This is a genomic window from Lachnospira intestinalis (assembly GCF_040095895.1).
GTDB classification, from domain to species: domain Bacteria; phylum Bacillota; class Clostridia; order Lachnospirales; family Lachnospiraceae; genus Lachnospira; species Lachnospira intestinalis.
On record NZ_JBBMFS010000001.1, the window covers coordinates 115,344 to 173,014 of the forward strand.

At 42.3% G+C, this 57,671-nt stretch carries 47 protein-coding genes and 3 tRNA genes (2 of these 50 cut by a window edge); 43 read left to right on the forward strand and 7 right to left on the reverse strand.

What is annotated here, in order from left to right:
- From WMO37_RS00465 to WMO37_RS00515, 11 genes are all read left to right on the forward strand, one after another.
- Positions 1-186: the 3' portion of a CarD family transcriptional regulator gene (locus WMO37_RS00465; protein WP_022432839.1), read on the forward strand. The gene continues 330 nt to the left of window position 1, outside the view; the window shows 186 of its 516 coding nt (coding positions 331-516); its start codon lies beyond the left edge, outside the window; it ends in the stop codon at positions 184-186.
- Between the two features lie 161 nt (positions 187-347).
- On the forward strand, positions 348-1,937 hold the full coding sequence (locus WMO37_RS00470; RefSeq protein ID WP_022432838.1) for a potassium/proton antiporter: 1,590 nt from the start codon (positions 348-350) through the stop codon (positions 1,935-1,937).
- A 195-nt stretch (positions 1,938-2,132) separates the two neighbouring features.
- The gene (locus WMO37_RS00475) at positions 2,133-2,483 is read left to right on the forward strand and encodes a GntR family transcriptional regulator (protein WP_349153994.1); all 351 of its coding nucleotides are present in this window, start codon (positions 2,133-2,135) and stop codon (positions 2,481-2,483) included.
- A 122-nt stretch (positions 2,484-2,605) separates the two neighbouring features.
- Complete coding sequence (locus WMO37_RS00480; protein ID WP_022432836.1) at positions 2,606-3,292, forward strand: ABC transporter ATP-binding protein; 687 nt, start codon at positions 2,606-2,608, stop codon at positions 3,290-3,292.
- Positions 3,293-3,315: 23 nt separating this feature from the next.
- Positions 3,316-4,065, forward strand: coding sequence for a hypothetical protein (locus tag WMO37_RS00485; protein WP_022432835.1), 750 nt, complete (start codon positions 3,316-3,318; stop codon positions 4,063-4,065).
- A 182-nt stretch (positions 4,066-4,247) separates the two neighbouring features.
- Positions 4,248-4,865: a DUF3793 family protein gene (locus WMO37_RS00490; protein ID WP_022432834.1), complete on the forward strand. Its 618-nt coding sequence runs from the start codon at positions 4,248-4,250 to the stop codon at positions 4,863-4,865.
- Between the two features lie 46 nt (positions 4,866-4,911).
- Positions 4,912-5,337, forward strand: a complete 426-nt coding sequence (locus WMO37_RS00495; protein ID WP_227089523.1) for a flavodoxin — start codon at positions 4,912-4,914, stop codon at positions 5,335-5,337.
- A gap of 17 nt (positions 5,338-5,354) precedes the next feature.
- The gene (locus WMO37_RS00500) at positions 5,355-5,639 is read left to right on the forward strand and encodes a DUF2325 domain-containing protein (protein ID WP_022432832.1); all 285 of its coding nucleotides are present in this window, start codon (positions 5,355-5,357) and stop codon (positions 5,637-5,639) included.
- 136 nt (positions 5,640-5,775) lie between these two features.
- Positions 5,776-8,400 carry an NYN domain-containing protein gene (locus tag WMO37_RS00505; RefSeq protein WP_349153995.1) on the forward strand — a complete coding sequence of 875 codons (2,625 nt, stop codon included), beginning with the start codon at positions 5,776-5,778 and terminating at the stop codon, positions 8,398-8,400.
- A gap of 200 nt (positions 8,401-8,600) precedes the next feature.
- Positions 8,601-10,178 (forward strand): type 2 periplasmic-binding domain-containing protein, encoded by a 1,578-nt coding sequence (locus tag WMO37_RS00510; protein ID WP_022432830.1) that lies wholly within the window; start codon positions 8,601-8,603, stop codon positions 10,176-10,178.
- A gap of 238 nt (positions 10,179-10,416) precedes the next feature.
- Positions 10,417-11,103, forward strand: a complete 687-nt coding sequence (locus WMO37_RS00515) for a M24 family metallopeptidase (RefSeq protein ID WP_349153996.1) — start codon at positions 10,417-10,419, stop codon at positions 11,101-11,103.
- Positions 11,104-11,401: 298 nt separating this feature from the next.
- On the opposite strand, the gene WMO37_RS00520 is transcribed toward WMO37_RS00515, so the two are convergent.
- Positions 11,402-12,409, reverse strand: a complete 1,008-nt coding sequence (locus tag WMO37_RS00520; protein ID WP_022432827.1) for a LacI family DNA-binding transcriptional regulator — start codon at positions 12,407-12,409, stop codon at positions 11,402-11,404.
- A gap of 153 nt (positions 12,410-12,562) precedes the next feature.
- Between WMO37_RS00520 and WMO37_RS00525 the strand changes: the two genes are divergently transcribed.
- Together WMO37_RS00525 and WMO37_RS00530 are read left to right on the forward strand one after the other, a co-directional pair.
- Positions 12,563-13,354, forward strand: coding sequence for a hypothetical protein (locus WMO37_RS00525; protein ID WP_349153997.1), 792 nt, complete (start codon positions 12,563-12,565; stop codon positions 13,352-13,354).
- Between the two features lie 11 nt (positions 13,355-13,365).
- The gene (locus tag WMO37_RS00530) at positions 13,366-13,953 is read left to right on the forward strand and encodes a dipicolinate synthase subunit B (protein ID WP_227089789.1); all 588 of its coding nucleotides are present in this window, start codon (positions 13,366-13,368) and stop codon (positions 13,951-13,953) included.
- Between the two features lie 214 nt (positions 13,954-14,167).
- On the opposite strand, the gene asnB is transcribed toward WMO37_RS00530, so the two are convergent.
- Positions 14,168-16,018: an asparagine synthase (glutamine-hydrolyzing) gene (gene asnB, locus WMO37_RS00535; protein ID WP_022432824.1), complete on the reverse strand. Its 1,851-nt coding sequence runs from the start codon at positions 16,016-16,018 to the stop codon at positions 14,168-14,170.
- A gap of 165 nt (positions 16,019-16,183) precedes the next feature.
- Here asnB and WMO37_RS00540 point away from each other — a divergent pair, with 165 nt between their 5' ends.
- From WMO37_RS00540 to WMO37_RS00595, 12 genes are all read left to right on the forward strand, one after another.
- Positions 16,184-17,638 carry an SGNH/GDSL hydrolase family protein gene (locus WMO37_RS00540; RefSeq protein ID WP_349153998.1) on the forward strand — a complete coding sequence of 485 codons (1,455 nt, stop codon included), beginning with the start codon at positions 16,184-16,186 and terminating at the stop codon, positions 17,636-17,638.
- Positions 17,639-17,660: 22 nt separating this feature from the next.
- Positions 17,661-18,878, forward strand: a complete 1,218-nt coding sequence (locus WMO37_RS00545) for an aminotransferase class I/II-fold pyridoxal phosphate-dependent enzyme (RefSeq protein WP_022432822.1) — start codon at positions 17,661-17,663, stop codon at positions 18,876-18,878.
- Between the two features lie 14 nt (positions 18,879-18,892).
- Positions 18,893-20,275 (forward strand): MATE family efflux transporter, encoded by a 1,383-nt coding sequence (locus WMO37_RS00550; protein WP_022432821.1) that lies wholly within the window; start codon positions 18,893-18,895, stop codon positions 20,273-20,275.
- Between the two features lie 31 nt (positions 20,276-20,306).
- Entirely contained in the window at positions 20,307-20,867 is a 561-nt protein-coding gene (locus tag WMO37_RS00555; protein WP_349153999.1) for a nitroreductase family protein, read from the forward strand.
- 197 nt (positions 20,868-21,064) lie between these two features.
- A complete protein-coding gene (locus tag WMO37_RS00560) occupies positions 21,065-22,663 on the forward strand; it encodes an MBL fold metallo-hydrolase RNA specificity domain-containing protein (RefSeq protein ID WP_022432819.1) in 1,599 nt (532 codons plus the stop codon).
- A 98-nt stretch (positions 22,664-22,761) separates the two neighbouring features.
- The gene (locus WMO37_RS00565; RefSeq protein ID WP_022432818.1) at positions 22,762-23,685 is read left to right on the forward strand and encodes a diacylglycerol/lipid kinase family protein; all 924 of its coding nucleotides are present in this window, start codon (positions 22,762-22,764) and stop codon (positions 23,683-23,685) included.
- A gap of 445 nt (positions 23,686-24,130) precedes the next feature.
- A complete protein-coding gene (gltB, locus tag WMO37_RS00570; RefSeq protein ID WP_227089530.1) occupies positions 24,131-28,669 on the forward strand; it encodes a glutamate synthase large subunit in 4,539 nt (1,512 codons plus the stop codon).
- 34 nt (positions 28,670-28,703) lie between these two features.
- Positions 28,704-30,188: a glutamate synthase subunit beta gene (locus tag WMO37_RS00575; protein ID WP_022432816.1), complete on the forward strand. Its 1,485-nt coding sequence runs from the start codon at positions 28,704-28,706 to the stop codon at positions 30,186-30,188.
- A 360-nt stretch (positions 30,189-30,548) separates the two neighbouring features.
- Complete coding sequence (locus tag WMO37_RS00580) at positions 30,549-31,430, forward strand: hypothetical protein (protein WP_349154000.1); 882 nt, start codon at positions 30,549-30,551, stop codon at positions 31,428-31,430.
- Between the two features lie 77 nt (positions 31,431-31,507).
- The gene (locus tag WMO37_RS00585) at positions 31,508-31,972 is read left to right on the forward strand and encodes a hypothetical protein (protein WP_349154001.1); all 465 of its coding nucleotides are present in this window, start codon (positions 31,508-31,510) and stop codon (positions 31,970-31,972) included.
- Between the two features lie 202 nt (positions 31,973-32,174).
- On the forward strand, positions 32,175-33,800 hold the full coding sequence (locus WMO37_RS00590; protein ID WP_349154225.1) for a phospholipase D-like domain-containing protein: 1,626 nt from the start codon (positions 32,175-32,177) through the stop codon (positions 33,798-33,800).
- Between the two features lie 195 nt (positions 33,801-33,995).
- Positions 33,996-34,232, forward strand: a complete 237-nt coding sequence (locus WMO37_RS00595) for an HPr family phosphocarrier protein (protein WP_022432813.1) — start codon at positions 33,996-33,998, stop codon at positions 34,230-34,232.
- A 218-nt stretch (positions 34,233-34,450) separates the two neighbouring features.
- Here the strand turns inward: WMO37_RS00595 and WMO37_RS00600 are convergent.
- Together WMO37_RS00600 and WMO37_RS00605 are read right to left on the reverse strand one after the other, a co-directional pair.
- A tRNA-Leu gene (locus tag WMO37_RS00600) sits at positions 34,451-34,535 on the reverse strand.
- Positions 34,536-34,564: 29 nt separating this feature from the next.
- Positions 34,565-34,649 (reverse strand) — tRNA-Leu (locus WMO37_RS00605).
- Between the two features lie 255 nt (positions 34,650-34,904).
- Between WMO37_RS00605 and WMO37_RS00610 the strand changes: the two genes are divergently transcribed.
- From WMO37_RS00610 to WMO37_RS00680, 15 genes are all read left to right on the forward strand, one after another.
- Positions 34,905-35,579: a response regulator transcription factor gene (locus WMO37_RS00610; protein ID WP_022432812.1), complete on the forward strand. Its 675-nt coding sequence runs from the start codon at positions 34,905-34,907 to the stop codon at positions 35,577-35,579.
- 74 nt (positions 35,580-35,653) lie between these two features.
- On the forward strand, positions 35,654-36,298 hold the full coding sequence (locus WMO37_RS00615) for a sensor histidine kinase (RefSeq protein WP_349154002.1): 645 nt from the start codon (positions 35,654-35,656) through the stop codon (positions 36,296-36,298).
- Positions 36,283-36,600 carry an ATP-binding protein gene (locus WMO37_RS00620; RefSeq protein WP_349154226.1) on the forward strand — a complete coding sequence of 106 codons (318 nt, stop codon included), beginning with the start codon at positions 36,283-36,285 and terminating at the stop codon, positions 36,598-36,600. The genes WMO37_RS00615 and WMO37_RS00620 overlap by 16 nt, the downstream gene beginning before the upstream one ends.
- A 130-nt stretch (positions 36,601-36,730) precedes the next feature.
- Entirely contained in the window at positions 36,731-37,498 is a 768-nt protein-coding gene (locus WMO37_RS00625) for an ABC transporter ATP-binding protein (protein ID WP_227089533.1), read from the forward strand.
- Complete coding sequence (locus tag WMO37_RS00630; protein ID WP_349154003.1) at positions 37,491-39,503, forward strand: FtsX-like permease family protein; 2,013 nt, start codon at positions 37,491-37,493, stop codon at positions 39,501-39,503. The genes WMO37_RS00625 and WMO37_RS00630 overlap by 8 nt, the downstream gene beginning before the upstream one ends.
- Before the next feature lie 99 nt (positions 39,504-39,602).
- Positions 39,603-39,687: transfer RNA gene (locus WMO37_RS00635), tRNA-Leu, on the forward strand.
- Positions 39,688-39,935: 248 nt separating this feature from the next.
- Positions 39,936-40,739, forward strand: coding sequence for a bifunctional hydroxymethylpyrimidine kinase/phosphomethylpyrimidine kinase (thiD, locus tag WMO37_RS00640; RefSeq protein WP_349154004.1), 804 nt, complete (start codon positions 39,936-39,938; stop codon positions 40,737-40,739).
- Positions 40,740-41,013: 274 nt separating this feature from the next.
- A complete protein-coding gene (locus WMO37_RS00645; protein WP_349154005.1) occupies positions 41,014-41,505 on the forward strand; it encodes a hypothetical protein in 492 nt (163 codons plus the stop codon).
- 135 nt (positions 41,506-41,640) lie between these two features.
- Positions 41,641-42,759, forward strand: coding sequence for a PD-(D/E)XK nuclease family transposase (locus WMO37_RS00650; RefSeq protein ID WP_349154006.1), 1,119 nt, complete (start codon positions 41,641-41,643; stop codon positions 42,757-42,759).
- 154 nt (positions 42,760-42,913) lie between these two features.
- Positions 42,914-43,885: an AEC family transporter gene (locus WMO37_RS00655; RefSeq protein WP_022432806.1), complete on the forward strand. Its 972-nt coding sequence runs from the start codon at positions 42,914-42,916 to the stop codon at positions 43,883-43,885.
- 73 nt (positions 43,886-43,958) lie between these two features.
- Positions 43,959-44,105, forward strand: a complete 147-nt coding sequence (gene scfA / locus WMO37_RS00660; protein ID WP_012739622.1) for a six-cysteine ranthipeptide SCIFF — start codon at positions 43,959-43,961, stop codon at positions 44,103-44,105.
- Between the two features lie 102 nt (positions 44,106-44,207).
- Positions 44,208-45,566: a thioether cross-link-forming SCIFF peptide maturase gene (gene scfB / locus WMO37_RS00665; RefSeq protein ID WP_022432805.1), complete on the forward strand. Its 1,359-nt coding sequence runs from the start codon at positions 44,208-44,210 to the stop codon at positions 45,564-45,566.
- A gap of 42 nt (positions 45,567-45,608) precedes the next feature.
- Positions 45,609-47,837, forward strand: a complete 2,229-nt coding sequence (gene secD / locus WMO37_RS00670) for a protein translocase subunit SecD (protein WP_349154007.1) — start codon at positions 45,609-45,611, stop codon at positions 47,835-47,837.
- Between the two features lie 87 nt (positions 47,838-47,924).
- Positions 47,925-49,643 (forward strand): single-stranded-DNA-specific exonuclease RecJ, encoded by a 1,719-nt coding sequence (gene recJ / locus WMO37_RS00675; RefSeq protein ID WP_349154008.1) that lies wholly within the window; start codon positions 47,925-47,927, stop codon positions 49,641-49,643.
- A gap of 56 nt (positions 49,644-49,699) precedes the next feature.
- Positions 49,700-50,740 carry an ABC transporter substrate-binding protein gene (locus tag WMO37_RS00680; RefSeq protein ID WP_349154009.1) on the forward strand — a complete coding sequence of 347 codons (1,041 nt, stop codon included), beginning with the start codon at positions 49,700-49,702 and terminating at the stop codon, positions 50,738-50,740.
- A gap of 162 nt (positions 50,741-50,902) precedes the next feature.
- Here WMO37_RS00680 and WMO37_RS00685 read toward each other — a convergent pair whose 3' ends face one another.
- The 3 genes from WMO37_RS00685 to abc-f form a co-directional block, all read right to left on the reverse strand.
- Positions 50,903-52,177 carry a chloride channel protein gene (locus tag WMO37_RS00685; protein WP_349154010.1) on the reverse strand — a complete coding sequence of 425 codons (1,275 nt, stop codon included), beginning with the start codon at positions 52,175-52,177 and terminating at the stop codon, positions 50,903-50,905.
- Positions 52,174-52,632: a CYTH domain-containing protein gene (locus tag WMO37_RS00690; protein WP_349154011.1), complete on the reverse strand. Its 459-nt coding sequence runs from the start codon at positions 52,630-52,632 to the stop codon at positions 52,174-52,176. Before WMO37_RS00690 ends, WMO37_RS00685 begins: the two co-directional genes overlap by 4 nt.
- A gap of 157 nt (positions 52,633-52,789) precedes the next feature.
- Entirely contained in the window at positions 52,790-54,724 is a 1,935-nt protein-coding gene (gene abc-f / locus WMO37_RS00695) for a ribosomal protection-like ABC-F family protein (protein WP_349154012.1), read from the reverse strand.
- A gap of 158 nt (positions 54,725-54,882) precedes the next feature.
- Between abc-f and WMO37_RS00700 the strand changes: the two genes are divergently transcribed.
- The 3 genes in view from WMO37_RS00700 to WMO37_RS00710 are tightly spaced (at most 3 nt apart) and all read left to right on the forward strand, a layout consistent with a single transcriptional unit that may run on beyond the window.
- Positions 54,883-56,487, forward strand: a complete 1,605-nt coding sequence (locus tag WMO37_RS00700; protein WP_022432798.1) for a DEAD/DEAH box helicase — start codon at positions 54,883-54,885, stop codon at positions 56,485-56,487.
- Positions 56,488-56,490: 3 nt separating this feature from the next.
- A complete protein-coding gene (locus WMO37_RS00705; RefSeq protein WP_349154013.1) occupies positions 56,491-57,600 on the forward strand; it encodes a M20/M25/M40 family metallo-hydrolase in 1,110 nt (369 codons plus the stop codon).
- Positions 57,588-57,671, forward strand: partial view of a vitamin B12 dependent-methionine synthase activation domain-containing protein gene (locus tag WMO37_RS00710; RefSeq protein WP_227089545.1) — the beginning only. Its footprint extends 600 nt past the window's final position; 84 of the gene's 684 nt are visible here — the first part of the coding sequence; it begins with the start codon at positions 57,588-57,590; the stop codon falls past the right edge of the window. Before WMO37_RS00705 ends, WMO37_RS00710 begins: the two co-directional genes overlap by 13 nt.

Here is a 57,671-nt window from a genome sequence, read left to right on the forward strand (position 1 = left end):
AATATGTATCTGCGCAGACAGGAGCGCATTTCAAGCGGCAAAAAAGCAACGGTTTTAGACGACCGCTATTTTAAGCTGGCAGAGGATAAATTGTACAGCGAACTGGTGTTTGTAACCGGTAAAGACAGAAATCAGATTGAGAAACAGATAGAACAGCAGGCAGCGCAGTGCATGGAATCTGTATAGAAGTCTGTTTTATAGCAAAATGGTTTAGAATAAAAAGCACAAGTCTGAATAAAAATTCGGATTTGTGCTTTTTTTCTGACAATTCATATGATATTCTAATAAAAGATGTCAGGCATAACAGGATGCTTTGACAGCATAAAAATGGGAAAACAGGAGGAAGAATGGTAGTAGAATTGATGTTGATAGCATTAATACTGGTGTTATGTATTATTGCGGATAAGTTTTCGGGCAAATTCGGAATGCCTGCGTTAATTTTGTTTATCGGAATCGGTATGCTGTTTGGCAGTGATGGAATTGTAAAGATTCCATTTGATAACTTTGCAGTAACCGAACAGATTTGTACGATTGCACTGGGATTTATTATGTTTTACGGCGGCTTCAACACCAAGTGGAAGGCGGCAAAGCCGGTTGCAGTCAAATCATTGTTATTGTCAACGGCCGGCGTATTTCTGACCGGGTTTCTCACTATGGCATTTTGCTGTGTGGTATTAAAGTTTCGTTTCGCAGAGGGTTTCCTTTTGGGAGCGGTCATTTCCTGTACGGATGCTGCGAGTGTATTTTCCATTTTACGAAAGAAAAAGCTGAATTTAAAAGACGGCGTGGCTTCCCTGCTTGAAATCGAAAGCGGCAGTAATGATCCGACGGCGTATATGCTGACGGTGGTTGGTATTTCTCTGGTAAACGGTGAAAATCTTTCAACTGTGCCGTATGCTATTTTTGCGCAGATTGTATACGGTGTGGCAATCGGTGTTGTGCTTGCCGTATTTGGTATATGGGTGCTGACAAAGACAAGAGTGGTAACAAACGGTATGTATACGGTATTTATACTGGCGCTGGTGCTGTTTGGCATGGGCTTTTCGTCACTGGTGGGCGGAAATGCATTTTTAAGTATCTACCTTTTGGGGATTCTTATGGGAAACAGCAGTATCCGCAATAAAAAAGAAATTATTCCGTTTTTTGACGGAGTGACGGGATTATCCCAGATTGTGATATTCTTTTTACTGGGTCTGCTGTCATTTCCGCACAAATTTCCGTATATCATGGGAACGGCGATTGTTATCGCACTGTTTATCCTGCTGATTGCAAGACCGCTCACGGTTCTGCTCATTTTAAAGCCGTTTCACTGTTCACTGAATCAATGTCTGCTGGTTTCGTGGGCGGGGCTTAGAGGTGCTTCATCGATTGTATTCTCGATATTTGCCATGGCGGCGGGAAATGACATTTCAAGAGATTTATTTCACATTGTCTTTATGATTTCGCTGTTATCTGTTGCGGTACAGGGCACACTGCTTCCGTATGTTTCACGGAAACTGGATATGATTGATGATAAGGCAGATGTCCAAAAGACATTTAATGACTATCAGGAAGAGTCGGCAATTACGCTGATGCGCATGTATATTCCAAAGGGACATAACTGGGAAAATAAGCATATCAGCGAGGTACATATGCCGACAGGCGCACTGGCACTCATGATTAAGCGTGATGATGAAACGATTATCACACGCGGCAATACGCAGATTCTGGCAGGGGACAGCCTGATTTTAAGCGTGCCGACCTATAACCCGGATGATGACGAAGGACTGGAAGAAATTTTTATTGACAAAAATCATCCGTGGGGCAACCAAAGAATTGAGGACCTAAATCTTCCGGAAAATGTCCTGATTGCGCTGATTAAGAGAAATGAACGCAACATTATTCCAGACGGAAAGACGTTTATCGAGCCGGAGGACATCGTGGTTCTCTATAAATAACTTTAAAAAGCACCGAAACAGTAACAGCAGCTGTTTCGGTGCTTTTTTTGTATGAATCATTGTATAAATTTTGGCATAAATTTTTTCGCATAAAAAGGACAGAAAAATTTTTTGAAAAAAGAACGTTGACAACACTATTATCATAGTGTACTATATAACTAGTTCACCGATACACAAAAGAAAGGAGGACAACGAATGGAATTTGAAAATAATATCCCGATTTACATTCAGGTTATCAATCAGATAAAAAAGGATATTATCACAGGAAAGCTTCCAATGGGTGCGAAACTGCCGTCCACAAGAGAACTGGCGGTTTTATATCACATCAATCCGAATACGGCGGGGAGGGTTTATAAAGAAATGGAACTTCAGAATATGTGCTATACCAAAAGAGGGCTCGGAACATTTGTAACCGAGGATGCTGCGGTATTTAAAGCCTTGCGGGAGTCTATGGCACAGGAATTTATCAGTAATTTTGTCAAAGAAATGCAGGATTTGGGATACAGCAAAGAGGAACTGCTGGCAGAGGTGTCGGCGAAATTTTAAAGGAAGCAAAACAGAAATGCAGAATGGAGAGAAGTGTGAAAAATCATAAATCAAAATTTTTCACACAACTATTTGCACCACAGGTGCCGCAAATAGATTCATTGCAGATTGGAGAGGAATATATGTTAAATTGTTCAGATGTTAAGAAAACGTATTTTAATAAGACGGCTGTGGAGAATATCAGCCTGTCGCTTGAAAATGGAAAGATTTACGCTCTTTTAGGACCGAACGGGAGCGGAAAGACGACGTTTATGAAGATGATTGCAGGACTTGTAAAGCCGACAAGCGGAACGATTCTTTATGAAAATGAGCCGATAGGCGTGCAGTCCAAAAGAGAAATCGCTTATCTGCCGACCGAAAGCTTTTTCTACTCCTTTATGACAGTAAAGGATGTGGGAATTTATTACCGGGACTTTTTTGAAGATTTTGATATGGAAAAATACGCAAAGCTGATAGCCGATATGGATTTACGGATGGAGGATAAAGCCAGCAAGCTGTCTTCCGGCATGGCTGCCAAGTTAAAGATTGCAGCAACACTTGCAAGAGCCGCAAAGCTCTATCTGTTAGACGAACCGTTAAACGGTATTGATATTATTGCAAGAGAAAAGGTAGTTACAACGATTTTAAATGCGGTTGGTGAAGAAAGCAGTGTTGTCATTTCAAGCCATCTGGTCGATGAACTTGAGGCGGTAGTGGATTCTGTGATCTTTATAAAAGAGGGCAGAAACATTTTACAGGGTGAAGCCGAGCAGATAAGGGAGCAGCGAGGCAAGTCTATTGTAGAACTTTATAAGGAAATATATGCGTAAGGGCGGAAAGAGAGGTTAAGAGTATGTTAAAGCTGATGAAGTATGAATTTAAAAAGCAGATGTTTTCAAAAATAATTATTGCGGCAATATTAGGGGTACTGACACTGTATTTCGGAATTGCGTGCGTGATAGATAAGGAAACCCATGCGGCAATCGCAACTATGCTGATATTTACCGTTATGGTTTTTGCGGGATTGTATGTGGCGGTAGAAAGCTTGAGCGTATATGATAAGGATTTAAAGACCAAACAGAGTTATATGCTGTTTCTTGTTCCGAAGTCTTCCTATGAGATTCTTGGCGCAAAAATGATTTCGGCGGTACTGCAAATCTTTTTTACCATGCTGATTTACGGTATCGTGGCGGTGCTGTGCGGTTCGGTTTTCCTGATAAAGTACAGCAGTGTCAGAGAACTGATGACACTGGTACAGAACATTTTAGAAATTAATTATTCTGTCAGAGTGGACTGGGGTTTTGCAGTCCAGAAGATTTTGACGGTTTTTGTTACATGGGTATTTATTGTAGTGCTTGGATATTTTGTGGAAACGCTGATATATACACTGGTGCATAAAACTAAGCTGACCTCATTTATTGTTTTTGTGGCATATATTTTATGCTTCTGGGGAGTTGTAAGCGCCGATAATGCAATTTTAAATGCGATAAGCAAATCTTCACAGGTAATGCAAAGCAGTGTGGAAATTCTTTTCTTCCTTGTTATTAACACACTGCTGTATGTGGCGTCAGCATGGTTAATGGATAAAAAGCTGAGTGTGTAAAAATGCGGTATACGGAAAAAATCCGGACGGTGAAAAATCGTCCGGATTTTTTATTGTGCAGATACCGGACTGCACATAAAAAATAATAAAAAGATACTTGACGGATACAACGAGTTAGTGTATACTAACCATTGTAAAGAGGTTAGATAAAACTAACTATGGTTTTATATGGAGGAGAAAGTATGAGCCGGGAGATTTTAAAGCTTGTGCAGAAAATCGACAGCAGTACAGTGGATTTGCAGATGGTTCTGCAATGTGCACCGGTGCTTGCCGGATTAAAGGTTTCCAATATGTTAAGTGTAAGCCGGGCGTTTTATCCGCGTATACTTGAGGTGTTAAAGGAAACGGATATTTCCTGTTATCTGCTGCGGCAGACAGATGAAAAAGTCATTCTTCTGCTGTACAAGGAGCAGGAATTACAGCAGCAGCTTTTAGAAGCGGATACGAGAGCATTTTTAAAATCCTACGGATACACACAGTTTGCGGTAGAAGATGTTTTGGATTTATTCAAAAAGCGTTACTGCGACAATCTGTGTACAACAAAGGATTTTCCACATGAAATGGGTGTGCTTTTAGGATATCCGCTGGAAGATGTAAAAGGCTTTATTAACAACCGGGGCAGGAATTTTCTCTATACAGGCTATTGGAAGGTTTATTCTGATTTACAGCAGAAGGTGGATTTGTTTGGATGTTTTGAACAGGCAAAAGAACAGATGATACGGCTGCTGTCATACGGAATGGATATTCAGGAAATAATAATGATGTTTCATTATGAGGAACTGCGGGAAGCAGTTATCTAAAGGAAGCAGACAAAAAAATATGCACAAACCAGTGCAGGAAATGAGGATGAACATGGCAAAAGTAGTTTATTGGTCACAGACAGGCAACACACAGACAATGGCAGAGGCAGTTGCAAAAGGAATCACAGCGGCAGGCGGCAGCGCGGAATGTGTTGCGGTATCGGATATTACACCACAGGACTTGGCGGGTGAAGCTGTATTTGCATTAGGATGCCCGGCAATGGGTGCAGAGGTTCTTGAAGAATCAGAAATGGAACCTTTTGTGGAAGAACTTGAAAAGAGTGTATCCGGCAAGAAAATCGGTTTATTCGGTTCTTACGGCTGGGGTGACGGTCAGTGGATGAGAGACTGGGAAGAAAGAATGAAAGCAGCAGGTGCAGAAATTGTCGGAGGAGAAGGCGTTATCTGCATGGAAGCACCGGATGATGAAGCAATAGCGGCTTGTGAAAAGCTGGGAAGCCAGCTTATCTAGTCAGATAAGGAGAAAGCATGAGTGTTGTAATTGTTGGGGGACATGACCGAATGGTCAGTCAATACAAGAAAATCTGTAAAGAACATAAATGTAAGGCGAAGGTATTTACACAGATGAGTGCAAATCTGTCAAGCCAGATTGGAAGCCCCGATTTGGTGATTTTATTTACTAATACGGTGTCACATAAAATGGCGCGCTGTGCAGTTGTTGAAGCCGAACGTGCCAATGCGAATATTATCAGATGCCACACAAGCAGCCAGGCTGCATTAAATGAAATTTTAGACAAGGCAGCCGCAGTGTAAAAACCAGATAAAAGAAAATAAAATATGAGGGTAAATGTCTGCAATTCCACAAATGAATGAGGGATTGCAGACATTTTGCGTGCATGATAGAATGTAATGTACATTATATTCACAGGAAAGAGCAGGGTGCAGAAGAATGAATCAGCAGGAACATAAAATTAAAAGATTCTGTATGGCAGTCCTTGCCCATGTAGATGCGGGAAAGACGACCTTGTCAGAGGGGCTTTTGTATACAGGGGGAAGTATCCGTAAAGTCGGAAGAGTAGATAATAAAGATGCATATTTTGATAATTTTGAACTGGAGCGGACGCGCGGTATTACGATTTTTTCAAAGCAGGCGCAGATTTATTGGAAAGACTGTGAGATAACGCTGTTAGATACGCCGGGACATGTGGATTTTTCGGCAGAAATGGAGCGGACATTACAGGTACTGGATTACGCCATTCTGGTTGTCAGCGGCGCAGATGGCATACAGGGGCATACACGGACATTGTGGCGTCTGTTAAACCGGTATAAAATCCCGGTATTTTTATTTGTCAACAAAATGGACCAGCCGGGAACGGACAAACAGGCGGTTTTATCACAGTTACAGCGGGAGTTTAGTGTTTCGTGTGTGGATTTTTCAAAAAAAGACGACAATCCGGACGAATTCTTTGAAAATGTAGCGCTTTGTGATGAATCAGTATTAAATGATTATCTGAATACAGGTAGTATTGAAACGGACGTTATCAAAGAACTGATTGCATCAAGAGAGCTTTTTCCGTGCTTTTTCGGTTCGGCATTAAAAATGACCGGTGTAAAGGAACTGCTTGAAGCGGTGACACTGTATGCAAAACAGCCGGTATATACAAAGGAGTTTGGGGCGCGTGTATTTAAAATCGCAAGAGATGAGCAGGGCGCGCGCCTGACGTATATGAAGCTGACCGGCGGCATTTTAAAGAATAAAGAATTGTTAAGCGGCGGAAAAGATTCGGAAAAATGGTCGGAAAAGGTCAATCAAATCCGCATTTATTCCGGTGAAAAATATACCGCACCGGCGCAGGCGCAAGCCGGTGTGGTCTGTGCGGTAACGGGACTGACAAAGACGTATCCGGGACAGGGGCTTGGCACACAGGCAGGGACGGTTGTTCCGTTTTTAGAGCCGGTGCTTACGTATTGTATTGAACTTCCGGCAGGCTGTGATGCGGCGGTATTTTTACCGAAGCTGCGGGAGTTAGAGGAAGAAGAACCACAGTTACATATTGTATGGAATGAAAAATTACAGCAGATATATGTACAGGTGATGGGCGAAGTCCAGATTGAAATTTTAAAAAGCCTGATACAGGAGCGGTTTGGTGTCAGCGTGGAATTCGGCACGGGAAGCATTGTCTATAAAGAAACCATTCAAAATACGGTAGAGGGTGTAGGACATTTTGAACCACTGCGCCACTATGCGGAGGTTCATTTACTTTTAGAACCGCTGCCGCGGGGAAGCGGGCTTGTCTTTGCCGCAGACTGCAGTGAGGAACAGCTCGATAAAAACTGGCAGAGACTGGTGTTGACGCATTTGTATGAAAAAGAACATTTAGGTGTGCTGACCGGCAGTGTTATTACCGATATGAAGATTACGTTAAAGGCGGGAAGGGCACACCAGAAGCATACCGAAGGCGGTGATTTCAGACAGGCGACATACCGTGCGGTGCGGCAGGGCTTAATGCAGGCAGAAAGTGTGCTATTAGAACCGTATTATGAATTCAGGCTGGAAATTCCGGAAACGGCAGTCGGCAGGGCAATGACGGATATTGAAAGGATGTGCGGCACATTTGCGTTACAGCAGACACACGAAGCAGGTATGGCAGTGATTACGGGAGAAGCCCCGGTTTCTACGATGAAAGACTATTATAAAGAAGTGGTTGCCTACAGCAAGGGTACAGGCAGGTTGTTCTGTAACCTGAAAGGTTATGAAGTCTGTCACAATCAGAATGAAGTTTTAAAAACATGCGGCTACATTGCACAACGGGATTTGGACAATCCGGCGGATTCTGTCTTTTGTGCGCACGGTTCGGGGTTTGTAGTCGGCTGGCAGGAAGTGCCGGAGTATATGCATCTTGAAAGCATTTTAAAGGAAAAGCGTAAAGACGAGATGCAGCCGCAGAAAGCTGCTGCAAGAAGCGTGTCGGATGAGTGGATTGGCACGGAAGAAATTGATGAGATTTTACGCCAGACCTATTATGCCAATAAAAGGGATAAGTCCATGCCGCGTACCGGTACGAAAAAAAGAACGATTACCCGCGTGGATACACTGCCAAAGACTTCGGGAATGACAGTACGCAGCTATGATCAGCCGGCACAGAAGGAGTATCTTTTAGTAGATGGCTATAATATTATTTTTGCATGGCAGGAATTAAAGGAGCTGGCGGCTGTCAATATTGACAGTGCGAGAGGCCGGCTTTTGGATATTTTGTGCAATTATCAGGGAAGCCGCCAGTGTGAGCTGATTGTTGTATTTGATGCGTATCGTGTGAAAGGACATGTAACAGAGTTTATGGACTATTACAATATTCATGTGGTCTACACAAAAGAAGCTGAAACGGCAGATGCTTATATTGAAAAATTTGCACATGAAAATGGCAGAAAATATAAAGTCACGGTTGCAACCTCGGACGGGCTTGAACAGGTGATTATCCGAGGGCAGGGGTGCCTTTTGATGTCGGCAAGGGAGTTTGAAGCGGAGGTTAAAGCAAGGGAACAGCATATCCGTGAAAACTATCTGACACCGTAATTTCGTTTTTTAAAGCACTTTCATAAATAAGATTTGTAAAAATAGTTTGCAATTTAGGTAAAAATTTAGTAAATCTACTAAAAAATGTATTTCATTTAGTACAATCTGCACATATAATACACAATATGATGTACCTAACCAATACATCATCATAAACCTATAAAACTTTTTACAAAATAAAACTAATTGGAGGGTGTTTTATGAGAAAAACAGTGAAAAAGCTTACTGCGGTAGGTCTTACCGTAACGTCCGTACTCGGACTGGTAGCCTGCGGAAGCAGTAAAGGAACAACAAGCCAGGGAACATCAGAAAACAAAGAAGTAACAAAGCCGGATACATTTACCGTAATGTGTGATGGTACAGTTGTTACAGAAACAAATGGAGCAGAGGCATTTTACAAGCAGTTAAATGAAGCAACAGGACTTGATATTAAATGGACACGTCCTGACCATGCAAGCTACTATGATGCCGTAGCCAATGCATTTAACTCAGACGATACCATGCCAGACGTTGTACTGCTTTCATCTGATTATTATGCACTGTATGCATCAAACGGTTTCCTTTGGAATATGACAGATGCATGGGAACATTCAGAAACAAAGAATTCCGGAAGATTAATCAGCACAGCCGACAATGTTCTTTCCGCACTGATGGTAAACGGTGAAGATGGAACAAAGGCAATGTACGGATTATCTCTTTACCGTGGTAACGGATGTTGTACATATGTAAAGAAAGCATGGCTTGACAAGGCAGGCATTGATGCTTCCAAGGTAAAAGATGTACAGATGGATTTTAATACATATTACGGCTATTTAAAGCAGATGGCACAGACAATGGGACATTATGTTATTTCTTCTCCTGGTTTTATCCATCCGGAAGCACCGAATACAAACTATCTGCCTGAATTTTATCAGAAAGCACAGTATACTTTCTACAAGGATACTTCAGGAAAATATGTAGATGGATTTGCCCAGCAGGAAATGAAAGAAGCTCTTCAAAGAATCCAGACAGCCGTAAATGACGGTGTTATTGATAAGGAATCCGTAAATAACTCAACAGCCAATGCAAGAGATAAGTTCTATTCAACAGACCCGTCAACAGAAACCGGTGTATTTACATACTGGGCAGGTACATGGGCAAATACGTTAAAGACAAACCTTGCAAACAAGGGCTTGGACGATGAACTTATTGCCATTAAGCCAATCAAAGAACTGGGTGCGTATACAGAAAGAATCGCACCATGCTGGTGTATCACATCAGCCGCAAAGAATCCGGAAGGAATCTTTAAGTATTTCATTGATAAGATGTTAGACGGCGGCGATGTACAGATGCTTTGGACACACGGTGCAAAGGGTACACACTGGGATGACAAGGCAGAAACTGTTACGGTAGAGAAGAAGGAAGACCAGCCAAAGACATACACAGAAGGACAGTTCCATTACCTTCCGGGTATTGAAAAACCGGATCAGTGGCAGACAAAGAACCACATTGACCCAATCCTTTCTATTGCAAACTTCACAAATGGTTATGTAGGTGAATCCTTAATTCCTGAAGTTGCAAGAGAAAACGGTGAATTCTTCGCTGAAAACTCTCAGGTAGCCGTACCGCTTCCGATGACATCAGAGTTATCTAATAATATCGGTGATATTAACACAGCAAGAACATATGTTATTGCACAGGTAGCTTTGGGTTACATGACAGTAGATGAAGGTATGGATTACTACAACAAGACAGTCGGTTCATTAAGCAATGCTGTTTTAAAGTCATTAAATAAGTAAGTAAACCAACTGAATAAATGAATAAAAGGCTGCGGTTTGGTGGTGGAATACCACTGGGGCGCGGCTTTTTTAATTGTTTTTATAAGGCTGTTAAAATTATTTAATTATTTGATAAAAAAGTTAAATACTTGCGGTCATAATTTGTAACTGCCAATATAAGTGATTTTATTTACAAATTGATTATGATATAATAAAGTAAAATATTAAGTAAACACGAAAAAAACAGAGGAGGTTATTTATGGAGTATAGCGAGGTACAGCAGATAGCAAAGAAAACGATTGAATATGCAAAGACGATAATAAAACCGGGTATGAATCTGTTGGATTTAAGAGATTTATGTGAACGGAAAATGCTAGAATTAGGCGCAGATTCTTTTTGGTATTGGGATATTGGTGCGTTTGTTTTTGCAGGAGATGAAACAACAATATCGGTGTCGGGAAAGCAATATGTTACAAGTGACAGAACGATTGCGGAAAATGATATTGTAACGATTGATTTAAGTCCGCAGTGTGAAAATATTTGGGGGGATTATGCGAGAACAATCATATTGGAAAATGGTGTGGTAGTCGATAAACGTGAAATATCAAATGAAGAATGGAGAAAAGGTTTACAAATGGAAGACCGGCTTCATCATGAATTAACAGAGTTTGTAAATACAGAAACTACATTTGAGGAACTTTATTATCATATTAATGAGATTATTTTAAAAGCTGGTTTTGTTAATCTCGATTTTATGGGGAATCTGGGACATTCCATTGTAAAAAATAAAAATGACCGTGTGTATACAGAAAAGGGTAATACTCAAAGAATAAGTGAGGTAAAATATTTTACGTTTGAACCGCATATCAGTATTCCGGGTTCAAAATACGGTTATAAAAAAGAAAATATATATTATTTTCAGAATGGAAAACCGGTTGAACTGTAAAACAGATATTTCAGCAGCATTACCCAAAAACACGGACACAATTCACATGGATTTAATGACAGATGAAGAACTTCATGCAAAACTGCAAAAGGGATATGATGATATAGAAGCCGGAAAAGTACAAAATGCTGTAGAAGCATTTACAAAATTCAAGAAGAAACATTAATATGAATCAATATGTGGTTAATTTGAATTTTCAAAAGTCATTATATTTAGCCACCACCATTCCACAGGCAGAAAACACCCCGCTATCGAAGTCAAGTGCCAACGTTGAGATAGCGGGGTGTTTTCTGCTCCCTTAAATCACCGACTTCCGCGCAATATACGTCGCGGAAATTTCAATCTTCACAGAATAGTATTCATCCGATTCAATCACATTAATCAGTCGTTCTGCAGCGGTTTTGCCAAGATTCTGCTTCGGAACGTGAATCGTGCTTAATGCCGGAATCACACTGGTGCTTAACGGCATATTGTCAAAGCCGATAATCGAAATATCTGCCGGTATTTTATAACCTTTATGCTGAAAAGCTTTCATTGCGCCGATAGCGATGTTGTCATTGTCTGCAAAATAACAGGAAGCAAGCGGCGTGTTTTGTTCCAGCAGTTCCAGCATATCTGCATAAGCGCCCTCTACGGAAGGTGAGAGCAGGTGGACAACCGATTTGGAAGACGGAAGTCCGTTTTTGCGCAGTGCGCGGTAAAAGCCCTCACACCGTTCCTCAAAAGAATGAATCGGATAAGAGGAGTGTAAATATCCCGGTTGTCCGATGTGCTTGTGAATCAGACGAACCGTTGCATTAAAAGCACCCTGCATATTGTTAATCATCACGCAGTCCACATTCGGAAAGTCGCAGTAAGTATCCAAAAGCACAATCGGCACAGTCAGGTTTTTCAGATACATAAAATCAGGCTTCTGCATTTCCGTTCCTAAAATAATCAGTCCGGCACAGTTTGAATAAATGATGTTGTTTAACTGTTCTAAAACGTCCCCTTCTTCATAGAGATTCCGTACCAGCAGTTTGTATTCATGCTGTGCGCAGGCGGTGGCAATACCTTCCTGAACCTGTGTGATAAACGGATTTTCATAAACAACCGCACCGTCTTTAATATAAATTAAAAAATAAATTGTACCGGCTGTTGTTTTTTTCTCTCCGATTTTTGAAAAGTCGTAGTTGCTTACGCGCGCCGCATCTAAAATTTTCTTTCGTGTTTCGGTGCTGATTCCGGGCTTGTTGTTTAAAGCAATGGATACAGCGGACGGCGAAAGCCCCAGTTGTTTTGCTAATTCTTTAGCCGTAATTGACATATGTAAAATCCCTCCACAACATTTTATAAAACTATATAAAATGTAAAAATAATTATATTATAGTATAACCTATTTCCGAAAGGAATTCAAGCGCGTATAATCAAGGACAGGTCTTATGGCATAGGATAAATTATAGGGAAATGGGAGGCGCATATGAAAAAGAAATTTTTGCTGATGGGCACCGATGTCAGACAGCAATATTTAAAAGAAATGTTAGAACAGCAGGGACATCATACAGAATGGATTCAGACACTGACACCGGTTGATGCGGCAGAGTATGATGCGGTACTTCTGCCGGTTTCGGACAGCAGGGCGTATTATGACCAGGTGGCGGATTCCGTGCATGGAGGACAGCTCATTTTCGGCTGTAACCTGCCCAAAAAAGAAACCGGACAAAATTTGGTGGAAAATGTGCCGGAGTTTGTTGAGTATATGCAGGAAGATGACACGGCGTATCATAATGCGGTGGCAACGGCAGAAGGTGCGGTTGCGGAAGCGATTCTTCACAGTACAATCAATCTGTGCGGTGCAAAAAGTCTTTTAATAGGATACGGACGATGCGGAAAAGTACTGGCAGACCGGCTCATGCGCATGTACAGCCGTGTGACCGTGGCAGAGCGAAAGGAAAGCGCACGCGCACAGGCGGAAGCTTTTGGGTTTGACAGCGTGCCATTCCCGTTACTGCCGCATTTGCAGAAATACGGAAAAGAGTATGCGTATATTTTTAATACCGTTCCTAAAAAAGTGCTGACGTCTAGGGAACTTGAAAATGTAAGCGGTGAAGTGACGATTATAGACATCGCTTCCAGACCCGGAGGAACGGATTTTGAGTATTGCCGGGCAAATAAAATGAATGCGGTACAGGCACTCGGTCTGCCGGGCAAATATGCGCCGAAGCGCTCGGCGGAAGTTTTAATGAAAGTCATTGAACAACATATCAATTAAAGAAAGGCAGAATCGGCATGGAAAAGAAGACCATCGGTATAGCCATAACAGGCTCGTTTTGCACCTTTGATAAAATGACAGGTGTCATCAAAACACTGACAGCATCGGGAATGAGAGTAATTCCTATTTTTTCCGAAAATGTACAACATATGGATACACGGTTTGGCAAAGCAGAAGATTTCCGCAAAAAAATCTGTGAGATTACAGGAGAGCAGGTCATTGATACCATTGCAAAAGCAGAACCGATTGGGCCGAAAAGCAGTCTGGATGCGCTGGTGATTGCACCTTGCACCGGAAATACGATTGCCAAGCTCGCAGCGGGCATTACCGATACGCCCGTGTTAATGGCAGCAAAAGCACATCTGCGCAATGAAAAGCCACTGGTGATTTCAATTTCCACCAACGATGCGCTCGGCATGAATTTTAAAAATATCGGCACGCTGATGAATATTAAAAATATTTATTTTGTGCCGTTTGGACAGGATAACTATGAAAAGAAGCACCATTCCATGATAGCACATGTGGAAAAGATACCGGATACAATTGAAGCGGCTTTGCAGGGGAAGCAGATACAGCCGGTCATCGCTTCGCCGTTTTGACAGGGAAATAAACAGGAAAATTAACCCCAAAAGGGTTGCAAAGAATAAAAAATGTCCCAGTCAAAGTGTCAGCGCGCGCTCTCTAAAAAAAATGTGCGTTTAACACTTTGACCGGGACATTTAAACATTTTTAAACCGTTTGACAGATATTTAACAGGTACATTTCACTGTGTCAAAATTAATTTTCTTTATTAAATCATTCTATAAAATCATTCTATAAAATCGTCACATGGTACTCTGTCAGCCAGTAGTGAATCTGCAACAGATAGGCAGTCATCTGCGGACCGGCCATCAGTTGTCCGTACCACGGCTGACCGTAGTCTTTCGGATTGTCTAAAAACTTCTGTACGGCGGTGCGGTCAAGGAGCGGCAGGAGCGGACTGCTTCCGTCGGATAGTACTTCTTTTAAGCGGGCAGACAGCAGATTCTCATAGTACGGATTGTAGGTTTTGGGATACGGACTTTTTTTGCGGAACAAAATTTCATCCGGCAGCAGTCCCACGGCAGACTGGCGCAGAATATTTTTAACCAGTCCGCCTTTTGCTTTCATTTCCCACGGGATGTTAAAAACGTAGGAAACAAGCTTTTTGTCGGCAAACGGCACACGCGCTTCCAGTCCCGTGTTCATGCTGGTTCTGTCCATGCGGTTTAACAGTGTCTGCATAAAAAATCTGATACTTAAATAGCCGATACGGCGGCGGCTCGTTTCTGTTTCATTTTCCATAGGGAGAATATCGACTTCACTGACAGCGCGGTCATAGGCATTTTTTACATAGTCTTCCATACGCAGGGTATTTGCAAAATCCGCATTTAAAAGTGATTTCCGCGGGGCGAGGGTCGGTGTCCATGGGAAAGTGCCACAGTCTAACATGGATTCCCGGTGAAACCACGGATAGCCGCCGAATACCTCATCGGCACATTCACCGGTCAGTACAACCTTGTGCGTGTGGCTTACCTGCTCGCAGAAATAAAGAAGCGAGGAATCAATGTCTGCCATGCACGGCAGGTCGTGCGCTTTTACGGAACGCAGAAGATAATCCGCCTGTGTCTGGTTGGTACATTCCAGATAAGTATGATGACTGTTTAAATAAGAAGCCATTTTTGCGGCATACGGTTTATCCATGGAAGGCTGGAAACTGTTTGATTGAAAATAGTTCTCATTGTCCGTAAAGTCAAAGGAAAAGGTCTTTAACTGTCTTCCTTCTTTTTTTAACTCCCCTGCGCATACGGAAGATACCAGACTGGAATCAATTCCTCCGGAAAGGAAAGTGCAGATAGGAACATCGGAAATCATCTGGCGGCGGATTGCACCGGTGAGCAGTTCACGGACAGTTGCAATGGTTGTTTCGTAGGAATCTTCATGTGGGTGGGATTCCAGCCGGAAATAGGTCGTTTCTCGGACACCGGCACGTGAAACACTTAAATAAGAACCCGGCAGAACCTCATGCACATTTTTATAGACACCACAGCCGGGCGTGTGGGCAGGACCTAAGGAAAAAATTTCATTCAGTCCGTTACTGTCAACAGCGGGTGCAATGCCGGGATAGCAAAAAAGTCCCTTTAATTCGGAAGCAAAAACGAAAGTGTTTCCGGTCTGTGTGTAAAAAAGCGGCTTTACACCGAAGCAGTCGCGAAATAGTGTCAGCGTTTCGTGGCGTTCATCATAAACGGCAAGTGCAAAAATGCCATCCACGTCCTGAATAAAAGACGGTCCAAAGTGAATGAAACCCAGCAGTAAAACCTCCGTGTCTGAAGTGGTTTTAAAATGAACCCCGAGGGTGGTGAGTTTGTGACGTAAATCATCTGTATTATAAATTTCACCATTGTATACAATGTGATAGTGGTAGTCCGAATAAATTTTTGACATCGGCTGTGCGCCGCCCGTAATATCAATAATTGAAAGGCGGCGGTGTGCCAGTCCGCACCGGTTGCAGAGCAGTGTGCCGGAGGCATCCGGTCCGCGGTGTTTTAAAGTCCTTCCCATTTTTGCAAGCAGTATCTGATATTGTTCTTCATTTGATAAAAAAGATGCGTCAGCATCGAAAAATCCGGCTATTCCGCACATAAATCTCCTTTGGCAGGCAGGTCAGTTATATTTTTATAAATCTATGTAAAAACAAAATGAATTATACACAAAAGTCGGGTCAATTGACTATTGAAATGTGTGATATGTCGGTGGTAGAATATATGAATCATATTAGCAGAAATGCCTGCGGAATTGGAGAACAGCATGAAAGAAAGAAAAAAAGTTTTATGGGTTATCGGAGATTCAACATTAAGCAGTTTTAACGATAAATATTACTATCCGAGGTACGGATACGGAACAAAGCTGGCGGCGTATTTAGATGATGCGGTTGAAGTGAAAAATATTGCACTGTCGGGGCGGAGCAGTAAAAGCTATACGACAGAGCCACAGTATAAAGAATTGACGGGCGGTATGCAGAAAGGCGATTTTTTGCTGATTGGCTTCGGACACAATGATGAAAAGACGGAAGAAGCCCGTTTCACCTCAGCACAGGGGGACTATAAAACGGCAGGTTCATTTGCGGCATCTTTATATGATAATTATATTGTACCGGCACAGAAAGCCGGCTGTCAGGTGATTTTATGCACACCGATTGTCAGAAGAACAAAAACCGGTGAATGGAATGCGCAGGATCTGCATGTGACACAGGATTTTGGCACGTATCCGGGCGGAGATTATCCGCAGGCAGTCCGGGAACTTGGAAAAACACTGGGACTTCCGGTTGTGGATATGACAAAGATGACAAAGGCACTTTATGAAACACTCGGAAAAGACGAAACGGTGTATTTACATGCGTGGACGTCTGATAAAGCGGCAAGCGTGGATAATACGCACACCAATGTATGGGGTGCAAGGGTCAATGCGTGTCTTTGTCTGAATGAAGTAAAGAATCAGCAGGTGGCAGGGCTTTCCGAACACATTTTGGATACGGATGAAAAAGAAGTCTTAGACCGTAGTAAATATTTAGTATCCAATCCTGAATATCACCCGGTTGTATTTACCTCGGATTTACCAAAGAGCCGTTTCTGGGAAGATGCGGCAGGCTTTTCGGGTACGGTATTCGGCGATGTGCTTGAAGAAGTATCCAAAGAGCATTTTGTGTTAGAACCGGCAGGTGAAAATGCAGTACATATTGCAGTCAAAAATAACTGCGGAAAGATCGCGGCAGTATCGGACGGCATAGCGATGTATTATAAAAAAATTCCGGCGGACAGACCGTTTATTCTGCGGGCAAAAGCCGTAATTCACGATTATTTTTTAAATGATCAGGTATCCTTTGGATTAATGGTGCGTGATGATTGTTATGTGGATAAAACGACGGCGGATATTTTAGGAGATTATGTAGCGGCGGCACCGCTTTTGCTGACACACGGGGCGCAGTGCTGGAACTGCTTTGCAAGAAAAAGCGGTGAACTGGTGAAGGGTGGAATCTGCACCAGAGCATACAAACCGGGCGATGTCGTTGAACTTCAGATAGAAAGCACACAGGACGGATATGCCTGCACCTTCGGCAAAGAACAGACCATAACAGGCGGATTTGACTTCCAGCTGACCAGCATTGATGCAGAACACGTTTATGCGGGAATGTTTGTTTCAAGAAATGCCGACGTGACATTTACAGATATCGAATTAATTTTTAAGACACCGGAAAATGAATGATGAAAAGAAAGGCGTAAAGAAAATGAGAACATTTGCAAAATCATCAAAATTAGACAACGTTTGTTATGACATCAGAGGTCCGGTCATGGACGAAGCCAACCGCATGATTGAGCAGGGCGTTGAAATTTTAAAATTAAATATCGGAAACCCGGCACCGTTTGGTTTTAAAGCACCACAGGAGCTGGTAGACATGATGCGCGGTAATCTGGAAAATGCGGAAGGCTATTCGGATTCCAGGGGCTTGTTAAAATCCAGACAGGCGATTGTGGAATACTGCAAAAAGAAAAATATCCCGAATGTCGGTGTCAATGACATTTATACGGGAAACGGTGTCAGTGAGCTGATTACACTGTCTATGAACGGATTGCTTGACAACGGCGATGAAGTACTTGTTCCGTCACCGGATTACCCGCTGTGGACGGCATCGGTTACGCTTGCGGGCGGAAAAGCGGTGCATTACCTGTGCGATGAACAGTCTAACTGGTATCCGGATATCGCGGATATGCGTAAAAAAATTACGGATAAGACAAAAGGCATTGTTATTATCAATCCGAACAATCCGACCGGTGCATTATATCCAAAGGAAATTTTAGAGCAGATTGTAGAACTGGCAAGGGAGCATGAACTGCTGATTTTTGCCGATGAAATCTATGACCGACTTGTGATGGATGGCAAACAGCACATTTCCATTGCTTCACTGGCGCCGGATTTATGTGTTGTCAGCTTTAACGGACTTTCAAAGTCCCATCTGATTGCGGGCTACCGCTGCGGCTGGATGTGTATCAGCGGCGACAAGAGCCGTGCAAAGGGCTATATTGAGGGCATTAACCTGTTATCATCCATGCGCCTTTGTGCAAATGTACCGACACAGTCCGTTATTCCAAAGGCACTGGAGATGCTGGATTCGACCAAAGAAATGTTAGAGCCGGGAGGCAGGGTGTATGAACAGCGTGAATACATTTACAATGCGTTAAATGATATTCCGGGTGTGAGCGCGGTAAAACCGGAAGCGGCATTTTACATTTTCCCGAAAATGGATATGAAAAAGTTTCATATTAAAGATGATGAGAAATTTGCGCTGGATTTCTTAAAGGAGAAAAAAATTCTGGTAACGCACGGCGGCGGTTTCCACTGGAATACACCGGATCATTTCAGAATTGTCTATCTGCCGGATGTGGATACGCTGACGGAAGCCTGCACACGAATGAAGGACTTTTTTGCACATTACGTACAGGATTAAAACGAGGAGAAAATATGTTTCGGAAGTTAAGAGCAGAAGCAGAGAGGGAGAATGGAAAAGAAAACAAGCTTATGTTTGACAACAGGGCATTATTTGCTTTGCTGTTACCGATTATTATAGAACAGATTTTAAATTCCTTTATGGGAATGGTGGATACCGTTATGGTCAGCAATGTAGGCAGTGCGGCGATTTCGGCGGTATCGCTGGTGGATTCTATCAATAATCTTGTTATTCAGGTGTTCTCGGCAATGGCGGCGGGGGCTGCCATTGTCTGTTCAAGATTTATCGGGGCGAAAGACAGGAACGGCTGTAACCGTGCGGCACGACAGGTTGTGTTGACTGTTTTTATCATTTCCGTGGCGATTATGGTATTCGGATTGATATTCCGTGTGCCGTTACTGCAGGTGGTTTTCGGTGCGATTGAACCGGAGGTTATGGAAAATGCAATGATTTATTTCCTGATTACGGTGGTTTCATATCCGTTTCTGGCACTGTTTAATGCGGGTGCGGCATTTTTCAGGGCGGAGAGCAATGCCAAGCTGCCGATGTTTGTGGCGGCAGGCACGAATGTTTTAAATATTGCCGGAAATGCCGTTTTTATTTTCGGCATGAATATGGGTGTTGCCGGTGCGGCATTATCGACACTGCTGTCGAGAGTGTTGTGCATGGTTATCATTTTTGTACTGTTAAGACGTAAAAATCAGATGATTGTTTTAGACCACTATTTTAAAATCCGTCCTGAAAAGAACCTGATTTGTCAGATTCTGGCAATCAGTATTCCGTCCGGTGTGGAAAACGGTATGTTTCAGTTTGGTAAGCTGGCAATCCAGTCTACCGTATCAACCATGGGTACGACAGCGATTGCGGCACAGGCGATGACAAATATCTTTGAAAATGTCAACGGCGTATTCGGTATTGGTACGGGAATCGGATTGATGACCGTGGTCGGACAGTGTATCGGAGCGAAACATTATAAAGAAGCAAAATACTATATGGTAAAATTAACCGTCATTGCGGAAGTGGGACTGACGATATCGTGTCTGCTGGTTTATGCGGCGGCACACCCGGTTACGCTTATAGCAGGCATGGAAGCGGAAAGCGCAGCACTGTGTATGCAGATGATTGCGGCAATTACGATTGTAAAACCGGTTGCCTGGGTGCTTTCATTTGTACCTGCATACGGATTGCGTGCCGCAGGAGATGTCCGCTTTTCAATGATAGTTTCCGTAACTACGATGTGGTGTTGCAGGGTTGCCCTTTGTATCTTTCTTGTAAAAGCATTTGGCATGGGACCAATGGCAGTCTGGATTGGTATGTTCGCAGACTGGTCTATCCGCTCCGTAATCTTTTCGGGCAGATTTTTAAGCGGTCGGTGGCTGAAAAAAGCGATGAATTAATAGAAAAATGCCTGCGGAAATGAGGATTAATATGATTAGAGAATTAGCATTAAAGAACCGGTCTTACAGAAGATTTTACGGTGAGAAAAAGATTGATGAAAAGACACTGCGGGAATTGGTGGATATTGCAAGGAATACACCGTCTGCGGCAAACAGACAGCCGCTTCAATACCGTCTTGTGTGTGATGATGAAACAAACAGCCGTGTATACGACTGTCTTGGCTGGGCAGGCTATTATAAGGACTGGGACGGTCCGGTAGCAGAGGAACGTCCATCAGCATATATTATTATGGTGACACCGCAGGATGTAAATCCGCAGTGGGATGAAGGCATTGCGGGTCAGACCATTCTGCTTGCGGCGACAGAGCAGGGGCTTGGCGGCTGTTTTATCGGAAATATCCGGAAAGAAAAGCTTGCTGCTGTTTTAAATCTGCCGGAGAGCTATAAGGTGGATTTGTGCATTGCACTGGGATATCCAAAAGAAGAAGTGGTATTGGAAGATATTGCGGGAGATGGCGACATTCATTACTACCGCGATGACAATCAGGTACAGCATGTGCCGAAAAAGAAGCTGGATGACATTTTAATATAAGAAGTAACGGCAATGACAGTTCTATGGAAAATGGGAATACGGTCTTCTGTTTTCTTGCAATTTTTAAATTTTGTGGGAAAAGTGAAAAAACACGCCTTGGATTCGATAAAATATTGTCAAAATAACCAAATTATGATAGTATATTAGTAAGCTATGTACGAGAAAAGCTGCAAAAGCAGCAGAAAAGAGGTAAGGTTATGAGGTTGACATTTTTAGGGGCAGATCATGAAGTAACAGGCAGTTGTCATTTCTTACAGGCATGTGGGAAAAATATCCTTATCGATTGTGGCATGGAACAGGGCAATGATGTTTATGAGAATCAGGAACTGCCGGTTCCTGCATCTGACGTAGATTATGTATTGCTTACACATGCACATATTGACCATTCGGGACTGATACCGCTTCTGTATGTGAACGGATTCCGTGGAAAGGTCTATACGACAGAGCCGACGGTGCAGCTGTGCGAGATTATGTTAAAAGACAGCGCACACATTCAGATGTTTGAGGCAGAATGGCGCAACCGTAAGGCAAAACGTTCCAACGGTACGTTAAAGGAATTTGTTCCACTGTATGATATTGAAGCGGCAATTAACGTTATGAAGCAATTCGTAGGCTGTGCCTATGAGGATATTATCCAGTTAGATGAAGGCATTAAAATCCGGTTCCGTGATGTCGGACATCTGTTAGGTTCTGCCAGTATTGAAGTGTGGGCAGAGGAAGACGGAGAAGCCCGCAAGATGGTATTTTCCGGCGATATCGGAAATATGAACAAGCCGATTGTGAAAAATCCGCAGTATACGTCCGATGCGGATTACGTTGTTATGGAATCTACCTATGGTAACAGAAGCCACGGTGGTACGCCGGATTATGTAACAGAGCTTGTCAGGATATTTGAAAGGACGTTTAACCGTGGTGGTAATGTTGTGATTCCTTCCTTTGCAGTTGGCAGAACACAGGAAATATTATATTTTATCCGGAAGATTAAACAGGATCATTTAATTGACCGTGAGTTTGATGTATATATGGATAGTCCGCTGGCAATTGAAGCAACCAATATTTTTCAGAAAAATGTGGATATGTGTTTTGATGAGGAAGCGATGGCACTGGTAAAAGGTGGAATCAACCCACTGACATTTCCGGGGTTAAAGTTTGCGGTAACGGGCGAAGAATCAAAACTGATTAATTTTGACCCGAAGCCGAAGGTAATCTTATCGGCTTCCGGTATGTGTGAAGCAGGACGAATCCGCCACCACTTAAAGCATAACCTGTGGCGGCCGGAATGTACGATACTGTTTGTCGGTTATCAGGCAGTCGGTACAACAGGCAGAATTATTGTAGACGGTGCAGATGAGATTAAGCTGTTTGGTGAGCCGATTAAAATCAGTGCGGAAATCGTACAGCTTCAGGGTGCAAGCGGTCATGCCGATAAAGAAGGCTTAATACGCTGGGTATCCCAGTTTGAAAAGAAGCCGAAAAAAGTATTTGTTGTACACGGTGAAGACAGCGTGTGCGATGAATTTACGGAGTGTCTGCGTACAGAGCATGGATTTAACGCGGAAGCGCCATATACGGGAGCCAGTTATGATCTGATTGCAGGCGAGTGGCTGACTGAGGGCAACCGCAAGAAGAGGGAAAGAAGAAGTGTTAATAAGAGGAATCAGGGTGTCTTTGACCGCCTGATTGCCGCAGGAAAGCGTTTGATGACAGTTATTCAGCACAACGAAGGCGGTGCAAATAAGGATTTGGCAAAATTTGCTGACCAGATTAATGCGTTGTGCGACAAGTGGGACAGATAATAAATTGTAAAGCAAACATCTATGCTGGCAGATGAGAAACCGCCTGCACGGATTTTCCATCGCCGCTTTGCAGCAAGTTGCTCAGAAACGAGGATTGTATGAAAAAAATAGTATTCGTGCTGAATCCTCACTCGGGAAAGGCACTGATAAAAAATGCATTACTAAAGATAATACAGGTGTTTTCGGAAGCGGGGTACGATGTGACTGTGTATCCTACGAAGGCACCGCTTGACGGATATGAGTACCTGAAAAAGCGTGAGGGTCAATATGATGTGCTGGTATGCAGCGGTGGTGACGGAACGTTAAATGAAGTGGTACGTGCCGTATTGGAATATCAGGGCGATAAACCGCCGATTGGTTATATTCCAAGCGGCAGTACCAATGATTTTGCAACCAGCCTGAATATTCCAAAGGACATGGTGCGTGCGGCGCAGCATATTGCGGCAGGAGAGCCTGTTCAATGTGATATCGGAAGGGCAAACGGTGAACGCTCGTTTAATTATGTGGCAGCGTTTGGTGCATTTACAGAGGTTTCATATGCGACACCGCAGCATTTAAAAAATCTGCTGGGACATCAGGCATATGTACTGGAGGGTGTTAAAAGCCTTGCGGCATTAAAACCGTACAAAGTAAAAGTTACCAGTAATGAACTTCAGGTGGAAGATTCGTTTGTATACGGTATGGTAAGCAATACAGAGTCCGTGGGCGGTATGCGCGGGCTGGCAGGAACCGGTGTGGACTTACAGGATGGATTGTTTGAAGTGACGCTGATTAAGGAAATTAAAAATCCAATGGAAGTACAGCAGCTGGTGACGGCATTTCTTTCAAAAAACTTTGAAAAATGTGATGTTTTGTATTCTTTTAAGACCAGTAAAATCACTTTTGAATCAGAAGAAGCAATCAAGTGGACACTGGATGGTGAGTATGGCGGAGAGTGGAAAGAAATGAGGCTGGAAGTAGAACCGCGGGCAATAGAGTTCATAATTAAGAAAAGAAAGGAAAAGACAAAAAAACTTAATTAAATGAACACAAAACGAATTTAGCTTAAAAAACAATAAAATAATTGAAAAATGATTTATAAAATTAAGTCGAGGGTTTTGAAAAAGCGCAAATAAAACCCTCGACTTAATTTTTTTATGTTTCAAAATAATAAATATTAAAATAAAAGCAAAAGAATATATAAAATGAAACACAATTTAGAAACAATTTTGAAAAAATCTGTAATATATTGTAAAAAATGACAGTGACACAGAGGGTTTAAAAGCATAAAAATCAATGAAAATGTAGCAAAATAACGGTTATATTGTTAAAAAACACAATAATAGTCAGATAATTATAAAATAAATGCTTAAAAGATAAATAATCAGACAATTTTAAATAAAAAAATATTTACAGATTTTAAAAATAGGCGTATAGTAACCGTAAGATGAAAATCCCCAATAAGTTTACGAAAGGAAGATTAAGACTATGGAGAATCAAACAAAACAGCCTGGACTTTACAGCGAGCAGTTTGAACATGATAACTGCGGTATCGGCGCAATTGTAAGTATTAAGGGCATTAAGACACATCAGACGGTTTCTGATGCATTAAGTATTGTCGAAAACTTAGAGCACAGAGCAGGTAAGGATGCAGAAGGAAAGACCGGTGATGGTGTTGGTATTCTGTTACAGATATCACATAAGTTCTTTAAAAAGGCTGTAAAGCCTCTTGGAATTGAACTGGGAGAGGAAAGAGAATACGGTATCGGTATGTTTTTCTTCCCACAGGATGAATTGAAGAGAAATCAGTCCAAGAAGATGTTTGAAATTATCGTAGAAAAGGAAGGGCTGGAGTTCCTTGGCTGGAGAGAAGTCCCGACTTATCCGAATGTTCTCGGTAAGAAAGCAATCGACTGTATGCCGTATATCATGCAGGCATTTGTAAAGAAGCCGGAAGATGTAAATAAGGGAATTGATTTTGACAGAAAGTTATATGTAGCAAGACGTGTATTTGAACAGACCTGTGAAAATACATATGTTGTATCTTTATCCAGCAGAACAATCGTTTATAAAGGGATGTTCTTAGTCGGACAGTTAAGACAGTTCTTCGGCGATTTAAGAGATGAGGACTATGAATCCGCAATTGCACTGGTTCACTCAAGATTCTCAACGAATACAACACCAAGCTGGGAGAGAGCGCATCCAAACAGATTTATCGTACATAACGGTGAAATCAATACAATCAAGGGAAATGCCGACAGAATGTTAGCCAGAGAAGAAACCATGTACTCTGATTACCTTGAAGAAGAAATGTCAAAGATTACACCGGTTGTCAATACAAACGGTTCTGACTCCGCAATGTTAGATAATACACTTGAATTTTTTGTTATGAACGGTATGCCGCTTCCGCTTGCGGTGATGATTACCATTCCTGAACCGTGGAGCAACAACAAGGCGATGGCACAGGAAAAGAAAGATTTCTATCAGTATTATGCAACGATGATGGAACCTTGGGATGGCCCGGCTTCCATTCTGTTCTCAGACGGTGATATCATGGGTGCGGTACTCGACAGAAACGGTCTTCGTCCTTCTCGTTACTATGTAACAAATGATGGTTATCTGATTCTTTCTTCCGAAGTCGGTGTGCTTCCGGTTGATGAAAGCAGAATTAAGTTAAAAGACCGTTTAAGACCGGGTAAAATGCTTCTGGTTGATACCGTAAAGGGCGAATTAATCGATGATGATGAATTAAAGGAAAAATATGCAACCAAGCAGCCTTACGGTGAATGGCTGGACAACAATCTGGTACAGCTTCATGATTTAAAGATTCCGAACAAGAAGGTACCGGTACATACAAAGGAAGAACGTGCAAGACTTCAGAAAGCTTTCGGCTATACTTACGAAGACTTTAAGACATCCATCCTTCCAATGGCATTAAACGGTTCAGAGCAGATCGGTGCAATGGGTATTGATACACCGCTGGCTGTTCTTTCCAATAATCATCAGCCGCTGTTTAACTATTTCAAACAGCTGTTTGCACAGGTAACCAATCCGCCAATCGACTCTATCCGTGAAAAGGTCGTTACATCGACAACGGTTTACTTAGGTTCAGACGGTAATGTGCTGGAAGAAAAGCCGGAAAACTGTAAGCAGTTAAGAATTAACAACCCGATTCTTACCAATACAGATATTTTAAAGATTAAAAATATGAAGGTAGACGGTTTTAAGGTTGAAACCATTCCGATTATTTATTATAAGAATACCTCGCTGGAAAAGGCGATTGACCACCTGTATGTAGAAGCTGACAGAGCGCACAGAGAAGGTGCAAATATCATTATCCTTTCCGACAGAGGCGTTGATGAAAACCACGTAGCGATTCCGTCACTGCTTGCCGTATCTGCATTACAGCAGTATCTGGTACAGACAAAGAAAAGAACCAGCATGGCGGTAATCTTAGAGAGCGGTGAGCCAAGAGATGTACATCATTTTGCAACACTGTTAGGCTTTGGTGCATCAGCAATTAACCCATACCTTGCACAGGAAAGTATTCAGGAACTGATTGACTTAAATATGCTGGACAAGGATTATTATGCGGCAGTAGATGATTACAATAACGCAATCATCAACGGTATTGTAAAGATTGCGGCGAAAATGGGTATTTCAACAATCCAGTCTTATCAGGGTGCGAAGATTTTTGAAGCAATCGGTATTGATTCAGATGTGATTAACAAGTACTTTAAGGGAACGGTCAGCAGAATTGAAGGTGTCAGCTTAAAGGATATTGAAAATGATGTGGAAACCCTTCACTCAAAGGCATTTGACCCGCTGGGACTGTCTACGGACACCACACTTGATAGTGCAGGCGCACATAAGATGAGAAGCGGAAAGGAAGAACATTTATACAATCCGCAGACCATTCATTTATTACAGCTTGCCACAAGAACGGGTGATTACAATACCTTTAAGGAATATACGGAACTGGTAAATAAAGATACAGGTGTCAAAAATCTGCGTGGCTTAATGGATATTAAGTTCCCGAAAAAGGGCATTAACATTGATGAAGTAGAAAGCGTAGATTCCATTGTAAAGCGTTTTAAGACCGGTGCGATGTCCTACGGTTCTATTTCAAAGGAAGCCCATGAAACCATGGCAATCGCAATGAATATGTTACACGGTAAGTCTAACAGCGGTGAGGGCGGTGAAGACGAAGACCGTTTAACAGTCGGTGCAGACGGAAAGAACAGATGTTCAGCAATCAAGCAGGTTGCTTCCGGACGTTTCGGTGTTACATCAAGATACTTAGTCAGCGCACAGGAAATCCAGATTAAGATGGCACAGGGCGCAAAACCGGGTGAAGGCGGACATCTGCCGGGCAAGAAAGTTTATCCTTGGATTGCAAAGACCAGACTTTCAACACCGGGTGTATCATTAATTTCACCGCCGCCACATCACGATATTTACTCTATCGAAGATTTGGCACAGTTGATTTACGATTTGAAAAATGCAAATAAGAACGCAAGAATTTCCGTAAAACTCGTATCAGAAGCGGGTGTTGGTACAATTGCTTCAGGTGTTGCCAAAGCCGGTGCACAGGTTATCTTAATTTCCGGTTATGACGGCGGTACAGGTGCAGCTCCTAGAAGTTCTATCCACAATGCCGGACTTCCTTGGGAACTCGGACTTGCCGAAGCACACCAGACACTGATTATGAACGGACTGCGTAATAAGGTTGTGATCGAAACAGACGGTAAGCTGATGAGCGGCCGTGACGTAGCGATTGCGGCAATGCTCGGTGCGGAAGAATTTGGATTTGCAACAGCACCGCTTGTAACAATGGGCTGTGTGATGATGAGAGTCTGTAACTTAGATACCTGTCCGGTTGGTATTGCAACACAGAATCCGGAACTTCGTAAGAGATTTACAGGTAAGCCGGAATACGTTGTCAACTTTATGAGATTTATTGCACAGGAACTGCGTGAATATATGGCAAAGCTGGGCGTAAAGACAGTTGACGAACTGGTAGGAAGAACGGATTTCTTAGAGCAGAAGCAGGTTGAAGGAAGCGGTCGTTCCGCAGAAGTCAATCTTTCAGCAATCCTTAATAATCCTTATATTAAGGAAGCCGGAAAGATTCAGTACAACAAGAAGAACGTATATAACTTTGAACTGGAAAAGACGGTTGATGAAAAGGTCCTGATTAAGAAGTTTGCATCTGCATTAGAGAGCGGACAAAAGAGAAGTGTTGAGGTCGATGTAACCAATACAGACCGCGCACTCGGTACACTGCTTGGTGCAGAGATTACAAGAAGATTCGGTGAAACACTTGAAGAGGATACATATACCGTTAAATGCCACGGCGCAGGCGGACAGAGCTTCGGTGCATTTATTCCAAAGGGACTGACCCTCGAACTGGTCGGCGACAGCAATGACTACTTCGGCAAAGGTCTTTCAGGCGGTAAGCTGATTGTTTACCCACAGGCAGGCGCTACTTACAAAGAAGATGAAAATATTATTGTTGGTAATGTTGCCCTGTATGGTGCAACAAGCGGTAAAGCATTTATTAACGGTGTTGCGGGAGAACGTTTCTGTGTCCGTAATTCCGGTGCAACAGCAGTTGTAGAAGGCTGCGGCGACCATGGTTGTGAATACATGACAGGCGGACGCGTTGTAGTACTTGGCGGAACCGGTAAGAACTTTGCAGCCGGTATGAGCGGCGGTATCGCCTATGTACTCGATGAGGATACAAGCCTTTACAAGAGAGTAAATAAGCAGCTTGTTTCCATGGAACCGGTAACGGATAAATACGATGTGCTTGAGTTGAAAGAAATTATTACAGAACACGTAGCTTATACCAATTCAAAGAAGGGCAAGGAAGTCTTAGACAACTTCGGCGAATACCTTCCGATGTTTAAGAGAATTGTTCCACATGATTATAAGAAGATGATGAACAAGATTGTACAGATGGAAGAAAAGGGATTAAGCAGCGAACAGGCACAGATTGAAGCATTCTATGCAGCAATTAAGTAAATGATACGAAGTGAATGACCGAAAGGAGATACCTATGGGAAAGCCAACCGGATTTTTAGAATATGAACGCGTGGAAGCGAAAGCAGTTTCACCGAAAGAACGAATCAAAAATTTTAATGAATTTCATACCCCTTTATCAGAGGCAGAACAGAGAAAACAGAGCGCACGCTGCATGGACTGCGGCGTTCCGTTCTGCCAGTCAGGCATGACAATTAAAGGCATGACATCAGGCTGTCCGTTAAACAACCTGATTCCTGAATGGAATGATCTTGTATACACAGGAAACTGGGAGCAGGCGTACAACCGCCTGCACAAGACCAGCAATTTCCCTGAATTTACAAGCCGTGTCTGCCCGGCGCTTTGTGAGAAAGCCTGCACCTGTGGTTTAAACGGAGATGCAGTCTGCACAAAGGAAAATGAAATGGCGATTATCGAACATGCTTATGCAAACGGCCTTGCAGGTCCAAAGCCGCCAAAGGTAAGAACCGGCAAGAAAATTGCAGTTGTCGGTTCAGGTCCTTCGGGACTTGCCGTTGCAGACCAGTTAAATTCAAGAGGGCATTCCGTAACGGTTTATGAACGTGCAGACAGAGTCGGCGGATTACTGCGTTACGGTATTCCGAACATGAAGCTGGAAAAACATATCATTGACAGAAAAATCAATGTGATGAAAGCGGAAGGTATTGAATTTGTAACCGATGCCAATATCGGTGTCAATATTAAGGCACAGAAGTTACAGGAAGAATACGATGCAGTCGTACTTTGCTGTGGTGCTTCTAATCCGAGAGATATCAATGCACCGGGCAGAGATGCAAACGGAATCTATTTTGCGGTAGATTTCCTGACATCAACCACAAAGAGCCTGTTAGATTCCGGTTTACAGGACGGCAAATACATTTCTGCAAAGAATAAAAATGTCATTGTTATCGGCGGCGGTGATACCGGTAATGACTGTGTGGGAACGTGTATCCGTCACGGCTGTAAATCTATTACACAGCTTGAAATGATGCCAAAGGCACCGGATACAAGAGCGGAGAGCAATCCTTGGCCACAGTGGCCGTTAGTCTGCAAGACAGATTACGGTCAGGAAGAAGCGATTGCCGTATTCGGACATGACCCTCGAATCTATACAACAACCGTTAAAGAGTTCAAAAAAGATAAGAAAGGCAATCTTGAAAAGGTTGTAACCGTGAAGCTGGAGTCTAAGAAGGACGAAAAGACCGGCAGAAGAATGATGGTTCCGGTAGAGGGAACAGAACAGGAACTGCCTTGCGAACTCGTACTGATTGCGGCAGGTTTCTTAGGCACACAGAAGTATATCGCAGACGCATTTGGCGTGGAATTAAACGAAAGAACCAATGTAAAGACTGCGGCAGATAAATTTGCAACAAATGTGGCAGGCGTATTTACAGCAGGCGATATGCACACAGGACAGTCCCTTGTTGTAAAGGCAATCCGTCAGGGCCGCGACTGTGCAAGAGAAGTGGATGCGTATTTAATGGGATATACGAATCTGTAATTTGAAAATCTTATGATGTCAGGGTGATTGTGGGAGTGCGTGGCATAAAACATTCCGCTGACATTATAGGTGTATAAATGTGTTGTGAAAGCAGGCTTGACGACCGGGAGGTTGTCGGGTCTGCTTATGTTTTATATGAAAAAGCGACAAAAGCAACGGAAACCAATCAAAACCAACGAAAAAACACCTACAAAAACTAACAGCCAAAGAGGAAGAAAAATATTATAATATATTGCATAAATATTTTTAAATATTAAAGTTTATATGTGAAAATATTTATAATATAAACTAGGGGGGGGATGCAATATGTTTGTGGTATTTTTGTAACAGAAGATATACATATATGCAAAGGAGATTAAAATGAAAATTAGTTTAAAAAAGGTGATAGTAACGTGGGGAATTGTATTTGGAATTTTAAGTCAATGTGTTCCGGTAACAAGGATATATGCAGCACAAAATGCTTATGAAATTTGTGATAGTGTGCAGCAAAAGATAGATAAAGCTTTATCTATAAATGGAAACAATAAAGAATATATTGATGAAATTATTGAACGTTTTTATCAAGATATTCATACAGATGAAGAAGGGTTTAATGAATATTTGGATATGGCATTGGATTCAATTCTTGATATGGAAGATACAAAAAATGAGAAATATTTGATAGCTTTACGTGATTACATTGAAAAAAATCGTGAGCAACAAAATTCACAAGTTTTAAATGCTAATAGCAGAATTACGGGATATCCAGCAGCAGTAGGAGCATACAAACTAGGAATTGCGATTGTAAGAAATAGAGGGTGTAAATATACGGCTAATTATATGGAACATGCTTTGGAATTTTCAGGGAATAGTTCTCCTTCTACATATGTTCATCACAATGATGATTGGGCAAGAGAGCTGAGCTGTAATTTTTATTTAGGGTGTCAGATTGCAATGCAATTTGAGGAAGAAGTTATAGGGCAGGACAAGGCATATGGAGAAGTGCATGGTTCATTTGCGTTTACTTCTGATAATTCAAGTTTAGATGCATTTGCGGCATTGCATAATGTTGATTATTCTGTTATATTTACAAGAAAAGGTGATGGAACATATTCAGCATTATATAAATTGAGCGATGTATATGATTTTGACTGGTCGGGATATGATAATTTTGAAATAGGTTTTGCTAATAATTATTGTTATATGATGCAGGAAATGAATTGGATTAAGCCATTTCCAATAGATATATTTTATTCTGTATAATTTTTAAAATATTTTTATATAAAAGTATTAAAAGGAAAACGATGAAAAAACGTATAAGGATATTTTTTGGAATATTAATGATGATTATTATATTCAGCGGCTGTACCGGCAAAAAGCCGGCAGAACAGTATGTCAGTGAACAGTTAAACTGCAGTCTGCCTGCCGCAGAAAAAGCGGAAGCTTCCGACACGCACGGCGGATTTCACGGTGAAGGCGAATATGCGGCAACGATCCGGTTTGATGCAATGCATGGTGCAGAACTGGCGGAGCAGCTTCAAAATACAGACGGGTGGAAAGTACTTCCGTTGGAGGAAGAATTAGAACTGCTGATGTATGGCGGAAGCAGGGGCGGCAGCAGTTATGGGTATTATTTTGCGGATAAAGCAGGAATCCCGAAGATTGAGAACGGCTGTTATTATTTTATTGACCGACAGCAGGATACAGAAAGAACGGGCCTTTTATACCGCCGGTCATATAATTTTTCTCTAGCAATATATGATTTAGATGAGAATATACTGTATTATTGTGAGATAGATACATAACATGAATATATAAGATAAATACATAAGGTGTACTGTGCGGAAACAGGCACTACAGAACATTAAATGCAATGTTTTGTAGTGCTTTTTTTACAATTTGTGGTATACTGTTTTAAATAACGGCAGATAAGAAACCGCCTTGATGTTAGCGGTATTATGTAGCAGAACGGAGAATGATATGAATAAAGATTTTTTAGAAAGAGTAATAAGAAGACTTCGGCTGATGCTGCGGATTGCGTTCAGCCGGACGGCAATTATCGTAGTGGCACTGCTGTTACAGCTCTTTGTTTTCTTTGCCAGCTTTTACTGGTTAAAAGATTACAGTACGGTCGTTTATGCGGCATTTGTACTGCTGGGGGCGGTGACGGTTGTTCATATTTTAAATGAAGAAAATAATGCTTCCTTTAAAATAGCGTGGATTATTCCGGTGCTGGTTATCCCGGTATTTGGCACGGTATTATATATCTATATCAACCTCCAGCCGGGAACAAAAAGAATCCATAAGAAGCTCACAAAGATTGAAGATGAAATCCGTCCGTATCTTGCGCAGAATGAAGAAACGGTGCAGGAGTTACAGGAGCAGTCCGCGGGAGAAAAAGGCATTGCGGATTATCTGTATCATGCGGATAATTACCCGGTCTATGCAGGCTGTAAAATGAAATATTATCCAATCGGTGAAGCAAAATTTGCAGACATGATTGAACAGTTAAAGCGTGCCGAGCATTTCATTTTCATGGAGTATTTTATTGTGACAAAAAGCTATATGTGGAATACGATTCTGGAAATTTTAAAGGAAAAGGCGGCGCAGGGTGTGGAAGTCCGCATGATGTATGACGGCATGTGCAGTCTGGCACTGCTTCCGTATGGGTATTATAAAGATTTGGAAAAAATGGGAATCCAGAGTATTCCGTTCTCACAGATTCGACCGGTGCTGTCTACCTACCAGAATAACCGCGACCACCGTAAAATTCTCATTATTGACGGAAAAACAGTATTTACGGGCGGCATAAACCTTGCTGATGAGTACATTAACCGAATTGACCGTTTTGGCCACTGGAAGGATACAGCAGTTATGATTCAGGGGGAGGCAGTGAAAAGCTTTACGCTGCTCTTTTTGAAAATGTGGCATGTGGCAAAGGGAAAGGACAGTATCCCGCAAGAAGAAATCCGAAAATATACGGTTGAAGTATGGGAAAACACGCAGGCTGATGAGATGCGTACAGATATGGAAAGTATGCGGAACACCGATATGCAAAATACGCAGGATAAAAAGCTGCACGCGGGTGGCTATGTCATTCCATACGGGGATGACCCATATGGCGATGAGCGTATCGGAAAGCAGGTCTATATCGACATTTTAAACCGTGCGCGGAAATATGTGCATATTATGACACCGTATCTGATTCTGGATGATGAAATGATAACGGCACTGCGCTACTGTGCGAAGCGTGGTGTGGAAACGGTGATTATCATGCCGCATATTCCGGATAAAATCTATGCTTATCTGCTGGCGAGGACGTACTATAAGCAGCTGTTAAAATACGGTGTAAAGATTTATGAATATACGCCGGGCTTTGTACACGCCAAGGTATTTGTCAGTGATGATATCCGGGGCTGTGTCGGAACGATTAATCTGGATTTCAGAAGTCTGTATCTGCATTTTGAATGTGGGGCATATATGTACAGCAACGATGTATTACATGATGTGGAGCAGGATTTTAAAGAAACATTAAAGCAGTGCCAGGAGATTACAAAGGAGAGCTGCGATAAATATCCGAAAGGGAAAATGCTGGTTGGAAAAATGCTTCGTCTGATTGCGCCGCTGATGTAATTTGAGAAAAACAAAAATGTGAAAAGAATGTAAAATTCATGTAAAAAATTCACAAAAGAAATTGTGAAAAGCAGATAAAAAACCATGACATGCCGAAAAATGTCGAAAAACCGTACTTTAGGTTGTTTTTATCAAATCCATGTAGTATGATGTGGTAGAAAGTTAAAAATATTAGGTGGGTTTAGGAGGAGAACAATGATTACGGTATCTATTTTATTGGATTCAGTAGAAAAAATTCAGAGATTTGTAAGCATTATCAGCAAATATTCCTGTGATTTTGATATTGAATCGGGACACAGCTGTATTGATGCAAAGTCTTTGGTGGGGTTATTCAGTCTGGATATCAGTAAGCCGCTTCGTTTAACGATTAATGACGACGGTACTTTAATAGAAGATATTTTAAGAGATATTCAGGAGTTTATGGAGTATTAATCTATAAGTACAGAGTATTTTATAGGATTTCATATGAGGTTCATGCAGGGCAGAAGATGCCTGCATGAACCTTTTTTGTTTGATTCATGAAAGTTCATGGCACAGGAGATGTTTTCGGCGGCAGCCTTGTATGATGGGATAAAAAGAGTACAAAGGCAGGAGCAAAAAAAATAAAAAAGCCTGTTACCATAAAAGTAACAGGCTCACCCAAACAGTAGTGCAGTCGGCGGGACTTGAACCCGCACGAGCGCAATGCTCACTAGATCCTTAGTCTAGCGCGTATGCCAATTCCGCCACGACTGCAAGACAATCTATAAGAAACTTATAGACAATGCGGAAGAAGGGACTTGAACCCTCACGGCGAAAACCGCCACTAGAACCTGAATCTAGCTCGTCTGCCAATTCCGACACTTCCGCATACATTTAATTGTTGTGCTGTTTTAATAACTCGCCAACAGCAATATTTATTCTATACTATAATTGTAAATCTGTCAACACTTAAATTCAAAAAAATGTAAAAAAATTTAAAAAATTATCAATCCGCATCGATGGAAGACTTGACGTCAGAATCAAAACTGATTATGATGAAAAAAGAAAAGCGGTGATACCGGCAGCGGAAATCAAAAGTATGAAAAGCATGGAAAATATGGAAAGCGGGAAGACGGTTAAAAGATGTATAAGATATTAATTGTGGAAGATGATGAGGTTATTGCAAAGACATTAAAAGTACATTTGGAAAAATGGGGCTATGAAGCAGTCTGTGTGCAGGATTTTAATCATGTCATGGAGTGTTTTGTAAAGGAACAGCCCTCCATTGTGTTAATGGACATCGGACTGCCGTTTTTTAACGGATACCACTGGTGTACACAGATACGGAATATCTCGCAGGTGCCGGTGATTTTTCTGTCTTCGATGTCTGACAATATGAATATTGTCATGGCGATGAATATGGGCGGTGATGATTTTATTACAAAGCCTTATGATTTAAATGTCGTCACAGCAAAGATTCAGGCGGTTCTGCGGCGCACCTATTCGTATTCGGAGCATCCTGGAAATTTGTGTGAGTACCGGGGCGGCATTTTAAATGTGAATGACCAGACCTTTACTTATGAAGGAAAGAAAGCGGAACTGACGAAAAATGAATTCCGTATTTTACAGATTTTAATGGAAAATACGGGGAAGGTCGTATCCCGCGATAAGATTATGGAAAAGCTCTGGGAAGATGAAAGTTTTATTGATGATAACACGCTGACGGTTAATGTCACGCGGCTTCGGAAGAAATTAGAGGAAACAGGCATACAGGATTATATTAAAACGAAAAAAGGTGCGGGGTATCTGATTGAATGAAATATTTGGGAATATATATCAAAGACCGGAAAATGTATTTTTTTCTCACTGCATTTATCTGTGGCGTGACCGCAGTGATTAATTACTTATATTCAGCACCGCTGCAGGCAGGTCTTTATGCATTTAAAATCAGTCTGACAGTGCTTGTGATTGTATGTGCCGCCGATTATGTGCATTTTTATAAAAAACATGAAAATCTTCAAAGACACTGTCACTTAAAGGAAGTGCATGCGCTGGAAGAAGATGCGGCACATACAGCCATTGAGCGGGATTATCAGCAGCTGGTTTTAAAACTGATACAGGAAAAAGCGCAGCTGGCAGAACACATGCAGAAGAAACAGACCGATATGATGGATTATTATGCCATCTGGGCGCATCAGATTAAGACACCGATTGCGGCTGTGGATCTGTTGTTACAGGTGATGGAAGAAAATCCGCAGGAAGTGGCGGAACAGGATATTAAAGAGTTAAAATCCGAACTGTTTAAGATTGATTTTTATGTTGAAGCAGTGATGAATTACCTGCGGCTGGAAGATTTGTCTTCGGATTTCCGGTTTGAAACAACTGCGGTGGAAACCGTTGTAAAAAAGGCAGTGAAGCGTTTTGCGGGACAGTTTATTCACCGTCAGATTACCCTGGCAATGGAAAGCACAGTGAGATTGAAACGGATGAAAAATGGCTGTTATTTATTCTGGAACAGCTGCTGTCTAACGCAGTAAAATATACGCAAAAGGGCGGAACGGTAAAAATCTACGAAAAAGAAACACTGTTAAAATCCGATACGGTGCTTGTTATTGAAGATAACGGCATTGGGATTCAAAGTGAGGACCTGCCGCGTATTATGGAACGCGGATATACCGGTTACAATGGGCGCGGCGCAAGCAAATCATCGGGAATCGGACTGTATCTGTGTAAAAAGGCGGCAGACCAGCTTGGAATTGATATTGAGGTGGAATCAGAACCGTATCACGGAACAAAGGTACTGCTGACGATACGCCAGCACCATACCCGGCACGAATAGAAAGAATTCTTACAAAAGTGTAAGGTTAGGAAGATGAAATGTAAGTTTAAGTTATGGAACTGCATTTCATCTTTTTATATACTGTGAATGTAAGATAACAAAAGCACAGCGGTGCTGGAATGGAGGAAATATGTCATTACTGGAAGTAAGAAATGTAAAAAAAGTATATACAACAAGGCTGGGTGCAAATCAGGTGCAGGCATTAAGCAATGTCAATTTCAGTGTAGAGGACGGAGAATACGTAGCGATTATGGGTGAGTCCGGTTCGGGAAAGACAACGCTGCTTAATATCCTTGCGGCACTGGACCGTCCGACAGCCGGAGAGATTCTTTTAAACGGGAAAAATACCGTAGAAATTAAAAATAAGGAGTTATCGGCGTTTCGCAGGACTAATCTGGGATTTGTTTTTCAGGATTTTAACCTGTTAGATACATTTTCATTAAAAGACAATATCTTTCTGCCGCTGGTGCTTTCAGGAGAACAGTACCCGCAAATGATGCAGAAATTAGAACCGATTGCAAAGAAGCTTGAAATCACGCATTTGCTGGAAAAGTATCCGTATGAAGTATCCGGCGGACAAAAGCAGCGTGCGGCAGTCGCAAGAGCGCTGATTACACAGCCGCAGCTGATCTTAGCCGATGAACCGACAGGAGCGCTGGACTCCCGCTCGACAGACCAGCTGCTGGATTTATTTCAGAGTATTAACGAAGACGGTCAGACCATTGTAATGGTAACGCATTCAACCAAAGCGGCAAGCCGTGCAAAGCGTGTGCTGTTTATTAAAGACGGAGAAGTGTTCCATCAGATTTACAAGGCGAATATGAGTGATGAGGAAATGTACGCAAAGATTTCTGCGGCACTCACGGTCCTTGCAACGGGAGGTGAGCAGGGTGAATAGTCTGTTTTACGCCAAAATGGCAGTGTCCAACATCAGAAAGAACAAAAAAATATTCTTTCCTTATATAATAATGGGAATTTTTTCGGTGATGATGTACTACATGATGGTTTCGCTGATGAATAACGATGGTATCAGGAAAATGCCATATTCGGACAATATTCTGGCACTGCTTCCAATTGGATTGTGGGTTGCAAGGATATTTATCGTTGTATTTCTGTTTTATATTAACAGCTTTCTGATGAAACAGCGGTTAAAAGAAATCGGACTTTACAATATTCTCGGCATGGAAAAACGCCATATTGCAGTCATGATGTTTTTTGAAAATGTTTTTGTTTTTATCACGGTCTTTGTATCGGGCATGATTCTGGGGATGGTGTTTTCCAAACTGATGTTCCTGATATTGATGAAAATGATTGCGGTAAGCAGTGTGCCGAAATTCCAAATGGAAATGACATCGGTGTTTATGACGGGCGGTTATTTTCTGGCAATCTATTTTGTAACATTTTTATACAACCTGTGTAAAATTCATCTGTCGAATCCGGTTGAGCTGCTGCACGGCACGGAAGCCGGGGAAAAAGAACCGAAGACAAAAATTCTGATGACATTGATAGGACTTTGCTGTATCGGTTTCGGGTATTACTTTGCATTAACCACAAAGTCACCGATGGCGGCGATGAATACATTTTTTATTGCAGTCATACTGGTTGTGATTGGTACGTATGCGCTGTTTACGGCAGGCAGTATTGCACTGTTAAAGCTTATGCGCAAAAATAAGCATTTTTATTACCGGACGGGACATTTTTTCAGTATATCCGGCATGATTTACAGAATGAAGCAGAATGCGGCAGGGCTTGCCAACATCTGTATATTGTCAACAATGGTGTTAATCAGCATTTCAACAACCGTATCACTGTATGCGGGAATTCAGACAACAATTGCGGCCAGAAGTCCGAAAGAAATTGATGTGACCGCAAATCTATCAGACTATGAGGATACAGCGGCGGTTGATGAAGAAATTGCGAAGATCAACGAAGCGCATCAGGTTACGGTGAAGGATTATACGGCGGTTCATTCAATGGGAATGATAACGGCTTACGGCGGAGATGGAAAGTATACGCTTGCAGACGGCAAAGGACTGGTAATTGCAGATGAAAAGCAGGGCGTATATATGGAAGTCATTTCGTTAGATGAATATAACACGGTCTGCCATACAGGAGAAACCTTAAAAGACGGAGAAGTTTTACTGTATACGCAAAATAAGGAGTTAAAAGGACAGACATCCATGCAGATGCAGATAGGCACAGCGGTGAATGACTATCAGATTGCATCTTATCTTCCGGAACCGGAACAGGATTTTGGACTGCAGGCTTACAGCGGCGCAGTGAAATGCCTGCTGGTGGTTGTTCCGGGAAAAGAGGACGTGCAAAAGTGGCGGCAGCAGGCACTGGAAGCAGGAAATATGCAGAACCTGCAGTACTGTGTACAGTATAATACCAATCTTTCAAAACAGGAAAGTCAGAAACTGACAGAAGATTTATACCGGATCGATATAGAGAGTGCCTATGTAGAAGCAGAAAACAGCTATGAGATGGCAGAACAGCTGTATCAGATATACGGCGGGCTGCTGTTTGTTGGACTGTTTATTGGAATTTTGTTCTTAATGGCAACGGCGCTGATTATCTATTATAAGCAGATTTCTGAAGGGTATCAGGATAAAAAACGGTTTGAAATTATGCAGAATGTCGGCATGAGCCTGACAGAGGTTAAAAAGACTATCCGCAGTCAGGTATTGATGGTATTTTTTCTGCCGCTTGTGGCAGCAGGGATTCATATTGCCGTATCCTTCAGGATTATCCAGATGATGGTGCGGATGCTGGCGATGGGTGAAACAAAGCTGTTTGGCATGTGTACTTTGATTACGCTTGGCATATTCTGCGTGATATACGGACTGGTATATGCATTTACCGCAAAATCGTACTATAATATTGTCAGGGTAAAGGCATAAAATATGCAAAAAAAATAAAAAAATGAAAAAAACAGTTGACATGAATCAGTGTCAATGGTATTATGTATAGGCGCTGTTGATTACGGCGCTACATAATACGCAGTCGTGGCGGAATTGGCATACGCGCTAGACTAAGGATCTAGTGAGCATTGCGCTCGTGCGGGTTCAAGTCCCGCCGACTGCACTTTGGGTGGCTTGTATCGGATTGACGGTACAAGCCTTTTTTGTGTAATAGGAAATTCTGATAGAATTCCCTATTGCACAAAAGGCACTACGTGCCGGTGATGCGCACTCGCGCGAAGATGTAGTTTGTCGCAAACGACCGCGCTCGGCGCGAGAATGTGCTTTGCACATTCATTTCGATTTATACAGCTATTTGTGCCGTAGACGCTGCAAATAGATTCGGAAGCATTTACGGAAAAGAGGAGAGTTATGAAGACAGTATTGACGATAGCGGGGAGCGACTGCAGCGGCGGCGCGGGGATTCAGGCAGATTTAAAGACGATTGCGGCGCATAAGCTTTACGGCATGAGTGCCATTACGTCCCTGACGGCACAGAATACGACCGGTGTATACGGCATTTACGATGTATCACCGGAATTTTTAAAGAACCAGTTAGACTGCATTTTTACGGATATATTCCCCGATGCGGTAAAAATCGGCATGGTATCCAACAGCGGGCTGATTCAGGTAATAGCAGACACCTTAAAGCAATACCGGCCGGGCAGAGTCGTATTAGACCCGGTTATGGTGTCTACCAGCGGAAGCCGGCTGATTGCACCGGAAGCGCAGGAAACACTTGTGACACAGCTTATGCCGCTTGCGAGCGTAATTACACCGAATATTCCGGAGGCGGAAGTGCTTTGCGGTAGAAAAATTGAAAATGCACAGGATATGGAAGCGGCGGCAAAGGCGATTTATGATAAAATCGGAACGGATACGGCGGTGCTTGTAAAAGGCGGACATGAGCGCAATACTGCCAACGACTGCCTTTATACAAAGGAAGGGACGTTCTGGTTTGAAGGAAAGCGTGTGGAAAATGACAATACCCATGGCACAGGCTGTACGCTGTCTTCGGCAATCGCATGTAATCTGGCAATGGGACACACCATGCAGGAGAGCGTGGAAAATGCAAAACGTTACATTACAGGTGCATTGCAGGCGGGCTTAAACCTCGGAAAGGGCAGTGGACCGCTGGAGCATACATACTGGCTGGAAATTCAGGGCGAAAAATAAGGGGAATTAGCGGATAACAGATAAAATATAAAAGACAAAACCACAGGAACGGTGCGTGCTAAACACAGCCGTTTCTGTGGTTTTTTGTTTGTAGACAGAGCGGATTGGAAAATGCTGTTTTTGGAAAAATTTGTGGCAGAGGTGCAGATATATAGAAAACTATTATTATAGTTTTTTTTTATATATAATGGGCGTGGGAATTGGTTGAAATTTCCAATTTCATAATATTACTAAAAGTATAAATATTAAGTTACAGGAGGAAAAGTATTAATGAGTGTACAAATACATTTATGGAACAGCAAGGTGGCTGTGTGACAACAGTGCAACATCAACCACAGAACTGGAACATGGAAGCATGGTGCTTTCAGAACTGGGAGTACCTACATATTATAATGTACCACAGTGGTCAGCCAATGCAGTATATTGTGACGGGATAGGAAAACATAATGAGTTTAACAGAGAGTATTCCAATATCTGTTTTTCAAATGGAGAAAGAATGGAAGACCCTGAAGATAACAGTCATATACATCCTGCATTTGAAGGAGAATTAAATACGACAGAAAAAAGTGACGGAAGAATAACCACATATGGACTGGCATTATATGCCCCAGCCTGTGAATCGAGTATCTGGCATACGAATAAATATACGACAGGAGAGCCGTCAGGAGTACCGGCAGATGATGTAACGAATTATCCGAATGATAATGGGCATCCATATGGAAACAATGTAGTAGAGAAGATATATGAAATCAGGGGCATTATATAAATAATTGAAAAAATATATTGACAAGTGGTATTATATGAAGTATAGTAAATACATCAATAATATTTATAAGCACCGATGTATATTAATAAATGTTATTGAACGATGAATAAACTGCGAAAGAAAGGGGCGGTGCGATTGCCAAAAAGCACAAGTAAATTAAAACAATACTTTCCAATGATTCGCGAGCGGGAGGACATCAAGCAGGAAATCCGTGAGAATCCGAAGCTATTAGAAAAATATCGGGAATGGGACGAAGAACAGCAGGAAGAATTTTTAGATTACTGCACGGGAGTAAAAGGTGTCAAAATTTTATACGATGCGTTCTTTAAAGAAATTATGAATCCTGAAAACACACCGGAGCGGCTCAACGAATTACTATCCCTTTTATTAGGGCAGAGCGTTACGATAAAAAGAGTGCTTCCGGGAGATTCTACAAGGCTTGCCGATGAACAGTCGCTTTTGATTATGGACATCTTAGTAGAACTTGCCGATACCAGTCTTGCCAATGTCGAAGTCCAGAAAATCGGGTACAGATTTCCGGGACAGAGAAGTGCCTGTTATTCTTCGGATTTACTGCTCAGACAGTATAAAAGGGTCAAAGGCGAAAAGAAAAAAGCCTTCAGTTATAAGGATATAAAATCCGTCTATACGATCGTATTCTTTGAAACAAGTATCAAAGAATTTCACGAATATCCCCAAAACTATATTCACAAATTCAAACAGCAGTCAGATACAGGATTAGAGCTTGAATTACTGCAAAAATATGTGTTTATTCCGCTTGACATTTTTCGTACAATCTACCACAATAATGTTAAGAGTAACGGGAAGAACGGTGGTGGAAACTGCTGGAATAGGACAGAGGCATGGCTGACATTTTTAAGTACAGATGAACCGGAGATTATCATTGAATTAATCAGACAGTACCCGGAGTTTAAAGAGATGTACGAAGAAATCTATGTCATGTGTCAGAATGTGGAAAAGGTGATGGAAATGTTTTCAAAGGAATTGATTCAACTGGATAGAAACACGGTGCAGTACATGATAGATGAAATGCAGGATACCATTGATGTTCAGAAAGAAACCATTGACACACAAAAGGAGAAACTGGAAGAACAGAAAACAACCATTAATACTCAAAAGGAAGAACTAGAGGCTAAACAGAATACCATTGACACACAAAAAGATGAAATTGAAACAATGAAGCAGCAATTACAGTCAGTCATGGCACAGATTGAACAGTTAAAGAAACAGTAAAGACTCCGCAAAACTTTAACAGAGCAGAACAAAGGCACAGTTGTTGTAAAAACAGCATCATTCTTGACAATTCCCTCAAAAAATATCACAATATATGGTAAAATGCGTTAGAAATTAATACAGATTATAAGGTGAAAAGGGAGAAAAGATAAGAATGGATAGTTTTATTTACAGTATTAATGCAACAGTGCCGATTTTTTTGGTAATGATTGTCGGCTGGGTGATAAAACAGCTTGGTGTGATTGATGAACATTTTGTCAGTAAGGCGAATAAATATGTGTTTCATGTAGCGCTGCCGGTGCTGTTATTCCAGCAGATTTCAAGTGCGGACATGACATCGCAGTTTGATATCCGGTTTGTGCTGTACTGTATGCTTGCAACAACAGCATTTTTCGTAATTACATGGGTGGTGACGGAATTGTTGATGAAGGACGATACGCAGAAGGGAAGCTTTGTGCAGTGCGCCTGCCGGAGCAGTGCAGCAATTCTTGGCATGGCATTTATTCAGAATATGTACTCATCAACCGGCATGGCACCGTTGATGATTGTATCAGCCGTTCCGTTATTTAATATTTATTCGGTCATTATTCTGACATTAAAAGCACACCCGGAGGTAAAAACAGGCAGTGCGGTCAAGAAAGAGCCACACAGTGCGGTAATTAAGAGAGCCTTTATCAATGTCTTAAAAAATCCGATTATTATAGGAATCGTACTGGGACTGCCGTTTTCATTACTGCATGTGCAGTTCCCGGTGATTATTAATAAGACGCTGACAAGTATCGCGCAGACGGCGACACCGATAGCGCTGATTGTAATCGGTGCGGGTTTTGAGGGCAGAAAGGCAATTAAAAAGATTAAGCCGACCGTAATTGCAACCTTTATTAAGTTAATCGGTATTGCGGCAGTCTGCCTGCCGATAGCTGTTGCCATGGGATACCGCAATCAGGAGCTGGTGGCAATTCTTATTATGGTGGCATCACCGACAACCGTGAGCTGCTATATTATGTCGGAAAATATGGACAATGACGGTGTGTTAGCATCCAGTATCATTGTACTTACGACGTTATTATCCTCTATTACGCTGACCGGCTGGATTTACCTGTTACGCAGTATGGGGCTTATCTGATATAAAACAGTTGAAATGAAAACAAGGCTATGATATAATAAACGTTAGTTTATAAACAAAAGGAGGTATTGTCGTGAAGCATATTAAGACAATCAGCAACCGCGTATTGAAAGATACAATGAAGCACGGCGGATGCGGCGAATGCCAGACATCATGTCAGTCAGCCTGCAAGACTTCTTGCACAGTAGGTAATCAGAGCTGCGAGAACAAGAATAACTAATGTAATTGATAAGAGAGTGTTAAGGTTTTATCAACACTCTCTTTCTTTCGCAATAGGATTATTGTGCAGACAGCAATTAAGAAAAGAAATGGAAAATTAGAAATGGTACATCAGTATAAAAATAATGGTTATAACATCGTGCTGGATGTCAACAGTGGTTCAGTACATGTTGTAGATGATATGGTTTATGATATCATCGCACTTTATGAGAAGATGCCGCTTGATACAATTGTTGAGGAACTTGAAAACAAGTACCCGGAAAATGATATCAGAGAGGCTTATTCTGAAATAGAACAGTTAAAAGAAGCAGGACAGTTATTTACAGAAGATATTTATGAAAATTATATCGATGCATTTAAAGACAGACCGACGGTTGTAAAGGCACTCTGTCTGCATATTGCGCATGACTGTAATCTTGCCTGCCGCTACTGTTTTGCAGAAGAAGGTGAATATCACGGCCGCAGAGCGTTAATGAGCTTTGAAGTCGGTAAAAAAGCGCTTGACTTTTTAGTTGCCAATTCCGGTTCCAGAAAGAATCTGGAAGTCGATTTCTTCGGTGGAGAACCGACAATGAACTGGGAAGTTGTAAAACAGCTTGTTGAATACGGAAGAAGTATTGAAGAAGCGAACAACAAAAAGTTCCGTTTTACGCTTACAACCAATGGAATCCTGTTAAATGACGAGATTCTTGAATTTGCAAATAAAGAAATGTCCAACATCGTATTAAGTATCGATGGACGAAAAGAAATCAATGACCTGATGCGTCCGACAAGAAACGGACACGGAAGTTCTTATGATATTATCATGCCGAAGTTTAAGAAAGTTGCAGAGAGCAGAAACCAGATGAATTATTATGTAAGAGGCACCTTTACGCATAACAATCTGGATTTTTCAAAAGATGTTCTGCATCTGGCAGATGAAGGATTTGAACAGATTTCCGTAGAACCTGTTGTTGCACAGCCGACAGATTCATATGCAATCAGGGAGGAAGATATTCCTTATCTTTGTGAGCAGTATGACATGCTTGCAAAAGAACTGGTTAAGAGAAAGAAAGCCGGCAACGGTTTTAATTTCTTCCATTTTATGATTGATTTAAACGGCGGTCCATGTGTGGCAAAGAGATTATCCGGCTGTGGTTCGGGCTGTGAGTATCTTGCAGTGACCCCGTGGGGAGATTTTTATCCATGTCATCAGTTCGTTGGAAATGAAAAGTTCCTGATGGGAAATGTTGATGAAGGAATCACAAGAACAGATATCCGTGAAGAATTCAAAAACAGCAATGTTTATTCTAAGGAAAAATGTAAAAAATGCTTTGCAAAGTTTTACTGCAGCGGCGGCTGTGCGGCCAATTCATACAATTTCCACGGCAATATCAACGATGCTTATGATATAGGTTGTGAATTGCAGAGAAAAAGAATTGAATGTGCGATTATGATAAAAGCAGCACTGGCAGAGGATTAAACGGACCAAAATGAACAATGTGGAGAAGGAGTAACCGCAAAAATGAAGTATAACATGACAAAAAAAGTCTGCTACTCCATCATCATTGCAGCCATGGCAATCGGATTTACACTCATTGCTATCTTTGGTATTGATGAAAATGGTTCAGGTAGTGCAAAAGACATCAATCTGGGTCTGGACTTAGCAGGCGGCGTAAGTATTACTTACGAAATTCAGGAAGACAATCCTACATCACAGGATGTCGATGATACGATTTACAAGCTGCAAAAGCGTGTAGAGGGTAAGAGTACAGAATCACAGGTATATAAAGCCGGTGATAACCGTATTACAGTTGAAATTCCGGGTGTTACGGATGCCAACGAAATTTTACAGGAACTCGGTACACCGGGTTCATTGGAATTCCTTGATTCAGACGGCTATACAGCATGGGCAAACGGCGAAGAATACACACCGCTGCTTACCGGTTCTGATGTGAAGGGCGCCCAGGCATACACAGATACCTCATCAAACTCATCAAGTTCATTTGGGGTACAGCTTACATTTACAGATGAGGGTTCTACAAAATTTGCCGAAGCCACTAAGGCAAACTTAAATAAAATTATTTATATTGTATATGATGGTGAAGTAAAGAGTGCGCCGACTGTACAGTCAGAAATCACAGGCGGAACAGCATCCATTACCAATATGGAATCTTATGAATCAGCCGACACACTGGCAACTTTCGTAAGAATCGGTTCAATTCCGCTGACCTTACAGGAAGTAAGTTCTAACATCGTAGGTGCACAGTTAGGACATGATGCGATTACGACCAGCCTTTATGCAGCAATTCTCGGTCTGGTTTTATTATGTGTATTTATGATTGCAGTTTACCGTATTCCGGGTGTTGTCGCAACGATTGCATTATGGATTTACACAGCAGGTGTATTAATTTTAGTAAGCGTATACGATCTGACACTGACACTGCCGGGTATCGCAGGTATTATCCTCGGTATCGGTATGGCTGTTGATGCAAATGTCATTATTTATACACGAATCCGTGAAGAAATTGCAGCGGGCAGAGCCGTTGAAAGTGCCATTACAACCGGTTACAGCAAAGCGCTGTCAGCGATTGTCGACGGTAATGTGACAACACTGATTTCCGCAGCTGTTCTTTATATTTTCGGTTCAGGTCCGATTAAGGGCTTTGCAACGACACTGGCAGTCGGCATTGTAGCTTCAATGTTTACGGCACTTGTAATTACAAGAGTGATTATGAAGCTGCTTTATAACTTCGGATTTACCGATCCAAAGTGGTATGGCAAGACCGTACATAAAAAGACCTTTAACGTACTCGGTATCAGAAAATGGTGCTTTATAGGTTCAATCGTTGTCATCGTGGCAGGATTTATCGGTATGGGTGCATTTTCCGCAGCAGGTAAGAAGACTTTAAATTACAGCCTTGAATTTGTCGGCGGAACAACAACAACCTTTACATTTGATAAGGAATACACACAGGCAGAAATCGAAAATGACATGATTCCGATTATCAAAACAGCTGCAAATGTAACGGAAGTACAGCAGCAGAAGGTACAGAACAGTACAAAGGTATCCTTTAAGACAAAGGATTTAACATTAGACCAGCGTGAAGCAATGGAAAATGCAGTAACTGCAAAGTATCCGGTTCAGGATGGTACAATTGTAGAATCTGATACAATCAGTTCATCTGTCAGTGCAACGACGAAGCGTGATGCGTTTGTATCCGTCATTATTGCAACCGTTTGTATGCTGATTTACATCTGGTTCCGTTTCCGTGATATCCGCTTTGCGGCAGCCGCTGTTATTGCGCTCATTCACGATGTATTGATTGTGTTGACTTTCTATGCACTGGCAAGAGTATCTGTCGGAACAACGTTTATTGCATGTATGCTGACAATCGTCGGATATTCTATCAACGGTACAATCATTATCTTTGACAGAATCCGTGAGAAGTTAAAGAGTGCCAATGCAAAGACCGATATTACAGAACTTGTAAATTCTTCAATTACATATACATTTACAAGAAATGTCAATACGACACTGACAACACTCATTATGCTGGTATGCCTGTTAATCTTCGGCGTTGCATCTGTAAAAGAGTTTGCGGCACCATTGATTGTGGGTATTCTGGCAGGTGCTTATTCGTCAATCTGTATCACAAGTGCATTGTGGTATATCATGGGCGGAAAGAAGCGCGGTATTGTGAATGAACAGCCTGTAAAAGCAAAGACTTACGAAGACGGCGCGCAGGTTTAAGACACACTGAGCAGTAAAAGTAAATTTGAGAAATCTGACAGGGGATTCTAAATAAAGAGTCCCCTGTTTTTTTAGAATGGAGAGCAAATGAAAAGTAAGTGGCTGGTATATGCCAAAAAAGCGGATTTTAAGGCGATAGAGCAAAAATACGGAATTGACCAGGTGATTGCGCGGATTATGCGCAACCGTGACGTCTGTACCGATGAAGAAATGCAGATGTATTTAAACGGCAGTATCGACGGACTGCACGCACCGGAATTGTTAAAGGATGCACAAAAAGCGGTAGATATTTTAACGGAAAAAATCGCACAGCATAAAAAAATCCGGATTATCGGGGATTACGATATTGACGGAATTTGTTCGATTACAATTCTTTATAAAGCATTAAAAAAGGCTGGCGTAGACGTGGATTACGTTGTGCCGCACCGGATTACGGACGGATACGGGATTAATGAACATTTAATTGACAATGCGGCTGCAGAGGGGAAAGATACGATTCTGACCTGTGATAACGGTATTGCGGCAATTCCACAGATTCAGTATGCAAAGGAACACGGGCTTACGGTGATTGTAACCGACCACCACGATATCCCGTTTACCGAGGAAAACGGCGAAAAGAAACTGCTGACGTCCTGCGCCGATGCAATAGTAGACCCGAAACAGCCGGACTGTGAATATCCGTTTGATAAAATCTGCGGCGCGGTTGTGGCATACAAGGTCATGCAGATTTTATATGAAAAACTGGGACTGGACAAGACGGATTTTAAAGAATATACGGAACTTGCGGCAATCGCAACGGTCGGCGATGTCGTGGATTTAAAAGATGAAAACCGTGTCATCGTAAGACAGGGGCTGGCATGGATTGCAACGACAAAAAATACCGGACTGCGGGCGCTGATTGAAGCCTGCGAGCTGGATGCGGCTCATTTATCGGCATATCATATCGGATTTATTATTGGACCGTGTTTAAATGCCAGCGGACGGCTTGACACGGCACAGCGTGCAATTGAACTATTGTTATGCACCGAACCCGGTAAGGCGCATGAAATGGCACAGGAATTGCGGGAATTAAATGAAGAACGCAAAAATATGACGGATACGGAAGCGAAAAAAGCAATTGAAATGGTCGAAGGAACGGATTTGTATGAAGATAACGTGTTGGCGGTGTATCTGCCGGAGTGCCATGAGAGCGTGGCGGGGATTATCGCAGGCCGTTTAAGAGAGCATTTCTACAAGCCGTCGATTGTCATTACCGATGCGGCGGACGGCGCAAAAGGTTCGGGCCGCTCGATTGAAGGCTATAATATGTTTGAAGAAATCACAAAATGCAAGGAACTGCTTACAAAATTTGGCGGACATCCGATGGCGGCGGGCTTATCCCTGCCGACGGAAAATATTGATTTGTTCCGTGCGAAACTCAACCGCCAGCAGACGTTGACAGAAAAAGAACTGACACCGGTGACCTGGATTGATGTTCCGATGCCGGTTTCGTATGCAAGTAAAAAGCTGGTGGAACAGCTCCGCGTACTAGAGCCGTTTGGAAAGGGCAACGAAAAGCCTGTTTTTGCCGACAGAAAGCTTACGGTGCGTTCCGCCAATATGATTGGAAAAAACAAAAATGTATTAAAAATGCAATTGGAAGATACGCAGGGACACGTTGTTGATGCAATTCAGTTTAAGGTTGAAGAAGAAGATATGCCGCTTCGCGGAAAAGAAATCTCCATTGTGTATTACCCGGATATTAATGAATTCAGGGGAAATCAGACATTACAGTTTATCGTTCAGGAATGGTGCTATACAACTTGATATTGCATAAAAAGTATGCTAAGGTAGGGATGAAAACAAGCAAAGGAGAGCAGAAAATGAGAAAAGGCGTAAAAGTAACCGCACTGCTTCTTGGTGCAGTCCTGCTTTTGGGACTGGCGGCATGCGGTAAAAAAAATGTGCAGAATCCGCAGACAACAGCGGCAGGCAGTGAAAATACAGCGGAAACCACAGCAGTTTTGAAACAGCAGATTAAAGTAGCAGCATTAAAAGGTCCGACGGCAATCGGCATGGTACAGCTGATGGAAAATGCCAAAGAGCAGACTGCTAAAAATGATTATGAATTCCAGATTGCGGCGACGGCAGATGAATTCAGCGCAGACCTGATTAAAGGCAATGTAGCGCTGGCGGCGCTTCCGTGTAATGCAGCAGCAACCCTGTATAATAAGAGCAACGGTAAAATCAGGATATTAGGAATTAATACGCTAGGTGTTTTATCAATTTTAGATACAGGCGATTCGGTGCAGACAGTTGCAGATTTGAAGGGAAAGACCATTTATACAACGGGAAAGGGAACGACACCGGAGTATACCCTGCGTTATCTGTTAAGCAGTGCCGGATTAAATCCTGACAGTGATGTGACAATCGAATTCAAATCCGAAGCGGCAGAAGTAGCGGCAGTCATGGCAAATGCAGGCACGGAAGAAGTGATTGCAATGCTCCCACAGCCGTATGCAGCAACGGTTTTAATGCAGCAGCCGGATACAAGAATTGCACTCGATGTCACCGAAGAATGGGAGAAGTTAAACGGTTCAGACAGCACCGTTGTTACAGGCGTTCTTGTGGTGAATACCGAATTTTATAAAAACAACCGTCAGGCAGTCGATGATTTCTTAAAAGAATATAAATCATCAGTTCAGTATGTAAACAGCAATGTGGACGGTGCGGCACAGCTCGTTGAAGATTTTGATATTTTCAAAGCGGCAGTGGCTAAAAAGGCAATTCCGAAGTGTAATATTACATTGATTACAGGACAGGAAATGCAGGATAAAGTTGAAAAGTATTTAAAGGTACTTTGCGATGCCAACCCGAATGCCGTAGGCGGTCAGATGCCGGATGACGGGTTTTATGTAAAATAGATAGATCTGTAAAAACAGTATTTATAGAGGTATTTGCAGGTATATTTTCAGATAAAAACACGATAAATAAAAACAGCCGTTTTTTCGGTGGCATACCCGGTCAGAAATCCTGCCGGATAAAGCACTGTAAACGGCTGTTTTTGCATATATGAAACATGCATTTTAATGTGTATTGCGGTTAATAAATTCCGTACGGTATTTGGAATACATAATTTTCTGGCTGTTGTACAGACTGTAATAGCCGGATAAAAGATAGCTTACGGCAATACAGAGCGCACAGTATTTCATGCCCGCCATATCAAACATTTCAATCGCAAGAATCAGTGATGTAATCGGACAGTTTGTGACACCGCAGAACACACTGACCATGCCGCAGGCGGCACAAAGCCCCGCAGGCAGACCGAAAAATCCCGATAAAAAGCTGCCGAGTGTCGCACCGATAAAAAGTGTCGGTACGATTTCACCGCCCTTAAAGCCACCGCCGAGCGTGACGGAGGTGAAAAGGATTTTCAGTAAGAATACATACCATGCACAGCGGGCTGTGAAGCTTGAGGCAATCACAGGCGCACCTGCGCCTAAAAAGTCCGTTGTCTGAAAGATGAAGCGCAGTGCAATCACCAAAAGTCCGGCAATAAAAATGCGGATAAATGGATTTTCAAAATAAGTTGTATAAAGTCTGGAAGCTGTATGCAGTGCCACGCAGAACAGAATACTTACGCAGGCAAATAATACGGACATTAAAAGCATTTTGCCGCCGGAAGCGATTGTAAAATCAGGCAGTTCAGCGAGTGCAAAATGTGTTCCAGCAATGCCGAAATATTTTGCAATGCTCTGCGCCGTGAGTGCAGATACCACACATGGTACAAGCGCTGCGTAATACATCACGCCGACACTGATGACTTCCATTGAAAAGACGGCGGCGGCAATCGGTGTGCCAAACAGAGCGGAAAAACAGGCGCTCATGCCGCACATAATCATAATACGCGTGTCTTTGTCATCAAAGTGCAGGAGTTTGGCAAAAAAGTTGCCAATCGAACCGCCGACCTGAAGTGCCGCACCTTCACGTCCCGCAGAACCGCCGCAGAGGTGTGTCAGCAGGGTGGAAAGAATAATTAACGGCGCAACGTGTACCGGCACCTCGTCATTGGACTGGATAGCCGTAATGACAAGGTTTGTTCCGGTATTGCGGGTTTCTCCGGCGAGCCGGTAGCATAAGACAATCAGCAGTCCGGCAACCGGCAGTCCGAATAAAATCCATGGGTTTGTTTCGCGGAATACCGTGACCAGTCCCAATAGTTTATAAAAAAATGTACCGATAAGTCCGAGGATAACACCGCAGACAACCGAACAGGCAAGCCATTTGATAAAAGTCGTCACCGCAAACATCAGGCGGTGCAGGACAACCTTTATTTCATCTGTGTTAAAGTTTGTTTTCATGGTTTTATCACGACCTTTTTACTCATATTGCTGTTGTGGTAAGCTGTATCCATGGTGACATCCTTCGTAAACCATGACGGCGGGATATAAGCATTGGCTTCCTCAACCGATTCAAATTCAACTTCGGCGAGTGTCAGTCCCGAAAACACACCTTCAAATAAATCCAGTTCAATCGTTTTCCCTGTTCCGTCCGGGATTTCATAGCGTTTTTTGGTGATAATATTTCCGTCTGCCTTGGCAAGCAGATGTTCATAGGACTCCGCTGTCAGCGGCAGGTTGTATTCTTCGCGCGCCATCATCCCACTGCCTTTGTAGGTCAGATAATAGGAATCGTTATCTTTTCTGACCCGTACAACAGGATGGGTTGAAAGGTAGCCCTGTTCAATGACACGGCAGTGATAGTCCTTTAAATTTGCCGGTACTTCCGATACCAGATATTTGCGTTCAATTTCCATAATATTCCTCATTTCTGAGCAACTTGTTGCGAAGCGGCGATGAGAAATTCGCGTAGGCGATTTCTCATCTGCCATCATAGCGATTTGTTTTTGCTCAGAAACAAATCGCTGTGTGAAAAATCTTAGATTTAAGGATTTTTCACACTATTCCTCATTCCTATTCCGACAGTTCTTCCCACTTTTCATACAGCGTGTCAAGTTCTTCGGAAAGCTTCGTGCTTTCCTTGTGCAGTTCCAAAAGACGTGCCGTATCGGTACAGACCTCCGGAAGTGCGGATTCTTCCTCAATTGCTTTTAAGCGGTCTTCAATGACGGTAATCCGTTCTTCGGTTTTTTTCAGCTCATTTTTTTTCTTCTTTAACAGTGCCTGTTCTTCCTTAGACTGTTTCCAGTCCGCTTTTGCAGATTCCTTCTGGGCGTTTTTCTGTGCGGCAGAAACGGCGGAAGAAGAATCAGCCGGTTTGCCGGCAAGCGCGGCGGCTGTCAGGGCATCTTTCTTTTCAATATAATAATCGTAGTTGCCGATGTAATTGACGGTTGTCTGTCCGACCAGCTCAATAATACGTGTTGCCGTGGTATTGATAAAATAACGGTCGTGCGATACATATAAAACCGTACCGGTATACGAATTTAACGCATTTTCAAGAATTTCCTTTGAAACCATGTCTAAATGGTTGGTTGGTTCATCTAAGATTAAAAAGTTTGCGTTGGATAACATCAGTTTTGCCAGTGAAACACGTCCGCGTTCTCCACCGCTTAAATCACGGATATACTTAAACACATCGTCATTCGTAAACAAAAATGCCGCAAGGGTGTTGCGGATTTGTGTATTGTTTAAATCCGGGTAGGCATCCTGCAATTCGTCAAACAAGGTTTTGTCTGGGTCTAATACGTGGTGCTCCTGGTCGTAGTAGCCAATCGTTACTTTAGAGCCGAGCTTGATTTCACCAGAGTCGGCAGGCAGAATATCGTTGATAATTTTTAAAATCGTTGTTTTTCCCGTACCGTTATTGCCAATCAGGGCAACCCGTTCCCCGCGCTTAATGTCAAAGCTAATGTCAGTAAAAAGTGTATTGTCGTCAAATGCTTTGCTTAAATGCGAAACGCTTAAAACGTCATTGCCGCTGATAACGGACGGATTCAGCTCGATATTCATTTTGTCGTTTATTTCTGCCGGTTTGTCGACAACTTCCAGCTTGTCCAGCATTTTTTCACGGCTTTCGGCACGTTTAATGGACTTTTCACGGTTAAACTGCTTTAATTTTGTGATAACCTCCTGCTGATGCTTGATTTCCCGCTGCTGGTTTAAATATTCCTTTAATTGCATATTGCGCAGAATCTTTTTTTTGTCGGCATAAGCGGTATAATTGCCGGAAAATACCGTCACATGTGTATTTTCAATTTCAATAATTTTTGTGACAATTCTGTCAAGGAAGTAACGGTCATGCGCAACGATGATGACACTGCCGTTATATCCAAGCAGATAATTTTCAAGCCAGCGGATAGACTCCATGTCTAAGTGGTTAGTCGGCTCGTCCAGTAAAATAATATCCGGCTTGGAAAGCAGAAGCTTACCAAGCGCAACGCGCGTCTTCTGACCGCCGGAGAGGGTATTGACAGGCAGGGAGAAATCATCTTCTGTAAATCCGAGACCCTTTAACACACCGACAATCTCACTTTGGTACGCATAGCCGTTTTCCAGTTCAAACTGGTGGTTCATTTTGGTGTACTGGTCTAACAGTGTATCTAACTGTTCACCTGTGGCATTTTTCATCTGCTGTTCGGTTTCGCGGATTTTTTCTTCCAGTGCGATAATGTCTTTTTTTACGGAAAGCAGTTCGTCATAAATTGTACCGTCAGAAGAAAGATTCTGATGCTGTGCAAGATACCCTAAAGTCTTATCTTTAGAAATCGTGACCGTTCCGTCATCTGCGGGAAGCCTGCCCATAATGATTTTTAAAAGAGTGGATTTACCGGCGCCGTTTGGCCCGACAATCGCCGCTTTTTCCCGTTCTTCTATATGAAAAGAGCAGTCGGAAAGAATCGCATCCGTTCCGAAAGTCTTTGTGATGTTGTTGCATGATAAAATCATAATGCAAAGATTCCTTTCGTATCGTAAAGTCTTTTATCATTTATTATACATGAAAAGACAGGGGTTGTCATGTAAAAATATTTTGACTTTGCACGCGTTCTTAGTATATACTTATAAAGTTGCACATTCATTAAGTAGAAACAGATAGAGGATTATAGATGAAATTTGAAGAATTAAATATCGATGAGAGAATATTAAGAGCAGTGGAAGACATGGGATTTGAGGAAGCATCACCGATTCAGGCAAATGCGATTCCTGCGGTGCTTGAAGGCAGGGACGTTGTCGGACAGGCACAGACCGGTACCGGTAAAACTGCCGCATACAGCATTCCGATGTTACAGAAAATCGACCCGGATTTAAAAAAGGTGCAGGCAATCGTACTCTGCCCGACCAGAGAACTTGCTGTGCAGGTATCTGAAGAAATCAGAAAGCTTGCCAAGTACATGAGCGACATTAAGGTACTTCCGGTTTACGGCGGACAGGAAATTGTCAAGCAGATTAAGTCATTAAAAGCAGGCGTGCAGATTGTAGTCGGTACACCGGGACGTGTAATGGACCATATGAGAAGAAAGACCGTAAAGTTTGACCACGTTTCCATGGTTATCTTAGATGAAGCCGATGAAATGTTAGATATGGGCTTCCGTGAAGATATGGAAACGATTCTTACCGATACACCAAAAGACCGTCAGACCGTGCTTTTCTCCGCAACGATGCCGAAAGCCATTATGGATATTGCAAAACGTTTCCAGAATGATGCACAGGTCATTAAAGTTGTCAGAAAAGAACTGACGGTAGAAAATATTGAACAGTATTATTACGAAGTTCGTCCGAAGAACAAATGTGAAGTGCTTTGCAGACTGATTGACATTTATAATCCGAGATTATCTGTCGTATTCTGTAATACTAAGCGCCAGGTAGACGAACTCATTTCCGATTTAAAGGGCAGAGGATACTTTGCCGACGGAATCCACGGCGATATGAAGCAGGCACAGCGTGACCGTGTGATGGCAGATTTCAGAAACGGAAAGACTGAGATTTTAATTGCAACAGATGTTGCGGCAAGAGGCATTGATGTGGATGACGTGGATATTGTATTCAACTACGATTTACCGCAGGACGAAGAATACTATGTACACAGAATCGGAAGAACAGGCCGTGCGGGCAGAGAAGGTCTGGCACTGACATTTATATCAGGAAAAGAAGTTTATAAGTTAAAGGATATCGAGCATTACTGTAAAACAAAGATTAAGGCAAAGCCGATTCCTTCATTAGATGATGTAAAGAATACAAAGCTGGAAGTGCTTTTTGAAAAAATTAAGGAAACCATTGCAGAAGGCGGAATTTCTGATATGATAGAAATGGTTGAAAATCATGTCAATGATGAAGATTATACTTCAATGGATATGGCGGCGGCGCTTTTAAAAATGGTTATTGGCGATTCGCTTGACAGAGATGATGATGTGGAAGAAGTCCATTTTGATATGTATGAGGACGATAACCGCATGGTACGTCTGTTTATCAATGTGGGTAAGAAAGATAAAATCAAGCCAGCCAATATTTTAGGTGCGATTGCGGGCGAGAGCGGTATGCCGGGTAAATTAGTCGGTGCGATTGACATGCTTGACAATTATACCTTTGTAGAAGTCCCTGCAAAACATGCCGATAAAGTATTAAAGGCAATGTCTAATGCTAAGATTAAGGGCAGAAGCATTAATATCGAAAAGGCACAGGGCGGCAGAAAGAAGAAGGGAAGACGCAAGTAAATCATGAATGCGGCAGAGATTGAAGAACTGCTGATTAAGCTGGTGCAGATTCCGGCGCCGACAGGCAGGGAACAGAAAAGGGCAGAATACATTACAGACTGGTTAAAGGAATTGGGATACCACCCGTTTACAGATGCGGCAGGCAATGTCATTGTGGAAATGAAGGTGCAGGAGGGCGGTTATACCGTACTTATGGCACACATGGATACCGTGTTTGAAGATGTAGACACTTCTGTAGTAAAAAATGCAAACATCCTGAGTGCACCCGGAATTGGCGATGATACGTGCAATGCCGCCTTTTTAATGGCGGTAATGAAGACACTTATCGGGCAAAAATGTAGACCTTTAAAGAATCTGCTGTTCGTTTTCGACACCGGTGAAGAAGGACTTGGCAACTGCCGCGGAACACGACAGCTCATGCAGGATTATAAGGATAAGGTAGATGAGGTTATTTCATTTGATTTAGGCAGTGATGCGGTTTGTGTCAAAGCGGTCGGCTCAAAACGCTACCGTGTGACAGTGACGGCGCCGGGCGGACATTCATTTCACGCATTCGGACAAAAAGGTGCGATTGAAACGGCGGCAGAAATGATTCATGAAATTTACCGCATAAAGCCCTGCGAAGGCACGCAGACAACGTATAATGTCGGAATGATAGAAGGCGGTACCTCGGTCAATACGATTGCACAAAAGTGTACATTTCTTGCAGAAGTGCGCTCCGATGATGCACAGGCACTGCAAAAGATTGATGAACAGCTCTGCAATATTTTTGATTCTTTTAATAATGCAGAGGGGTTTGCCAAAGTGCAGATATCGTATGAACTGACCGGTTTCCGTCCGACAGGAAACGGTGTACCCGAAGCGGCACAAAAGGCACTTGCGGATACGGCAGCAGAAGTCATCTGCCGGTATACGGGTCGAGAGCCGGTACGGCGCAGTGGTTCAACGGACTGCAATATCCCGCTGTCCATGGGAATCCCGGCGGTCAGTTTCGGCGGCTACAGAGGCGGCGGTGCGCATACAAGACAGGAGTGGGTCGATGCCGGCTCATTTGAAGAAGGCTATAACATTATATTAGCATTTATAGGAAAATATTTTATATGGAAAGACTGATACAATTAGACAATCTGAACAGGCAGGAAGCTCTGCGGTATCTTGGAAGCGGCGGGCAGACTCCGGATGAT

Excerpts from the sequence above, each read along its gene's own strand:
- WMO37_RS00550 (WP_022432821.1), top strand. The coding sequence starts at position 18,893 with ATGTTTCGGAAGTTAAGAGCAGAAGCAGAGAGGGAGAATGGAAAAGAA.
- WMO37_RS00610 (WP_022432812.1), top strand. The coding sequence starts at position 34,905 with ATGTATAAGATATTAATTGTGGAAGATGATGAGGTTATTGCAAAGACA.
- WMO37_RS00505 (WP_349153995.1), top strand. The coding sequence starts at position 5,776 with ATGAATCAGCAGGAACATAAAATTAAAAGATTCTGTATGGCAGTCCTT.
- abc-f (WP_349154012.1), bottom strand. The coding sequence starts at position 54,724 with ATGATTTTATCATGCAACAACATCACAAAGACTTTCGGAACGGATGCG.
- WMO37_RS00560 (WP_022432819.1), top strand. The coding sequence starts at position 21,065 with ATGAGGTTGACATTTTTAGGGGCAGATCATGAAGTAACAGGCAGTTGT.
- WMO37_RS00540 (WP_349153998.1), top strand. The coding sequence starts at position 16,184 with ATGAAAGAAAGAAAAAAAGTTTTATGGGTTATCGGAGATTCAACATTA.
- WMO37_RS00500 (WP_022432832.1), top strand. The coding sequence starts at position 5,355 with ATGAGTGTTGTAATTGTTGGGGGACATGACCGAATGGTCAGTCAATAC.
- asnB (WP_022432824.1), bottom strand. The coding sequence starts at position 16,018 with ATGTGCGGAATAGCCGGATTTTTCGATGCTGACGCATCTTTTTTATCA.
- thiD (WP_349154004.1), top strand. The coding sequence starts at position 39,936 with ATGAAGACAGTATTGACGATAGCGGGGAGCGACTGCAGCGGCGGCGCG.
- WMO37_RS00575 (WP_022432816.1), top strand. The coding sequence starts at position 28,704 with ATGGGAAAGCCAACCGGATTTTTAGAATATGAACGCGTGGAAGCGAAA.
- WMO37_RS00595 (WP_022432813.1), top strand. The coding sequence starts at position 33,996 with ATGATTACGGTATCTATTTTATTGGATTCAGTAGAAAAAATTCAGAGA.
- WMO37_RS00585 (WP_349154001.1), top strand. The coding sequence starts at position 31,508 with ATGATGATTATTATATTCAGCGGCTGTACCGGCAAAAAGCCGGCAGAA.
- WMO37_RS00580 (WP_349154000.1), top strand. The coding sequence starts at position 30,549 with ATGAAAATTAGTTTAAAAAAGGTGATAGTAACGTGGGGAATTGTATTT.
- WMO37_RS00655 (WP_022432806.1), top strand. The coding sequence starts at position 42,914 with ATGGATAGTTTTATTTACAGTATTAATGCAACAGTGCCGATTTTTTTG.
- WMO37_RS00705 (WP_349154013.1), top strand. The coding sequence starts at position 56,491 with ATGAATGCGGCAGAGATTGAAGAACTGCTGATTAAGCTGGTGCAGATT.
- WMO37_RS00565 (WP_022432818.1), top strand. The coding sequence starts at position 22,762 with ATGAAAAAAATAGTATTCGTGCTGAATCCTCACTCGGGAAAGGCACTG.
- scfB (WP_022432805.1), top strand. The coding sequence starts at position 44,208 with ATGGTACATCAGTATAAAAATAATGGTTATAACATCGTGCTGGATGTC.
- WMO37_RS00690 (WP_349154011.1), bottom strand. The coding sequence starts at position 52,632 with ATGGAAATTGAACGCAAATATCTGGTATCGGAAGTACCGGCAAATTTA.
- WMO37_RS00680 (WP_349154009.1), top strand. The coding sequence starts at position 49,700 with ATGAGAAAAGGCGTAAAAGTAACCGCACTGCTTCTTGGTGCAGTCCTG.
- secD (WP_349154007.1), top strand. The coding sequence starts at position 45,609 with ATGAAGTATAACATGACAAAAAAAGTCTGCTACTCCATCATCATTGCA.
- WMO37_RS00625 (WP_227089533.1), top strand. The coding sequence starts at position 36,731 with ATGTCATTACTGGAAGTAAGAAATGTAAAAAAAGTATATACAACAAGG.
- WMO37_RS00475 (WP_349153994.1), top strand. The coding sequence starts at position 2,133 with ATGGAATTTGAAAATAATATCCCGATTTACATTCAGGTTATCAATCAG.
- WMO37_RS00555 (WP_349153999.1), top strand. The coding sequence starts at position 20,307 with ATGATTAGAGAATTAGCATTAAAGAACCGGTCTTACAGAAGATTTTAC.
- WMO37_RS00485 (WP_022432835.1), top strand. The coding sequence starts at position 3,316 with ATGTTAAAGCTGATGAAGTATGAATTTAAAAAGCAGATGTTTTCAAAA.
- WMO37_RS00495 (WP_227089523.1), top strand. The coding sequence starts at position 4,912 with ATGAACATGGCAAAAGTAGTTTATTGGTCACAGACAGGCAACACACAG.
- gltB (WP_227089530.1), top strand. The coding sequence starts at position 24,131 with ATGGAGAATCAAACAAAACAGCCTGGACTTTACAGCGAGCAGTTTGAA.
- WMO37_RS00545 (WP_022432822.1), top strand. The coding sequence starts at position 17,661 with ATGAGAACATTTGCAAAATCATCAAAATTAGACAACGTTTGTTATGAC.
- WMO37_RS00480 (WP_022432836.1), top strand. The coding sequence starts at position 2,606 with ATGTTAAATTGTTCAGATGTTAAGAAAACGTATTTTAATAAGACGGCT.
- WMO37_RS00520 (WP_022432827.1), bottom strand. The coding sequence starts at position 12,409 with ATGTCAATTACGGCTAAAGAATTAGCAAAACAACTGGGGCTTTCGCCG.
- WMO37_RS00470 (WP_022432838.1), top strand. The coding sequence starts at position 348 with ATGGTAGTAGAATTGATGTTGATAGCATTAATACTGGTGTTATGTATT.
- WMO37_RS00700 (WP_022432798.1), top strand. The coding sequence starts at position 54,883 with ATGAAATTTGAAGAATTAAATATCGATGAGAGAATATTAAGAGCAGTG.
- WMO37_RS00490 (WP_022432834.1), top strand. The coding sequence starts at position 4,248 with ATGAGCCGGGAGATTTTAAAGCTTGTGCAGAAAATCGACAGCAGTACA.
- recJ (WP_349154008.1), top strand. The coding sequence starts at position 47,925 with ATGAAAAGTAAGTGGCTGGTATATGCCAAAAAAGCGGATTTTAAGGCG.
- WMO37_RS00510 (WP_022432830.1), top strand. The coding sequence starts at position 8,601 with ATGAGAAAAACAGTGAAAAAGCTTACTGCGGTAGGTCTTACCGTAACG.
- WMO37_RS00525 (WP_349153997.1), top strand. The coding sequence starts at position 12,563 with ATGAAAAAGAAATTTTTGCTGATGGGCACCGATGTCAGACAGCAATAT.
- WMO37_RS00685 (WP_349154010.1), bottom strand. The coding sequence starts at position 52,177 with ATGAAAACAAACTTTAACACAGATGAAATAAAGGTTGTCCTGCACCGC.
- WMO37_RS00515 (WP_349153996.1), top strand. The coding sequence starts at position 10,417 with ATGGAGTATAGCGAGGTACAGCAGATAGCAAAGAAAACGATTGAATAT.